The organism is Klebsiella sp. GB_Kp056 (assembly GCF_040064755.1).
In the GTDB taxonomy this organism is placed as follows: Bacteria; Pseudomonadota; Gammaproteobacteria; order Enterobacterales; family Enterobacteriaceae; genus Klebsiella; species Klebsiella quasipneumoniae.
Map to the genome: position 1 here is coordinate 1 of NZ_JBEAJA010000046.1, position 56200 is coordinate 56200.

56 protein-coding genes and 4 pseudogenes (1 of these 60 cut by a window edge) are annotated in these 56200 nt (G+C 57.6%); 35 read left to right on the forward strand and 25 right to left on the reverse strand.

Annotation, left to right across the window (positions count from 1 at the left end):
* Positions 1-202, reverse strand: a pseudogene (locus tag ABLV52_RS11175) (type VI secretion system tip protein VgrG); the annotation flags it as partial.
* Between the two features lie 824 nt (positions 203-1026).
* Entirely contained in the window at positions 1027-1779 is a 753-nt protein-coding gene (locus tag ABLV52_RS11180) for an SDR family oxidoreductase (protein WP_032428872.1), read from the reverse strand.
* A 98-nt stretch (positions 1780-1877) separates the two neighbouring features.
* On the opposite strand from ABLV52_RS11180, the gene ABLV52_RS11185 reads away from it, so the two are divergent.
* Positions 1878-2804 (forward strand): AraC family transcriptional regulator, encoded by a 927-nt coding sequence (locus ABLV52_RS11185; protein WP_348890376.1) that lies wholly within the window; start codon positions 1878-1880, stop codon positions 2802-2804.
* On the opposite strand, the gene ABLV52_RS11190 is transcribed toward ABLV52_RS11185, so the two are convergent.
* Entirely contained in the window at positions 2801-3685 is an 885-nt protein-coding gene (locus ABLV52_RS11190; RefSeq protein WP_049014274.1) for a LysR substrate-binding domain-containing protein, read from the reverse strand. The two genes, ABLV52_RS11185 and ABLV52_RS11190, sit on opposite strands and share 4 nt — an antisense overlap.
* Before the next feature lie 156 nt (positions 3686-3841).
* Between ABLV52_RS11190 and ABLV52_RS11195 the strand changes: the two genes are divergently transcribed.
* Together ABLV52_RS11195 and ABLV52_RS11200 are read left to right on the forward strand one after the other, a co-directional pair.
* Complete coding sequence (locus ABLV52_RS11195; protein WP_348890377.1) at positions 3842-4357, forward strand: hypothetical protein; 516 nt, start codon at positions 3842-3844, stop codon at positions 4355-4357.
* 7 nt (positions 4358-4364) lie between these two features.
* Positions 4365-5201, forward strand: a complete 837-nt coding sequence (locus ABLV52_RS11200) for an MBL fold metallo-hydrolase (protein ID WP_348890378.1) — start codon at positions 4365-4367, stop codon at positions 5199-5201.
* An 87-nt stretch (positions 5202-5288) separates the two neighbouring features.
* On the opposite strand, the gene ABLV52_RS11205 is transcribed toward ABLV52_RS11200, so the two are convergent.
* Positions 5289-5438, reverse strand: coding sequence for a hypothetical protein (locus ABLV52_RS11205; protein ID WP_023289961.1), 150 nt, complete (start codon positions 5436-5438; stop codon positions 5289-5291).
* Between the two features lie 401 nt (positions 5439-5839).
* On the opposite strand from ABLV52_RS11205, the gene ABLV52_RS11210 reads away from it, so the two are divergent.
* The 4 genes from ABLV52_RS11210 (at position 5840) to ABLV52_RS11225 (ending at position 8500) form a co-directional block, all read left to right on the forward strand.
* Positions 5840-6274: a winged helix-turn-helix domain-containing protein gene (locus ABLV52_RS11210; protein ID WP_023289962.1), complete on the forward strand. Its 435-nt coding sequence runs from the start codon at positions 5840-5842 to the stop codon at positions 6272-6274.
* Between the two features lie 45 nt (positions 6275-6319).
* Complete coding sequence (locus tag ABLV52_RS11215) at positions 6320-7036, forward strand: hypothetical protein (protein ID WP_348890379.1); 717 nt, start codon at positions 6320-6322, stop codon at positions 7034-7036.
* An 84-nt stretch (positions 7037-7120) separates the two neighbouring features.
* Positions 7121-7330 carry a YdgH/BhsA/McbA-like domain containing protein gene (locus ABLV52_RS11220; RefSeq protein ID WP_004202908.1) on the forward strand — a complete coding sequence of 70 codons (210 nt, stop codon included), beginning with the start codon at positions 7121-7123 and terminating at the stop codon, positions 7328-7330.
* 153 nt (positions 7331-7483) lie between these two features.
* Positions 7484-8500, forward strand: coding sequence for an NAD(P)-dependent alcohol dehydrogenase (locus ABLV52_RS11225; protein WP_232711821.1), 1017 nt, complete (start codon positions 7484-7486; stop codon positions 8498-8500).
* Between the two features lie 47 nt (positions 8501-8547).
* On the opposite strand, the gene ABLV52_RS11230 is transcribed toward ABLV52_RS11225, so the two are convergent.
* Entirely contained in the window at positions 8548-9183 is a 636-nt protein-coding gene (locus ABLV52_RS11230; protein WP_023289965.1) for a carbonic anhydrase, read from the reverse strand.
* Between the two features lie 249 nt (positions 9184-9432).
* On the opposite strand from ABLV52_RS11230, the gene ABLV52_RS11235 reads away from it, so the two are divergent.
* Positions 9433-10062 (forward strand): LysE family transporter, encoded by a 630-nt coding sequence (locus ABLV52_RS11235; protein WP_032453132.1) that lies wholly within the window; start codon positions 9433-9435, stop codon positions 10060-10062.
* 3 nt (positions 10063-10065) lie between these two features.
* On the opposite strand, the gene ABLV52_RS11240 is transcribed toward ABLV52_RS11235, so the two are convergent.
* Positions 10066-10836: a DeoR/GlpR family DNA-binding transcription regulator gene (locus tag ABLV52_RS11240; protein WP_032453133.1), complete on the reverse strand. Its 771-nt coding sequence runs from the start codon at positions 10834-10836 to the stop codon at positions 10066-10068.
* Between the two features lie 90 nt (positions 10837-10926).
* Between ABLV52_RS11240 and ABLV52_RS11245 the strand changes: the two genes are divergently transcribed.
* From ABLV52_RS11245 to ABLV52_RS11285, 9 genes are all read left to right on the forward strand, one after another.
* Positions 10927-11310, forward strand: coding sequence for a VOC family protein (locus ABLV52_RS11245; RefSeq protein ID WP_023289968.1), 384 nt, complete (start codon positions 10927-10929; stop codon positions 11308-11310).
* 31 nt (positions 11311-11341) lie between these two features.
* The gene (locus tag ABLV52_RS11250; protein ID WP_348890380.1) at positions 11342-12025 is read left to right on the forward strand and encodes a CatA-like O-acetyltransferase, family 1; all 684 of its coding nucleotides are present in this window, start codon (positions 11342-11344) and stop codon (positions 12023-12025) included.
* Positions 12026-12367: 342 nt separating this feature from the next.
* On the forward strand, positions 12368-14071 hold the full coding sequence (locus ABLV52_RS11255; protein WP_348890381.1) for an ABC transporter substrate-binding protein: 1704 nt from the start codon (positions 12368-12370) through the stop codon (positions 14069-14071).
* A gap of 44 nt (positions 14072-14115) precedes the next feature.
* Positions 14116-15075, forward strand: a complete 960-nt coding sequence (locus tag ABLV52_RS11260) for an ABC transporter permease (protein ID WP_348890382.1) — start codon at positions 14116-14118, stop codon at positions 15073-15075.
* Positions 15072-16022 carry an oligopeptide ABC transporter permease gene (gene opp4C / locus ABLV52_RS11265; RefSeq protein ID WP_348890383.1) on the forward strand — a complete coding sequence of 317 codons (951 nt, stop codon included), beginning with the start codon at positions 15072-15074 and terminating at the stop codon, positions 16020-16022. Before ABLV52_RS11260 ends, opp4C begins: the two co-directional genes overlap by 4 nt.
* A complete protein-coding gene (locus ABLV52_RS11270) occupies positions 16019-16999 on the forward strand; it encodes an ABC transporter ATP-binding protein (RefSeq protein ID WP_241509461.1) in 981 nt (326 codons plus the stop codon). Before opp4C ends, ABLV52_RS11270 begins: the two co-directional genes overlap by 4 nt.
* Entirely contained in the window at positions 16996-17967 is a 972-nt protein-coding gene (locus tag ABLV52_RS11275) for an oligopeptide/dipeptide ABC transporter ATP-binding protein (RefSeq protein ID WP_348890384.1), read from the forward strand. The genes ABLV52_RS11270 and ABLV52_RS11275 overlap by 4 nt, the downstream gene beginning before the upstream one ends.
* A 367-nt stretch (positions 17968-18334) precedes the next feature.
* The gene (locus tag ABLV52_RS11280) at positions 18335-18868 is read left to right on the forward strand and encodes an anti-virulence regulator CigR family protein (protein WP_023289974.1); all 534 of its coding nucleotides are present in this window, start codon (positions 18335-18337) and stop codon (positions 18866-18868) included.
* Positions 18869-18985: 117 nt separating this feature from the next.
* Positions 18986-19474 (forward strand): DinB family protein, encoded by a 489-nt coding sequence (locus ABLV52_RS11285; protein ID WP_032453143.1) that lies wholly within the window; start codon positions 18986-18988, stop codon positions 19472-19474.
* A gap of 8 nt (positions 19475-19482) precedes the next feature.
* Here ABLV52_RS11285 and ABLV52_RS11290 read toward each other — a convergent pair whose 3' ends face one another.
* The 3 genes and pseudogenes from ABLV52_RS11290 to ABLV52_RS11300 form a co-directional block, all read right to left on the reverse strand.
* The gene (locus ABLV52_RS11290) at positions 19483-20286 is read right to left on the reverse strand and encodes a LuxR C-terminal-related transcriptional regulator (RefSeq protein WP_348890404.1); all 804 of its coding nucleotides are present in this window, start codon (positions 20284-20286) and stop codon (positions 19483-19485) included.
* A gap of 156 nt (positions 20287-20442) precedes the next feature.
* Positions 20443-20556: pseudogene (locus ABLV52_RS11295) on the reverse strand (LuxR family transcriptional regulator); the annotation flags it as partial.
* Positions 20557-20715: 159 nt separating this feature from the next.
* Complete coding sequence (locus tag ABLV52_RS11300; RefSeq protein ID WP_348890385.1) at positions 20716-22248, reverse strand: MFS transporter; 1533 nt, start codon at positions 22246-22248, stop codon at positions 20716-20718.
* A 120-nt stretch (positions 22249-22368) separates the two neighbouring features.
* On the opposite strand from ABLV52_RS11300, the pseudogene ABLV52_RS11305 reads away from it, so the two are divergent.
* A pseudogene (locus ABLV52_RS11305) lies at positions 22369-23305 on the forward strand (LysR family transcriptional regulator).
* A 440-nt stretch (positions 23306-23745) separates the two neighbouring features.
* On the opposite strand, the gene ABLV52_RS11310 reads toward ABLV52_RS11305, so the two are convergent.
* From ABLV52_RS11310 to ABLV52_RS11335, 6 genes are all read right to left on the reverse strand, one after another.
* Complete coding sequence (locus ABLV52_RS11310; protein ID WP_348890386.1) at positions 23746-24411, reverse strand: AbiV family abortive infection protein; 666 nt, start codon at positions 24409-24411, stop codon at positions 23746-23748.
* A 254-nt stretch (positions 24412-24665) separates the two neighbouring features.
* Complete coding sequence (locus ABLV52_RS11315; RefSeq protein WP_348890387.1) at positions 24666-25574, reverse strand: restriction endonuclease; 909 nt, start codon at positions 25572-25574, stop codon at positions 24666-24668.
* Positions 25575-25899: 325 nt separating this feature from the next.
* Positions 25900-27198 carry a hypothetical protein gene (locus tag ABLV52_RS11320; RefSeq protein WP_182962675.1) on the reverse strand — a complete coding sequence of 433 codons (1299 nt, stop codon included), beginning with the start codon at positions 27196-27198 and terminating at the stop codon, positions 25900-25902.
* Positions 27199-27615: 417 nt separating this feature from the next.
* Positions 27616-28422 carry a hypothetical protein gene (locus ABLV52_RS11325; RefSeq protein WP_348890388.1) on the reverse strand — a complete coding sequence of 269 codons (807 nt, stop codon included), beginning with the start codon at positions 28420-28422 and terminating at the stop codon, positions 27616-27618.
* A gap of 577 nt (positions 28423-28999) precedes the next feature.
* Positions 29000-30526, reverse strand: coding sequence for an APC family permease (locus ABLV52_RS11330; protein WP_023289983.1), 1527 nt, complete (start codon positions 30524-30526; stop codon positions 29000-29002).
* A 14-nt stretch (positions 30527-30540) separates the two neighbouring features.
* Complete coding sequence (locus ABLV52_RS11335) at positions 30541-31311, reverse strand: SDR family oxidoreductase (protein ID WP_309319179.1); 771 nt, start codon at positions 31309-31311, stop codon at positions 30541-30543.
* 428 nt (positions 31312-31739) lie between these two features.
* Between ABLV52_RS11335 and ABLV52_RS11340 the strand changes: the two genes are divergently transcribed.
* From ABLV52_RS11340 to ABLV52_RS11350, 3 genes are all read left to right on the forward strand, one after another.
* Entirely contained in the window at positions 31740-32795 is a 1056-nt protein-coding gene (locus tag ABLV52_RS11340; protein WP_348890389.1) for a phosphotransferase, read from the forward strand.
* Positions 32785-34122 carry an aspartate aminotransferase family protein gene (locus tag ABLV52_RS11345; protein ID WP_348890390.1) on the forward strand — a complete coding sequence of 446 codons (1338 nt, stop codon included), beginning with the start codon at positions 32785-32787 and terminating at the stop codon, positions 34120-34122. The genes ABLV52_RS11340 and ABLV52_RS11345 overlap by 11 nt, the downstream gene beginning before the upstream one ends.
* Positions 34123-34214: 92 nt before the next feature.
* Entirely contained in the window at positions 34215-34997 is a 783-nt protein-coding gene (locus ABLV52_RS11350; RefSeq protein ID WP_348890391.1) for a DeoR/GlpR family DNA-binding transcription regulator, read from the forward strand.
* Between the two features lie 15 nt (positions 34998-35012).
* Here ABLV52_RS11350 and ABLV52_RS11355 read toward each other — a convergent pair whose 3' ends face one another.
* From ABLV52_RS11355 to ABLV52_RS11370, 4 genes are all read right to left on the reverse strand, one after another.
* Entirely contained in the window at positions 35013-36002 is a 990-nt protein-coding gene (locus tag ABLV52_RS11355) for a 2OG-Fe(II) oxygenase family protein (protein WP_087827068.1), read from the reverse strand.
* 20 nt (positions 36003-36022) lie between these two features.
* The gene (locus ABLV52_RS11360) at positions 36023-37441 is read right to left on the reverse strand and encodes an amidohydrolase family protein (protein ID WP_348890392.1); all 1419 of its coding nucleotides are present in this window, start codon (positions 37439-37441) and stop codon (positions 36023-36025) included.
* 11 nt (positions 37442-37452) lie between these two features.
* Positions 37453-38442, reverse strand: coding sequence for an ABC transporter substrate-binding protein (locus ABLV52_RS11365; RefSeq protein ID WP_048335915.1), 990 nt, complete (start codon positions 38440-38442; stop codon positions 37453-37455).
* Between the two features lie 295 nt (positions 38443-38737).
* Entirely contained in the window at positions 38738-39637 is a 900-nt protein-coding gene (locus ABLV52_RS11370) for a LysR family transcriptional regulator (protein ID WP_102004545.1), read from the reverse strand.
* A 205-nt stretch (positions 39638-39842) separates the two neighbouring features.
* On the opposite strand from ABLV52_RS11370, the gene ABLV52_RS11375 reads away from it, so the two are divergent.
* The 11 genes from ABLV52_RS11375 to ABLV52_RS11425 all read left to right on the forward strand — a co-directional run bounded on the left by ABLV52_RS11375 (position 39843) and on the right by ABLV52_RS11425 (position 49165).
* A complete protein-coding gene (locus ABLV52_RS11375; protein WP_348890393.1) occupies positions 39843-40811 on the forward strand; it encodes a PDR/VanB family oxidoreductase in 969 nt (322 codons plus the stop codon).
* A gap of 11 nt (positions 40812-40822) precedes the next feature.
* Positions 40823-42106, forward strand: a complete 1284-nt coding sequence (locus ABLV52_RS11380) for an amidohydrolase family protein (protein ID WP_348890394.1) — start codon at positions 40823-40825, stop codon at positions 42104-42106.
* A complete protein-coding gene (locus tag ABLV52_RS11385; protein WP_016161230.1) occupies positions 42096-42575 on the forward strand; it encodes a RidA family protein in 480 nt (159 codons plus the stop codon). Before ABLV52_RS11380 ends, ABLV52_RS11385 begins: the two co-directional genes overlap by 11 nt.
* On the forward strand, positions 42572-43453 hold the full coding sequence (locus ABLV52_RS11390) for a creatininase family protein (protein ID WP_032453162.1): 882 nt from the start codon (positions 42572-42574) through the stop codon (positions 43451-43453). The genes ABLV52_RS11385 and ABLV52_RS11390 overlap by 4 nt, the downstream gene beginning before the upstream one ends.
* Entirely contained in the window at positions 43453-44436 is a 984-nt protein-coding gene (locus ABLV52_RS11395; RefSeq protein WP_060589448.1) for an ABC transporter substrate-binding protein, read from the forward strand. The genes ABLV52_RS11390 and ABLV52_RS11395 overlap by 1 nt, the downstream gene beginning before the upstream one ends.
* Positions 44433-45263 carry an ABC transporter ATP-binding protein gene (locus tag ABLV52_RS11400; RefSeq protein WP_023289995.1) on the forward strand — a complete coding sequence of 277 codons (831 nt, stop codon included), beginning with the start codon at positions 44433-44435 and terminating at the stop codon, positions 45261-45263. The genes ABLV52_RS11395 and ABLV52_RS11400 overlap by 4 nt, the downstream gene beginning before the upstream one ends.
* Before the next feature lies 1 nt (position 45264).
* Positions 45265-46080: an ABC transporter permease gene (locus tag ABLV52_RS11405; RefSeq protein ID WP_348890395.1), complete on the forward strand. Its 816-nt coding sequence runs from the start codon at positions 45265-45267 to the stop codon at positions 46078-46080.
* Between the two features lie 26 nt (positions 46081-46106).
* Positions 46107-47528, forward strand: a complete 1422-nt coding sequence (locus tag ABLV52_RS11410; protein WP_049014250.1) for an FAD-binding oxidoreductase — start codon at positions 46107-46109, stop codon at positions 47526-47528.
* Positions 47529-47914: 386 nt separating this feature from the next.
* Entirely contained in the window at positions 47915-48391 is a 477-nt protein-coding gene (locus ABLV52_RS11415) for a hypothetical protein (RefSeq protein ID WP_032453165.1), read from the forward strand.
* Between the two features lies 1 nt (position 48392).
* A complete protein-coding gene (locus tag ABLV52_RS11420) occupies positions 48393-48824 on the forward strand; it encodes a hypothetical protein (protein ID WP_032453166.1) in 432 nt (143 codons plus the stop codon).
* Between the two features lie 41 nt (positions 48825-48865).
* Positions 48866-49165 (forward strand): hypothetical protein, encoded by a 300-nt coding sequence (locus ABLV52_RS11425; RefSeq protein ID WP_044523654.1) that lies wholly within the window; start codon positions 48866-48868, stop codon positions 49163-49165.
* An 89-nt stretch (positions 49166-49254) separates the two neighbouring features.
* On the opposite strand, the gene chrA is transcribed toward ABLV52_RS11425, so the two are convergent.
* From chrA to ABLV52_RS11445, 4 genes and pseudogenes are all read right to left on the reverse strand, one after another.
* Positions 49255-50622 carry a chromate efflux transporter gene (gene chrA / locus ABLV52_RS11430; RefSeq protein ID WP_348890396.1) on the reverse strand — a complete coding sequence of 456 codons (1368 nt, stop codon included), beginning with the start codon at positions 50620-50622 and terminating at the stop codon, positions 49255-49257.
* A pseudogene (locus ABLV52_RS11435) lies at positions 50591-50872 on the reverse strand (chromate resistance protein ChrB domain-containing protein); the annotation flags it as partial. The pseudogene ABLV52_RS11435 and the gene chrA, both read right to left, overlap by 32 nt.
* A gap of 184 nt (positions 50873-51056) precedes the next feature.
* On the reverse strand, positions 51057-52250 hold the full coding sequence (locus ABLV52_RS11440) for an MFS transporter (protein ID WP_275256519.1): 1194 nt from the start codon (positions 52248-52250) through the stop codon (positions 51057-51059).
* A gap of 198 nt (positions 52251-52448) precedes the next feature.
* Entirely contained in the window at positions 52449-52685 is a 237-nt protein-coding gene (locus ABLV52_RS11445) for a tautomerase family protein (protein ID WP_004202976.1), read from the reverse strand.
* A 60-nt stretch (positions 52686-52745) separates the two neighbouring features.
* Here ABLV52_RS11445 and ABLV52_RS11450 point away from each other — a divergent pair, with 60 nt between their 5' ends.
* Both ABLV52_RS11450 and ABLV52_RS11455 read left to right on the forward strand, forming a co-directional pair.
* On the forward strand, positions 52746-53207 hold the full coding sequence (locus tag ABLV52_RS11450; protein WP_023290003.1) for a helix-turn-helix domain-containing protein: 462 nt from the start codon (positions 52746-52748) through the stop codon (positions 53205-53207).
* 253 nt (positions 53208-53460) lie between these two features.
* Complete coding sequence (locus ABLV52_RS11455) at positions 53461-54678, forward strand: MFS transporter (RefSeq protein ID WP_101881603.1); 1218 nt, start codon at positions 53461-53463, stop codon at positions 54676-54678.
* A gap of 60 nt (positions 54679-54738) precedes the next feature.
* On the opposite strand, the gene ABLV52_RS11460 is transcribed toward ABLV52_RS11455, so the two are convergent.
* Entirely contained in the window at positions 54739-55647 is a 909-nt protein-coding gene (locus ABLV52_RS11460; RefSeq protein WP_044523663.1) for a DUF535 family protein, read from the reverse strand.
* A 289-nt stretch (positions 55648-55936) separates the two neighbouring features.
* Here ABLV52_RS11460 and ABLV52_RS11465 point away from each other — a divergent pair, with 289 nt between their 5' ends.
* Positions 55937-56077 (forward strand): hypothetical protein, encoded by a 141-nt coding sequence (locus ABLV52_RS11465; protein WP_002908189.1) that lies wholly within the window; start codon positions 55937-55939, stop codon positions 56075-56077.
* A 45-nt stretch (positions 56078-56122) separates the two neighbouring features.
* Here ABLV52_RS11465 and ABLV52_RS11470 read toward each other — a convergent pair whose 3' ends face one another.
* A protein-coding gene (locus tag ABLV52_RS11470; RefSeq protein ID WP_023290006.1) for a LysR family transcriptional regulator crosses the window boundary here: on the reverse strand, positions 56123-56200 show its 3' portion. It continues 813 nt past the right edge of the window; only the last 78 of its 891 coding nucleotides appear in the window; its start codon lies beyond the right edge, outside the window; it ends in the stop codon at positions 56123-56125.

The window sequence follows — 56200 nt, forward strand, 5'->3', positions numbered from 1 at the left end:
GCAATAACGACTCACAGACAATATCTTTAGAGGAGCAGGTAACCGCCACGTCATACCGCCAGGGCTGACTGAGGGATTCCACCGAACGGAAGTTCAGCACATCAAGAAACTCAGTACAGCCATGAACGTCCATCCAGTAGCGTGACTGCCCTGGCAGTTGCTTTACCAAACTGGTTGCATCGTTTATCAGCCTATTCCTCATCGCTTTACTCCCTCTTTTTGGCATTAACATCCATCCCAAGGTCCTTCATTCGTTACCCTTCGCCGTCCCGCACCGTAGCAGCCCTGTCCCCCCGCCGGTTTTACACACGCTACCGCCCTCGCTGTCCTCCTAATAGAACCCAAAGCGCACTGAGTAATGCAGAACGGTGGTCTTTTATTTAACGCCCGGAATAGCAGTCACTCAGCAATAAATGTGCAAGAAAATCCCGTTCGTATCCGCGTACTGCCGGAGTACGTTCAGTTTGAATTCAGCGGCATCTCGGTTCAGATCGGGAGTGACTGCGTAATGCTGAAAAAGACGATAAGCAGAATAAAACAAATAAACTGCCAATATTTTGTCAGACGAGAGAATGAAGCCGTCTGGACGCAGGGCGGAAGCGGTGGCTTCGCAATAACATTATTCCATACTGAAAACTATTCCCTGGCGTAAAAAAGCGAGCGCGCGGTACAACAGGGATGAAACCATGCCACAGCAGAATAAATAAAGTCCAGCCCCGACCGGACCAGACTAACTTTTTAAGATTAACGCCCGAATTACATTGACAAATTACATATAAAAGACCTGAGACATTGATCATGTCATAATATGGCGGGCGGTTCGCACATATCCAGAATAAGCGGCGAAAACGCACCATGAAATACATTGCTATCCTGATTTACATCAGTAAGCGCCGCCTGACCGTTATTTCGTATAACCCGCTAATATTATCCATGCGATCCTGACAGGGATAATATTCCCCGGCCATAAAGCGCAGCGACAGCTTGCGCACCTACCGTCTGACAGACAAAACCCGCATATTGCCTTCAGACACGGCGAAGACTGGCCTGCGCCATCGCCAGGGCATCTTCCCCTGCCGGCAGCCGCGAAGGGGCATCAGGATCGTTCACCATTCGCCAGACGGCCTGAGCCACATCGACAGCCCGCGTCACGCTGGCGTTTTCCTGGATGCTGTCGAGGATCTGCTGGCCGAGCGCCGCATAGCTCTCCGGGAGCTGGCCCATCGTTCGACGCGCGTTTTCCCCGAAGCGGGTCTGGGGATCGCGTCCCGGCAGGATCACCCCGACGCGAATATTGAAGGGCCGCAGCTCCAGCGCCAGGGATGCCGTGAAGGCGTTCACCGCCGCCTTACTCGCGGTATAGACCGCCAGCAGGGGCATCGGCTGTAGGGTGACCGCCGAGGTGATATTCACGATCGTCCCGCTACGGCGCGCTCTGAACCGGGGAAGTACCGCCTGGGTCATGGCGATAGTCCCAAGAGTATTGGTGGCAAACAGGTTCGCTATCGCCTCGTGCGACGCCCCCTCCAGGGCGTTGAGCATCCCCACTCCGGCGTTATTGACCAGAACGTCAATCTCTCCGGCCTCGGCAATCGCCTCGGCGATACTCTGCGCTGAGGTGACGTCAAGGCGCACCAGCCGCAGACGGTCGCTGGCTGGCAACAGATCCTCTCGCAGAACCCGCATCGTGGCGATAACCTTCCAGCCCTGTTCAAGAAAATAACGCGCCGTCTCCAGGCCAAAACCCGATGAACAGCCGGTGATCATAATAGTTTGCATCTCTCTGTCTCCGATTGGCTTCTTCCTTTTCATCATAGACAGCCCGCTCCGGACGATATAGGGTCAATAATCCATCATTCTTTAGCAGGAGTCCGGAAATGAGCGACCCGCTGGCGGAAATCATTGCGATGCTAAATCTCAGAGCGGTGCTGACCAAAACCATTGAGGGGGCGGGAGAATGGCGCGTCATTCGCTCGGACCAGGGCATGTCGTTCTATGGCGTGATACTGGAAGGAGGCTGTCGGCTGGAAATAGACCAGTATCCGCCGCAGACCATGCGCGCCGGGGATTTTATGCTGATCCCGGCGGCGTACCGCTTCGCGCTTACCAGCCTGACCCCGCCGCCTTCACCGGCGCTGGAGACCACCCCGGTGAAACTGGCGGAGGAACACTTTCGCCTGGGAGCCCTCGACCAGCCGGCGGAGATGCTGGCGCTGATTGGCCACTGCGCTGCCGATTCGGATAACGCCAGCCTGCTGACCTCGCTGCTGCCCGCCCTGGTGGTGGTTCGCGACCAGCCGCGGCTGGCCACCTTTGTCGGACTGCTGAAAGAGGAAGCCCAGGCGGATCGCGCAGGTAAATCTTTCGTTCTGGCGCGGATGGTTGAGCTGCTGTTTATCGAGGCCATCCGCTCCTGCGAAACACTCGCCACCCCAGGCCTGGTGCGCGGCCTGAGCGACCCGCGGATCGCCCAGGCAATCCGTCTGCTGCATGAGGCCCCCGCCAGACGCTGGACCGTCAACGCCCTGGCCGCCGACTGCGCGCTGTCTCGCTCGACGTTGTTTGAACGCTTTACCGGCCTGACCGGAATGACCCCGATGGGCTATCTGTTGAGCTGGCGCATGACCCTGGCGATGCAGTGGCTGGGAGAGCCGGGCATCAGCATGGCGGATATCGCCGAGCGCCTCGGCTATGGCTCGGCCAGCGCGTTCAGCGTGGCTTTTACCCGCTATGCCGGGACATCGCCGGGCAAATATGCCCGCCAGCGGGCGGCGCAGCGTACGCCCGGGCCCGCCTTAAGCTAACCTGCCGCAATCGTCGTCTGCAGCCAGCGCTCAAACGCCTGCAGCGCAGGCTCCCCCTCGCCGCCGCCGGGTTTGATCAGGCAGAAGCGCTTGGCCAGCGTCGGGGAGCCCGGCCACGGGGCGAGCAGCGTCCCGTTACGCAGCTCGCTCTCCACATACATCTTCGGCACCAGGGCCACGCCCTGCTGGCTGAGTACCGCAGCGATCGCCATCTCATGCAGATCATAGCGTGGCCCCTGCGCCGGGTTATCCAGCGCCAGACCACACTCCCGGGCATAGTGCAGCCAGGCATCCGGATTTTGCCGCCGATGAATGCGCGGCAGCCGGTTCAGCAGCCCCGGGAGATCGTTATCCGTCAGCAGCGCAGCATGACAGACCGGCAGCAGATACTCCGCAAACAAAAACGTCACATCCATTCCGGTCCACGCCGGGTGATCAAAATGGATAGCCGCATCAAATCCGCTGCCCGGCAGAATGAAGGGGTCGCTGCGAGCGGCGATATTGACCACGATATGCGGATGCTGCGCCGTGAACTGCCCGAGGCGGGGGATGAGCCAGCGGCTGGCGAAGGTGGGGAGCACGGCGATCTCCAGACTGCGGCCATCGGCCGGCATCCCGCTGACGTCGAGGGTTTCCCGCTCCAGCCTGCTGAGGATCTCGCGGACCTGTCTGGCATAGCGGGCGCCTGCCGGATTGAGCCGTACCCGGCTCCCGATTCTGTCGAATAGTTTGCTGTCGAGGAGCGCTTCCAGACGGGCGATCTGCCGGCTGATGGCCCCTTCCGTTAATGCGAGCTCCGCCGCCGCGCGGGCAAAGTTGCCGTGGCGGGCGGCGGCCTCAAAGGCCAGTAGCGCAGCGCTGCTGGGAATTTTACGACGCATAGCCAATGCTCCTTGTGCGGGCTGACTGAAAATCAGTGACAGAATATCACTGAGCCTTGAATAAACATCGTTTTTCAGCGCCATTTTCGCCAGATAGGATGAAGGAAACTCACTGAAGCGCCTTATGCGCTGAATCATCTGTCTCTCGAGGTCACTATGCTCTATGTCGTCGAATGCGCCTACACCGACCCGCAAAGCGAAGCGGCGTGGAATACCTTTTACAATCTGGAAAAATTACCGGCGCTGGTCTCAGTGCCCGGTTTTCTTGCCTCGCAGCGCTTCTGCGCGCTCAGCGAGGGCTGCCCTCGCTACCTGGCGCTACACGATATCCGCGATGCCGCCGTCATCGACAGCGACGCCTATCGCCGCAACGGCGGCGGTCATTTTGCCCGCTGGCAATCGGCGATCGCCGACTGGCATCGCCATCTCTATCTCACAACTAACGCGCTGCGGGAGGTTGCTCCGGACGAGGTGCTGCTGCTGAGCGATACCGTGGAAGCCCTGCCCGTCGCTGCGCCGGTCGTCCTGCAGCCCGGCGGTCTGGCCACCCGGCATACCCGCTATGCTGCCATCGTCCCGCGTGACGACCTGCATCACCACGCCGCCACGGCCGCCGTCTTTGTCTATCAGCCCATTACCGCCCGGTTGCGTCACCCGGCGGAGCAAGCGTGAGGTCAACATGACACCAGCTCCCTTTTATTCCCTGACAGCAGGCGACCTGACGATAAGCGCCATCAGTGATGGCCAGATGACGGCGCCGCTGACGTTACTGGCGGGGATTGCCCCTGAAGAGGCGGCGCGTCTGCAGCGCCAGGCCGGGGTAATCTCGCCGGAAACCATCGAGATCGGCGCTTACCTGATCCGCGGACGCGGGCATACGGTGCTGGTGGATACCGGCACCGGCGGGGCCAACGGCGTCGGCGGCGCGCTTATCGCCAATCTGGCGCTGCTCGGCGTCCGCCCTGAGGACATTGACACCATCCTCCTCACCCACGCGCACCCGGACCATATCGGCGGCCTGCTGACCGCCGCCGGTACACCGGCTTATCCCAACGCCAGGGTGTTCCTGCCCTCGCGGGAAAGCGCTTACTGGCTGGCGCCGTCGACACTGGACAACGCCAGCGAGCGTGGACAACGCAACGTGCTGCTCGTCCGGCGCGTAATGGCGATCTGCGCGACGCAAATTCGTGCTATCGATGAAAATGAGCGGATCGCCGGGATCCGACCATGTCCCCTGCCCGGCCATACGCCGGGGCATACCGGATATCGCCTCGAGGCGGGCGGAACGTCGCTGCTGATCTGGGGGGATATCGTCCACTTCCCCTCGATCCAGAGCGCCCGGCCAGAGGCATCGGTGGCCTTTGACGTCGATCCTGACCAGGCGCGGCGTACACGGGAAAGTCTCCTGCGCCAGGCCGCCAGCGAGCGGTGGCTCGTCGGCGGTATGCATCTTGGCCTGCCGGGATTCGCCAGCGTGGAGAATACCGCCTCAGGCTACTGCCTGCGCCCGGTGTGACCTTCACGCAGAACACCGATCACAGCAAAACCCCGGTCGTGGCATTAACGCGACCGGGGCGTGGTGTCCGGGGAAGTGGATTAGCCGTTAACCGCGGCGCTTCCAGCCTTTTTTACTTTTGCAGCTGGCGGTGGTGGCGACCCAGGGGTGACGCAGCTGGGTCAACTGAAGATCCTGAGAGGCCGGGCTGGCGGCCCAGCGTTTGTTGCACAGAGGCTTACGAGTTGCAATGACCATAAAAACGCTCCTGAAAAGTAATGAACAGTTCCCTGGGTAATTCCATAAGTTCAGAATCAGCTTATCATCACTTAAACGTTGTTATTTCAATCTTTGTTTTGCTATGTAAATGGTGATTGCCACCTGAAAGGCATAAAATTGATCTAGATCAAGGTAAATGCAATTTTTTGTTTCCACCACCTATATTTTCAACCGTTTAACTTCGCACACCTCTTGATTAAGACTTTTCCTATACCACATAATCCAACAGAAGCGAGCGATTTTATCAGATTTTTATTCTAGTTATGTATGCGAATGTGGTTAATTGTTTTGATTATTCTAGCTCATAAAATTCACTTGGTCAGACCGCCGCAGGCGGGTACTCTGCACCGGCAATACGGGGATTTGTCAGGGAGTGGTGGATGACTACAGGCTATAAACTACTTGGCTATAAGTTAGCGGATAATATTTTCTACTGCCTGCATCATCGGGAAATTATCGCGTTACGTGGGACGCGAACGCAAGTTCAGCTGCGCAGCACCATGGCGTGTTTACTGGAGTATTTGCTGGCACATGGCAGAGAACGTCTGGTCAGTGATGAAGAGTTAATGATTAACGTCTGGGAGAAAAATAATCTCCGTCCGTCCGCGCAGCGATTATGGCAGGTCATTCAGACCTTAAAATCTCGCTTAAACCAGGCGGGGGTCGAAAGCGTGTTAATTATCCGCGTTAAGTGCGCAGGGTATTATATTAATCCTGCTTGTGTAGCCGAAATTTATTCCTTCAAACCGCCGGGCATGATGAATTATATAAACACCTCGCCTGCTGATATGAATAAACTTCTGGTTCGCAGCTAATCTCCTTCCCGCGCCGTTTAGATCGCTTGTAACAGGGTTTATTCTTTGAATATTTTAATTCACAGCAATAATATTTATTTTAATATCGGCCTAGCCCAGTGTTTCAGAGATATTCAGGAAACCTTGCCCGGTCTGAACATTATTCATTCACTGCCGCTCAGCCATCTGCCCGATCCGGCCGGGCTGGATGCGATTATTTTAGCGCTGGAAAACTATCACGATTATCAGGCCGCTGCTGAATTAGCCCAGCGCTATCCCGGCCTGGTGGTCGGATTTACCTCCGCCAACAACGTCAAACGCGGACGCGCCTTTTACGCGGATACCCTCCTGTGGGTCAGCCAGCGGGAAAGCGTTCAGGAGATCCGCCGCCTTCTGCTCCGTCTGGCAGATCGCAGCCGCCCTTTCGCGCCGCGCCATCAGCGTCAGAGTCACTCCTCCCGGCTGCGAGCCCCACTCAATGACCTGGAGATGCAGATGATCCGTGGCGTGGTCGGCGGCCAGTCGATTAATCAAATGGCAGACACGCTGGGCGTCAATCGCAAGCGGGTTTACAACGGACTGGAGCGGATCAAAAGTAATTTTCGCCTCGTCAGCCATACCCATTTTCATCATTTTATGACCGCGGAGGCCACGTTTAGCCGCCTCTGCGCCGATCTGAGTTGCTATAGACCAGGGCTACGGCCAGCCCGGCAACGACGTGCTGCATCGCGACCGGCCGAAAATCATTCATATTATTTGAATGAGTTTCGCAAATTGTTTTGATTTAAACCGCCAGGCGTTGCGCGTATTCTTTATCACATCAGGGCGACAAGCCCTATATCAGACACCAGATTAAGGAATATGACCATGAAATCCATCAAAACTTTCGTTGCTGTTGCTGCACTGTCGCTGTTCTCTTCCGTCAGCTTCGCCCAGAGCGTCAGCGCCACCGCTTCCACCCTGGACCGTGCAGAAGCCAAAATCGCCGCCCAGGCCGCTGAGCAGGGTGCGTCCTATAAAATCACCAGCGCCCAGTTTAATAATCGCGTTCATATGACGGCTGAGCTGAGCAAATAATCTCTTCCCTCTTTCGCGATTAAAAAAGCGCCGTCAAAAACGGCGCTTTTTTTTCGCCTCTTTCTCCGGGCAGTGATTTCCTGACCGGCGCGCTGTGGCGTTCAGCCGATGACGGGCCAATACTTAGCGCATCCCCTGGATAAAGAGAGCCCCATGATGAAAGCCTGGATCGTCAACAAACCCGGTTCGCTGGATAATCTGCAGCTTGTCGATCTTGCCGACCCCGGCGCGCCGGCGGCAGGCGAGATCCGCGTAGCGCTACACGCCACCTCCCTGAACTATCACGATTTGCTGGTAGCGACGGGGGTGATTCCCACTGCCGATCGGCGGATCCTGATGGCGGACGGCGCGGGGGTGGTCGAAGCGGTTGGCGCCGGGGTCAGCGAGTTTCAGCCAGGCGACCGGGTGGTCGCTGGCTTTTTCCCGCAGTGGCTGGATGGCCGTCCGGGCCCGCAGGTGAAGGACTTCAGCCAGACGCCGGGCGACGGCGCCGAGGGGTTCGCCTGCCAGTATGTGGTCAGACCGGCCAGTCATTTTACCCATGCGCCTGAAGGATGGAGCTTCAGGGAGGCGGCGACGATCACCACCTCCGGCCTCACCGCCTGGCGCGCGCTGGTGGTGGAGGGGCGGCTAAAAGCGGGCGATACGGTGCTGACGCTCGGCACCGGCGGCGTGTCGATAACCGCCCTGCAGCTGGCGAAAAGCATGGGCGCGCAGGTCATCGTCACCTCCTCATCCGATGAAAAGCTCGCCCGCGCGCGCGCCCTGGGGGCTGACCATCTCATCAATTACCGCACCACCCCGGCATGGGGCGCTACGGTGCAGGACATCACCGGTCATCGCGGGGCCGATATTATCCTGGAGCTCGGCGGACCGGGCACCCTGGGCCAGTCGTTCGAGGCCGTCAGTGTTGGCGGACACATCGCGCTGATCGGCGTCCTGACTGGCTTCGAAGGTCATGTGCCCACCCATCTGCTGATGAGTAAACAGGCCCGACTGCAGGGGCTGGTGGTGGGTCATCGCCGGCAACAGCAGGACTACGTCAACGCGCTGAACCTGCAGGCGTCGCGGCCGGTCATCGATAAAGTGTTTGATTTTGCGGCCTTACCAGACGCCTTCCGCTATCTGCAAAGCGGCGCCCATTTCGGCAAAATTTGCGTGGAGTGGTAGTGGTGAGGAGATGAGATGAACAGGGCCTCCATGCCCTGGGAACGGCTTTATTCGAAAAAGACGTCCGGATTTTCCGACAGCGAAACAAAGGATTTGGTGTTTTTATCCAGCGCCTGAATCTCGCCGCTTTCAATGTCATAGAACCAGCCGTGCAGGCGCAGGGTCTGGTCGCGCAGACCGACCGCCACCGACGGGTGGGTTTTGATGTTGTTCAACTGAGCGATGACGTTTTCCTGCACCATGCCGTTGACCTTATCGGTTTCGCTGGCCCAGGTTTTCTTTTCCACCACCGCTTTCGCAGCATCAGCGTAGCGCAGCCAGTGAGACACCGCCGGCATCGGCTCCAGGCACTGGCAGGTGGCGATCGCTTTCATCGCCCCGCAGTTAGAGTGGCCGCAGATCACGATATCCGTCACGCCCAGCGCAACCACGGCATACTCAATGGTCGCGGATACACCGCCCGGCTCCGGCCCGAAAGACGGCACGATATTCCCGGCATTACGAATAACAAAGAGCTGTCCCGGCTCCTGCTGGGTAACCAGTTCCGGCACCAGACGGCTGTCAGAGCAGGAGATGAAAAGCGCTTTGGGATTCTGGCTGGAGGCCAGGCTGCGGAAGAGCTCTTTACGCTGGGGGAAGATCTCTTTCTGGAAGTTGAGGAAGCCCTCAATGATATGTTGCATAGCAGTGTCTCTTCTCTGTAGTTATTACGGTATGACAAAGATCACAGTTATTCAGTTTACCATCGCTGACAGGAATGGGAATCGTTATTCAAACAGTTGCGCAGAAAACGCGCGCTGCGGATGCCCGTTCAGCCTCGCCTTTTCCACAGGGTTTTCACGTGCTTTCCTGAGCCAGTTTGTTACTCTGTTTGCTCGTACCGTCCCCACGTTGCCGACCGCCTGCCGGCGGCGGACATACCAGGAGTTGCTATGTTCTTATCCAGCCTGATGGCCCTTGCCGCGGTGCTGATCATGGGGGTGATCAGTCCCGGCCCGAGCTTTATTTTTGTCGCGCGCAATGCGGTCGCCCGCTCGCGCCTGCACGGTCTGGTGACCGCCCTGGGCACCGGCGCCGGCGCCGCCATTTTTTCTATTATGGCGATGCTGGGCCTGCAGAAGGTGCTCACCGCGGTGCCGGAGCTGTTTATTGGCTTGAAAGTAGCGGGCGGGCTCTACCTGCTATGGTTGGGCTATAAGATTTTCCGCGGTTCGGCGCAGCCGATGGATTTTTCCGCCAGCGGCATGGACGGCAACCGTTCGTTGCTGAAGACTTTCCGCGACGGGCTGTATACTCAGTTGAGCAATCCCAAAACCGCGCTGGTGTTTGCCTCGATTTTTACCGCCGTGCTGCCGGCGCAGATCCCCACCGCCTTCTATTACATCGTGCCGCTGATGAGTTTCCTGATTGACGTCAGTTGGTATTCGCTGGTGGCGCTGGTGCTCTCCGCTGATCGTCCGCGTCGGGTCTACCTGCGGCTGAAGCGGCGAATCGATATCGCCACCGCGACGGTGCTGGGGGCGCTGGGACTGCGGCTTATCGCCACCTCCCTCACCCGCTAGCGGCTACACGGTATGGATGCGAATATCGTGTTGCTGAAAGGCAACGCGATATTCACGACTGATGTTCTCCTCCACCACCAGCACATCGATATCGCTGCTCGCGGCCACCACGAATCGCGCCACCGCCGGAATTTTATCCGAGGTCAGGCCGATGATAATTTCGCTGCACTGCTTAATCACCGCTTTCTTAAACTCGCAGTCGGCATAGTCAAAGCCGGTCAGGCCCGACTCTGGCGCCATGGCGCAGCCGCCGATAAACCCCTGGTCGAATAACATCCCCTGCACCTGAGCCACCGCCGCGGCCCCAACGCAGCCCCCGCTCGCCCGCTGCACCTGGCCGCCGAGCATCACCACCTCGTAGAGCGGCTTTTTCACCAGTACCGCGGCGATCTCCGGAGAGTTCGTTACCACCGTCAGCGCCAGCTCGGCGGGCAGCGCCTCGGCCATCGCCAGATTGGTGGTGCCGGTATCAATGAAAAGGATGCCGCCGGGTTTCACCAGCCGGGCGCACTGCTGCGCAATCCTGAGTTTTGTTGCTCGGTTTTTATCTTTCCGTTCACTGTAATCTCCCGCTTCCGGCAGGCTCAACACCGCCCCGCCGTAGACTTTTTTACAGACGCCTTCGCGGCTAAGCTCATGCAGATCGCGGCGGATGGTGTGCTCAGACACCTGAAGACGCGCCGCCAGCTCCGCACACACCACCCTGCCGTTTTCCTGCAGGATCTGGCAAATCAGCGCTTGTCGCTGTTGAGGAAAAGCAGCATAATCGAGCAAAGAAACTCCTTAAATCATCATAAACGAGCAACAGCAAGCATGATCGTCTGCCCTGCCGTGATTGTCAATGTTCCTGCCCGGAGGTTTACCATGAAAATTGCCCATTTCGCCCTGTGGACCCAACGGCTTGAGGCTCAGGCCCGCTTCTGGGTCGAGTTCTTTGCCGCCAGCATCAATGAAAAATACCTCAGCCAGACCAATCCCGGCTTTGCCTCCTATTTTGTCACCATCGACGACGAGGTGGTGATCGAGCTGATGACCAAGCCTGGCCTGCAGCAGGCCAGCGCGGATAATAACCATACCGGCTGGGCGCACCTGGCCCTCTCGGTGGGCGGCGCAGACCAGGTCGATGCCCTTGCCCAGCGCGCCGGAGCGGCGGGCATACTGGTTTCACCGCCGCGCACCACCGGCGACGGCTATTATGAGGCGGTGATCGCCGATCCCGATGGCAACCTGATTGAAATCGTCGCATAGTCAGCAGACCGCCAGCCATAAGGAGGCATCCATGGCACGTTACCGGATCATCGACACCGCGGCCTGGCCCCGCCGGGACCATTTCACCTTTTACCGACAATTTGCCAACCCCAGCTTTAATCTCTGCGTTCCGATAGAGGCGCAGCGCCTGTACGAATGTGCGAAGGACCGTCGGGTCTCGTTTTTTCAGCTCGCGCTCTATGCCCTGCTGCGTGCGGCCAACGGGGTACCGCAGCTCCGACAGCGCATGCGCAATGGCGAGGTGATTGAATATGACAGTCTGGCGGTCATGACGCCGGTGATGACCGTCGAGGAGGGCTTCCGCCAGGTATGGTGCGACAACGCTCCCGAGTTCACCACCTTCAGCGCCGCGGCAACGCCAAAGATCGTCGCGGCAAGGGAGACATCGCCTGCGCCGCTCATCGTCGATGGCGAACATTTTATCTGCGCCAGCTGTCTGCCGTGGCTCCACTTCACCTCGATGACCCATGCGGAATACGCGGTGGGCGCCGCGGTTCCGGCGCTCACCTGGGGGAAACTGCAGAACGGCGTGATCCCGGTGGCCGGGCGATTTAACCATGCCTTCGTCGACGGTCTCCACGCCAGCCGCTTTTATGCCCTCATCGAAGAGGGGTTTTGCGACCCCGAGCGGCTCTGGCAGCCGCTAGCCGCAACCGCCCCCTCACTGCTTCCCCCTGCGGCGAAGGAGCGTTAACGTCTGCCCGGAACCGACCGTCACGGTGTCTTACGCCGTACACGGCGGTCGGTACGGGTCCACTTTCATCGTTCTCGCCCAGCCGGCGGAAACCGCGCAGGTGTGACGCCTGTTCAGAACCTCGCGATGGAAAGGCTGGGTCGCGGACAGCATGTTGCCTCCCTCATCGCACAGCGGAAACCACTGTTTTATAGCCATAGAATGGGATTATATTGCCGAACCTTTGCTAAGGATAATTGATTATAAATCATAGCGTTTCAGTGTTAGACAGGGCGAAGTGCGCCTCTTATCTTTCGTCATGAATTGTAAATCACCACGCAATCACTTGATGAGGTAGCACTTTTGTCCAGATTACAACAAGGATTAAAAACCAGAAAAACCCGCTTTGCCCTGGCGCTAAAAGTGGCCCTGCTCGGCGGCGTGGTAGCATTTTCTTCTGCCGTCTTTGCTGAGGGTCTCCTGAAAGAAGGCATCACCCCGGCCGCCGACGCCAGTCAGATCCCGGCCAGCGCTAAGTTGCGCAAAGACACGGTAGTGGCCGGGATCTCCGAGCCGCAGGGGATCTTCAACCCCTACTTTTTCGTCAACGGCTGGGATGAAAACGTCACTAACGTCATTTTTTCACGCCTGATCGACTGGGACAGCCAGGGCAAGCTGGTCCCGGGGCTGGCGGAGAGCTGGACGGTCAGCCCGGACAATAAAGTCTATACCATCAAATTGCGCCCTGGCCTGACCTTCAGCGACGGTTCACCGCTGACGGCGGAAGATGTCGCCTTTACCCTGACGGTCCTGCTCGACCCCAAATATGATGGCGATACCGACATCACTCTGGCCAATATCGCCGGCGGCGCAGAATACAAAGCCGGCAAGGCTGACCGCGTCAGCGGTCTGAAGGTCATCGACCCGCTCACCCTGCAGGTGACCACCACCCAGCCAGGCGCCACCACGCTGGCCAAAATTGGCGGGCCGGTGTTGTCGAAAGCCTGGTACGGCAAAGGATATCAGCGGGGAAATCTCGACTATCTGCGCTCACTGCACGGCAAGCCGCTGGGCAACGGCCCTTACGTGTACGATACCTATATTCCCGGTCAGGAAATTCGCTTCCATGCCAATAGCCACTTTTACCGTGGGACGCCGCCAACGCCGCGCTTTATCTATCGCGTAACCAATCCGTCGACCAACTTCCAGCTGTTCCAGACCGGGGAGACCGACTACGACGCCTTTACCTCACGTCCTGACGATATCGAACAGCTGAAGATGCTCGGCTTCGCCAACATTAACCTTTACGGCTCCAGCGACTACAGCCAGGTGGAATTCAACGTTCATCGCCCGGCGCTGCAGGATAAGCGGGTGCGCCAGGCGCTGATTTACGGCCTGGACCGGCAAAAGCTGATCGACGTGGTCTATCAGGGGTACGGCAAAGTCGCCATCGAGCCGATCGCCCCGATCTCTTGGGCCTTTAACGCAGAAGGCGTCAATCCTTACCCTTACGATCCGGCGCAGGCGAAAAAGCTGCTGGATGAGGCCGGCTGGAAAGCTGGCGCCGACGGTATCCGCGTCAAAGAGGGCCAGCGCCTGGAGCTGAGCCTGCTGGTGAGCAAGAAGGTGCTCAACGATGCGCTGATCCCCATCGCCAAGGAGAGCTGGCGGCAGATCGGCGTGCTGCTTAAGCCGCAGGTGGTGGATTTCAACGCCCTGATGGCGCAGCGCAAAGCCGGAAATTACGATCTGGCCTCGTTCAGCACCAGCACCCTCAACGACCCGCACGACGGGGTATGGGATTTCTACAGCAGCGAAGCGAAAGCGTCCGGCTACCACAACGCGGAGGTCGATAAGCTGATTAACGCCGGCAACGCGGTGCTCGACATCGAACAGCGCAAGCCGATCTATCACCAGCTGTACAAAGTGCTGGCCGACGATCCGCCGGTGATCCTGCTCGGCTATCGCAACATTCTTTCCGCCAGCAGCGCCCGCGTCACCGGCTTTAAACCGGATATCTACAACGGCCTGACCGGCAGCCTGCCGGATGTGAAAATCGTCAAGTAAATCCTCTGGCCGCCGGGTTAACCGGCGGCTGATGCGAGATCGTCATGAAAAATTTCATCCTGAGGCGCCTGCTGCAAACGCTGCCGATGCTGCTGCTGGCCTCGTTCATTATTTTTATGCTGTTTGCCAAAACCCCCGGCGACTTTATCGATGGCAATATCACCCTGACCGCCGCCCGCGCCGCGGAGCTGAAGGCGATCTATGGCCTCGACCAGCCGCTGTTCACCCGCTATCTCCACTGGCTGGGACAGCTGCTGCGCGGCGATTTAGGCTTTTCGCTGCAGTATCAGATCCCGGTCAGCCAGCTGCTCAACCAGTACATCTGGAACTCTTTTCTGCTGGCCAGCGTCGCGCTGGTCTTTTACTGGGGCATTGGCCTGGCGGTCGGCGTGGTGTCAGCCCTGCGACCCGGCTCCTGGTTTGATCATCTGGTGAGCGTCGCGGTGTTTGCCGCCATGTCGTTCCCCACCTTTTTCCTCTGCCTGCTGCTGATTAAATGGTTTGCCGTCGATCTCCACTGGCTGCCGGTAGGCGGGATGGCCAATACCGGCAGCGACGAGAGCGGCTGGCAGTATGTGCTGCAGGTGGCGGCCCACCTGGCGCTGCCGGTGCTGGCGCTGGTGATGCTGCAGGCGGGCAGCCTGACGCGCTATGTGCGCGCCAGTATGCTCGACGTGGTGAAAATGGATTTTATCCGTACCGCCCGCGCCAAGGGGTTGCAGGAGCGCACGGTGATCCTCAAACATGCGCTGCGCAACGCCCTGCTGCCGATCATCACCCTGCTGGGCTTCGAGCTGCCGGGGCTGTTCTCCGGGGCGATCATTACCGAAAAGGTATTCAACTGGCCGGGGGCGGGCCACATCCATATCGACTCGCTGGCCGCCCGCGACTATCCGGTGCTGATGGGGTTCACCCTGTTTCTGGCGGTGCTGACGATCGTCGGTAATTTGCTCGCCGACGTGCTGTACGCCTGGGCCGATCCGCGTATTCGGGTGAGGTCATGATGATCCTGTCTTACTTTGCTTCCCGTCGTCGCCAGCCGCAGGCGGCTATCCCGGCGCTGGCGCACATTACCCCCTCTCCCTGGCGCCAGGGGTGGCGACAGCTGCGCCGTAACCGGCTGGCCATGTTCAGCCTGTTCCTGCTGGCGGTCATGGCGGTGTGGTGCGCGCTGGGGCCCGTCTGGTCGCCGTGGAAAGAGGATGCCACCGACGCCCTGAGCATCAACCAACCGCCCGGTGCCGAACACTGGCTGGGGACCGATTTCCTCGGCCGCGATGTTTACACCCGCCTGCTGCTGGCCGGGCGCATCTCGCTGATTATCGGCCTGCTGACCATGGTGATGTCGGTGTTCCTGGGCTATCTGCTCGGCGCTCTCTCGGGGTATGTCGGCGGGTTAACCGACAGAGTGATCATGCGCGTGGCCGACCTGGTGATGACCATCCCCGGATTGCCGCTGTTGATCGTCGCCGGGGCGATGCTTTCCGAGCTCGATTTTTCTCCGGACTCGCGCATCTATATGGTGGTGGTGATGCTCAGCCTGCTGGAGTGGCCCCGACTGGCGCGGCTGGTGCGCGGACAATGTCTCTCCCTGCGCGAACGCGATTTTATGCTGGCCACCCAGGTGCTGGGCCTGTCGGCGCGTCGCCGGCTGTTTGGCCACCTGCTGCCGAATACCATTCCGATTCTGGTGGTGATGGCGACCATGGCTGTCGCCAACGCCATTCTCAGCGAATCCGCGCTGAGCTATCTCGGCCTCGGCGTGGTGCCGCCGACGCCGTCGTGGGGCAATATGATGGACGCCGCCAATAGCCTGATCGATTTCCAGCGCCGTCCCTGGCTGTGGATGCCGCCAGGGATCGCCATCTTTATCACCGTGATCGCCATTAACGTGCTGGGCGATGGCCTGCGCGACGCCATGGATCCCAATATGAAACCGAGGCTGAAATGAGCATACCGTTAGTCTCCTTTAATCATCTCTCCGTCTCTTTCGCTGGCGAACGCCATCGCGTGCGCGCGGTGCAGGACGTCTCTTTCACGATTCAGGCCGGGCAAACCGTTGGCGTGGTGGGCGAGTCCGGCTGCGGCAAAAGCGTCACCGCGATGGCGCTGATGGGCCTCCTGCCGCCGCAGGCCGCGCGCATCGACGGCGGCGAGATCCGTTTCGCGGACCGCGATCTGCTGCGGCTAAAAGCCAGACAGATGGCCGACCTGCGCGGCCACCAGCTGGCAATGATCTTTCAGGAACCGATGTCGGCCCTGAACCCGGTGTTGACCATCGGAGAGCAGCTGTGCGAACCACCGATCCGCCACCTCGGCGCCACGCCGAAAGCCGCCTGGCAGCAGGCTACCCGGCTGCTCAGCGAGGTCGGCCTGGCGCGCGGCGACAGCCTGATGGTCAGCTATCCCCACCAGCTTTCCGGCGGCATGCTGCAGCGGGTGATGATCGCCATGGCGCTGAGCTGTCAGCCCAAACTGCTGATTGCCGACGAACCCACCACCGCGCTTGACGTCACCGTGCAGGCGCAGATCCTGCGCCTGCTGCGGGACCGGGCGCGGGCCAGCCAGATGGCGATGATGCTGATTACCCACGACCTGGGGGTGATCGCGCAGATGGCCGAGCAGGTAGTGGTGATGTATGCCGGACGGATTGTGGAACAGGGCGCCACCGCGGAGGTGTTACGCCATCCGCAGCACCCTTACACGCGTGGGCTCATCGCCTCCCGCCCGGTGCCGGGCGAGCGGCGGCGTCGGCTGTACTCGATTCCCGGCCAGGTGCCGGACCTGGCCGCCCTGCCGACGGGCTGCGCCTTTGCCGGGCGCTGCGAGCGGGCGACACCGCGCTGCCGGGAGGCGATTCCGCCGCTGCTCGGCGAGCACCAGCGGGCCGCCTGCTTTTACAGTGAATTTGCGGAGGCGACAGCATGAGCGAACGCTATGTTATTGAAGTGGATGGATTGAAAAAATATTTTCCGCTGCGCGACGGCCTGTTTGGCCAACAGACCGGCGAGCTTCGCGCGGTGGACGGCGTCAGCTTTAACATCCGTCCGGGCACCATTTTTGGCCTGGTGGGCGAGTCCGGCAGCGGGAAAACCACCGTCGGCCGAACCCTGCTTGGCCTGTACGAGAAGAGCGCCGGCAGCGTGAAATTTCACGGTCAGGAGCTGGCCGACCTGACCGCGCCTGCCCTGCGCGCCATTCGGCCGAAGATGCAGCTGGTATTTCAGGATCCCTACAGCTCGCTGAACCCGCGGCTGCGTATTGGCGAGGCGATAGGCGAAGCTATGCTGCAGCACAAGCTCTGCGCCCGCGATGAGCTGTATGACCGGGTGATTGACGTGATGAAGATCTGCGGCCTGGCGCCGGAACACTACGCCCGCTTCCCGCATCAGTTTTCCGGCGGCCAGCGCCAGCGGATCGGTATTGCCCGGGCGCTGATCCTCAACCCGGATTTTATCGTCGCCGATGAGCCCATCTCGGCCCTCGATGTGTCCATTCAGGCGCAGATCATCAATTTGTTTTCCGACCTGCGCGACGACCGCGGCGTCACGTTTCTGTTTATCTCCCACGACCTCGGGGTGGTGGAGCATCTATGTGACGATGTGGCGGTGATGTATCTCGGGCAACTGGTGGAAAGCGCCAGCCGCGATGCGCTGTTCAGCCGCCCCCTCCACCCCTACACCCGCGCGCTTCTGGCCGCGGTGCCGACCCTCGACCCGCACAGCGAACCGCAGGAGCTGGTGCAAGGCGAGATCCCGGATCCGGTCAATCCTCCCGCCGGCTGCCGTTTTTCATCTCGTTGCCCGCAGGTCGGCGAGCGGTGCCGCAGAGAAGCGCCGGCGCTGCGCGAGGTGGCCCCTGGCCATCGGGTCGCCTGCCATTGGATCGCGTCCTGAGCGCGGTCGGCCGGGTTATTTATTTCTAAACAAGCGGCCGATTGTGCGCAGCGGCGCCAGGATTTACTATCCGCTGCGTCTTGTGAGACGCGTTATGAATGAAGCGTAATATTTTTATTCATTTTTGCCCGATGGCTTCGGGCATTTTTTTGCGACACGCCCGGGAGCGATCCTGCCGGCGACACATTTAGCGGGGCGCGGTCGCCCGTCTGTCAAAACGCAGCAATGGAACTGCTCGTCCGCGCCCCGCTATCCCTTTGTGACCTTCCCGTGAAAACCCGGCAAAAAATAAGACTATATGAGATTGCCTGGGGCATAGCTTTATCTTATTTTTTATGCGTGTACTCCACATTAAGGAATCAAGATCATGCTTAAGCGTCGCACTATTAAAACAGCACTGGCGGCGGTTATTTCTCTCGCCGTCATGGCGGCTCCGGCCTATGCCAACCCGGGTAACGGCAATGGCAATGGCGGCGGCGGTGGTAATCACGGGAACAGTGGTAACCATGGCAATAGCGGCAATCATGGTAACAGCGGTAACAGCGGCGACCATGGCAATAAAGGACAAAATAAAGGTCAGTCCAATGACGATCATGGCAACCGCAAAAACTACGGCAAGCCCGACCACGTCGACAGCGATATTAGCTTCTCACGGGCGCGCTCCCTTGCCGTGAACTACGGTCTGGTCGGCTATCAGGCGCTGCCTCCGGGTATCGCCAAAAATGTCGCCCGCGGCAAACCGTTACCTCCGGGTATCGCGAAAAAGACCCTGCCCGCTTCTATGATTAACGACCTGCCCTATTATCCGGGCTATGAATGGCGCGCGGTCGGCGATGACCTGGTGCTGGTCGCCCTGAGCACCGCCATCGTTACCGCCGTGATTAACGGTGTGTTTGACTAAATCACCTGCTGATTAAAAAGCCTCGCCCCGGCGAGGCTTTTTTGTGCCTGGCGCGGGAGAGTGACAACTCGCAGGCATCATCGCTAAGATAATGGCTCAACCAACCCGGGACCGACAATGGACAAAGACACCGTAGTGACGCTGTTGAAATACAAGCGCTGGATTGACCTTGCCACCTTGCAGGCGATCCGCGCGATAGACGGTACAGTACATGGCGAAAAGCGTCACCTGACCCTCAGGCTAATGAACCATATCCATGTCGTTGACATGATTTTCCGGGCGAATCTGCGCGGCAAGACGCACGGTTACACCGCGCTGAATACCCCCGGGACGCCAACCGTTGATGAGCTGGAAACGGCCATGACCGCCTGTACGGACGAATACATTCAGTACGTCAGCGCCATGACGCCCGCCGATTTCCACGAACGTATCGCCTTCAAATTTGTCGACGGCGGCGACGGCAATATGACCGCGATGGAGATGCTGAATCACATGCTCTTTCACGGCGCCTATCACCGCGGCGCGGTAGGCTGGATGATTGGCGAATGCGGCGGCGTGCCGCCGAAAGAGGTGCTGACCGTTTTCCTGCGCGACCATCATTCCTGAGCAAGCTATCAGCCGTGGATCGCGCGGATGATCAGCAACAGTTCTGCCTGATTACGGGTGTGGGTTTTCCGGTACAGGGCGCTGAGGTGGGTTCTGATGGTGGCGATAGATACGCCCAGATGTAAGGCGCACTCATCCGGCGTCATGCCCCGCACCAGCAGCTCCGCCACTGCGTTCTCGGCAGGCTTGACGTTAAACAGCTCCATCACGGCGCTGCCGGTGAGAAACGGCTCGGGAATAATCACGCAGGCCACCCCGGCAAGGCGGGCCGCCGGGATCACCAGGATCGGTTTCGGCTGGCGCCCGGCAGTATAGCACAGCCCTGCCCTTGGCGGCTCTGCCGTTCGGGTGGCCTGCTCGATAGCCCGTTTCAGTTTTTTGCTGTCGGTATTAAGGCACAGCGTATCGCCCCCGCTGTACCAGGAGAGGCGAGCGTTGGCGCGCAGGTAGCGTTCGGCATGCGCGCTGGCGTAGAGAATGTTACCGCCATGATCCACCAGCCATACCGGGTAGATCCCATTGTCCATCACCGCGCTCTGGTATTTTATGGTGTCCCGCAGCTGTTCAAACCGGGCGTGTAGCTGGCAGGCGGTTTTCAGCGACGGGATCACGCGCCTGAACAGCTCAAACTGCGCCGGCTGCGGATAAGCTGCCGTATTGGCCGTCATCAGTGACAGATAGGTGGCATAGCCATTGAGGGTGCACAGCTTGACGCTGGTAAGATTATTCAGATCGTTGGGGTGATGAAACTCATTGTAATAGACGCTGCCGGCAATAAACTTATCGCCTAAATACTCGCGGTCCCGGTACATCTGCCCGACCGGTAACGCGGTCAGTATTTTTTCGGCGGGATCGATGGCCAGAAACACGTCGCGATAGGCGGTGAAAACCTTCTCCTCCAGCAGGAGTGAATCGGTCAACAGGTGCGCATTGCCTTTATCGTAGAACAGAAATGCCGCGTACTGATGGCCGGTGAGGAACGCCAGTTTCTGCAGCGCCGATTTCCACAAATCAGGATCCAGGGTGGCCATCAGCACCGTTTCAAGGATCTCGATGTAAATCAGTTCCGGATCGCTCGCCATACCGCCACCTGTGAGTCACTGTTTCCGCTGCCGGAGCGGCGCATGTGGCCGCCCTGATCAGCATAGTTCCGTCAGCGAAACAATGACAGTCCCGGTTCGCTGAGCAGACCGGAAAAGGCGATTGCCGGGAGCGTGACGCCAGTGCACCGTCATGGGGGTTCAGGATCCGCTGTTGCGGGTCTGGATAGCGCCCCCCTTGCGGCATAGCGTTCGCCAGACCATCAGGGCGCACAGCAGGGTGACGACCGCCAGCCCGCTAAACAGTACCGTATAAGCAGTGTCATAGCTCTCGCGCAGCGCCCGAAGGGAAAAGTCAGGCAAAAGCGCAGCCGCCTGCGGCATATTACCAGTCCCCAGCCAGCCTGCGGCGCGGTGAATCACCTCGGGCGCATACCCGTGAACGCGACTCTGCAGAGTCAGGTTATTGCTTGCCGTTAATACCGCGGTGACGACCGCCAGGGCGATCCCCTCGCCGGCAACGCGAACGGTGTTGAACAGGCCAGCCGCCATACCGGCTTTGGCGACCGGCACTGCGGATATCGCCAGGCCATCCATCAATCCCCAGGGAAGCGCCGCCCCCGCCCCGCACAGGATCAGCGCCAGCACCAGCTGCGGGAGGCGGTGGCTGTGAAAAGCATCACCCAGCAACAGCAACCCGACGGAGGCAATCATCAGCCCCCCCGTGGCCACCTGCCCCGGTGAAAACCAGCGGGTGAGCAGGGCCGCAACGGATGGGAAAATCAGCATCGGCGCGGTCAACGCCATCAGATACAGCGCGCTCTGCGACTCACTCATCCCCTCTCCGCCCATAAAATGCAGTGGAACGATAATCAGCAGGACAACGTAGCAACAGCAGGTGGCGACAGGCAGCAACAGTACGCCGACAAAACGCGGATGGCGCAGCAGGGAGAGTTCCAGCACCGGGTTGTTCACTCTTCGGCAGCGCACGGCAAACGCGACGAACAGCCCCCCCGATACGATGAACAAGGCCAGCGTGGTCAGCGATAAAAAACCGCGGGCCGGAATGATCATCAGCGAGGCAGTGAACAGCATCAGGGCCAGCGTAAACAGGGTTAAGCCGAGATTGTCGGGTGTCCGCGGCTCGCTTTTTTCTGCCGCGGGCAGATACGCCAGACCGATAAGCAGAACCATCGCCGAGAGCAGCGCAAACAGGGCGTATACGCCGCGCCAGCCCACCGCGTCGGTCATGAAGCCGATCAGCAGCGGACCGAACGCCAGGCCGGCGCCGAACACCGTGCCCAGGATGCTAAATGCCCGCGTCCGCTGAGCGCCGTCATACAGCTGGGCCAGCGCCGCACTGCCGCTGGCTAAAATCATCGCCGCGGCCAGACCTTGCAGAGCCCTCAGCGCGCCTGACAGGAAGAGATCGTCCGTCAGGCAAAACAGCAGACTGCTCAGGCAAAACAGCGCGGCGCCGGCGAGAAAGATGCGTTTTCTGTCAATGGCATCCGCCGTCACGCCTGCGGCCAGCAAAAAGCTGCCGAAGGTCAGCATAAAGCCATTGGTCAGCCACGACAGCGCAGCGGGAGAGCCGCCCAGCGAGTGCTGTATCGCCGGGGTGGTCATGACGCCGCCGGTAAAACTTAACGGCAGCAGCATGGCCGCCATAAAGACAGAAAGCGCGGCCAGGGCGCTGGCGGATCGGGAATGTGTTCTGGCGGTGAGTAACATCAGGCGGCCCTCATCAGTCGGCAAGGAAGGAATGAATAAACTGCCGCCATCCTATTGCGGATGTTAATGCCGATAAATAGACTGAAAATATCTTCTTAAGAGACATAAGGTTTATAATCGATGGACAGCCTGACCTCGCTAACGTCCTTTGTCCGCACCGCCGAAACGCTAAGCTTTGTTCAGGCCGCCAGGCTGCTGGGCATTTCAGCCTCGGCGGTGGGTAAGAATGTCGCCAGGCTTGAGCATAAACTGGGGGTCCGGCTGTTTAACCGCAGCACCAGAAACGTCAGCCTGACGGCGGAGGGGGCCGCGTTTCTGACCCGCTGCCAGAGTATCCTGGAGCAGATCCAGGAGGCCGAGTCTGAGCTGACGAGCAGTCTCTCACAGCCCTCCGGCAAACTGAGAATTTCACTGCCTGTCATCGGCTACCGCCTGCTGCTCCCTGCCCTCACCGCCTTTAGCCGTCTTTATCCGCAGGTTGAACTGGATCTCGATTTTAGTGACCGGCTGGTCAATCTGATCGATGAGGGATTTGATATCGCTATCCGCAGCGGTGAACTAGCGGACTCCCGCTTGATCGCCAGAAAGCTGGGGGGTTTTCGTTTTGTGCTCTGCGCCAGCCCGGCATATCTGGCGGAATACGGCGTTCCCGGCTCGCCAGCGGAATTGGCGGCGCACAAGTGCATTTTTTTTCGCTTCCCTTCGACGGGGCTGATCCAGCCCTGGGAACTGCGCGATATGCGGCTGACGGGGGATTTCAGGGCCGCTTCCGTGATGAGGGTCAATAACATTGAGGCTGCCATTCGCTTAAGCGCGGCGGGGATGGGTATCGCCTATGTTCCTGATTTTGTTGTGCGTGAGGCCATCAATGAGGGACACCTGCAGGAGGTGTTGCCCGGCTGTTGCGTCAAGGATGGGCATTTCTCCGTCCTGTGGCCTGCCAGCCGCTACCTGTCGCCGCGAATACGCTGTTTTATCGATTTTATGGCTGCGGCAGAGATACCCTTGTCGCCCGCATCGACAACTCCCGTCCCTTATGTCTAACAATTTGTGGTGATTAGCTACCCCCACTGAAGCAGAGTGAGCCGCCTCCTTCCCCTAAGGTCAGAAAAGTCGGCACCGCTGAACCTTGATTTGCAGCACATGGCCCTCCTCTCCACCTTTCACGCCAGCACATCAGGTTGAACGGTTACCGGGAGCTCGACTCCGTATATCCAAGGCGAACAGGTGTGGAGTAAATCCGAGTTCTTCGTTTCATGACAACGTCCCCCCTTGATTAAAGGAAAGCGCTGCATCGACCGATTGAACTCACAGAACGAAGCGGACGTACTGGGTAAGTTTAAAGTCTGCTGCGAGCGAAAAGCGGAAGTTCGCAGTTGATCTCGTTGCCAAACAGTCACATTACTAGCATTGCGGCGTGTTAATCAACGGGTAGCAGATCAACCATCTCAGGTCTCTCGCAGCGCCAACAGCAATATCCACTTAAGAAATATTGATTCAGATGCTTAAGAATGCTGAGACGGCTGTTTTATTTGAAAGTAGTCCTTTTGCAGACATGGCATCGAAGTAACTTTTTAATGCCTCACGCTTAAGAGCATCATTAGTGTTCCACACAGGTCCCAAGTACTTCACCCAGAGTTCAACCTCCTCGACTGTGTGTAATTTTGACGACACTAAGGGTTTAACGGCTTCTATGATGCTTATAGCTGTATCACTATTGATTACATTGTCTGGTATCGACCAATGTGCCTTACCAAGACAATCCGTATAAAATGATATTTGCTTCAATTGATCCAATATAAAGGGATGTTCTGATTCATCGCTGAAAATTGGTGCAAAATCGTTAAGATTCCTAGCGCCTTTTTTAACTGCATCAAGAAACACCCACATCATATTTTTTTCAGTATGTGAGCGATACCTGTGCCAAATCTGTTTGATATCTTTGCCATCTTTCAACAGCGACATCTCTCGAAGTATTGACACCTTTCCTGCTTCTTCTATAGCTAAGATTGCCAGAGAGGTAGCAGAGGGATAGCGTTCTAAATCAAACAAAGCAGAGGCATCGTTCAGAAGCCTACGTGCGTTAGATGATGCAGCATTCATGCCTTCTACAATTTTCTCTACGGCAAGTGTATTTTTCCATTGCTCTAGTTTTTTTGCCATAACGTTTGCTCGAGTTAAAAATTTCATCAATCTTAGGACACATCATTCCTGTTGAAAAGCTAGATGCCCTACTGTAAGTGTAAGTATCGCTGCAAAACGAACTATCAATTTTTAGAGGACCTCTGGCGCTCCAGATTCCGCTCTTGGTACACAGCAGACCGTTTGCTTTGCATCGAAATCTTAATCTTTTTTTCAGCAAATGGCCCTTCACTTCACCTTTAACGCCAGCACATCAGGTTGAACGGTTCCCGTGATCACGGCTCCGCTATTACGTTTTTTTTATTTTTTAAAATTTTTTCAGCCAATTCTGCACCAATTTTACCTTTCATTTCTTTTAATATTTTAAAAAGAGTAAGCTCATTCTTGTAACGCGACTTCCTTTTAACGTAAAACTCTTGATATTCTTCAGGTGATATTTCTGATAGTAGATATCTTTTCATTAATTCAGTTGGTTCAATTAATAAACCTTTGGCTTGTTCTTCATTCAAAGCAGGAAGCATTAAGAAGAATAAAGGTTTTAACCGCTCTGTTATTGCTATCAACCGTTTCAAATAATGTTGTGGAACACCTCTTATTGCAAAATGCAGTGACTGCTCAGATTCATTTAGAAAGTCAATTGCTTCACGCTTTGAAAAGAATAAGGGTATTACATCTCTTCCGTTATGTTTTTGTGCAAACTTGTAGTATGAACCTGAAACATTATCTTCCTCTCTTTCCATCAAAATCCAAAAAGGCTCGCCGATCCAGTCTTTTGTAGGTAAGGTTGAATTTATCAAGTAATCGGCAACCAATATGTTAAATTTTGGTAAATCATCAGTTGTCAGTAAAGTAATGCCATGTTTTTCTGCGTATTCTTGTGCGCCACTTTGGTAACCAGACTTACTGACTATTACCCCGATAATATTCCCAATATCTGTGATTTTGTTGCAAAATGGCATAATAGTATCGCGATCAAGCGGGCGATTGTGATATTTACACTCTATCGCAACACGATGTATAAAGCCTGCATTTTCAAATTGGTAATATACATCAATTTGATATTCACCTTTTAATCCCTTAAGGATAACGTTACGGCTAACTTCCACTCCATTATCTCGTGGGTTAAGCAAGGTCGAGTAGACATATTGGGTATAACTTTCTAAATCATTCCAGGTTTTAAGCATTGTCATTTTTCCCTTATAAATCATTTGAATAGAGTGCCTGATGTACTCGCTGTTCTAATTATCAAAACCATACTACCATTCTTCCATCTGGGGATTTTAAGCTATTTGGAGATATATCCTACATAGACGAAAATAGCTTTTGCTTCCCATTGGTTCAACCCTCATTTACCACATTTGTTGCACCTATACTGACTTCAGCCACCTCAAGCTCTTTTCTTTAACATAGTCCGCTTCTGCCACAGAGCGGACGATATAACTGAGCTGAAGGTCCGCTGAGAGCGAGGAGCAGAAGTTATATTAAAAATTAATTAGCACGTTGATTTAATCACCATGAAGGATAATTAGGTTTCTTTCCTCTTAAAAGAGATACTTTGTCAATTATCTCAACAGAAGCAGTTCTATAACCCTCCTGCTGAAGTAGGTGAACTGCATAATCTCTTAATTCTTGCAAAGTGGAAAAGCCGTTACTTTCGATGAGTATTATAATTATCTTAATATACTTAAAGATTTGTTCAGAGGATTCGTTCGCGTTGACGTTAAGTTCGTAAAAATCTTTACCATCATGAACAAGCTTGTTTCTTACGTCAGTATATAACTCGTCATAAACTTCTAGGTTTTTCTTAAATTTGATTAGTGAGTTATTACATGTAAGTGCTGCAATGTAGGTCCTTTGCTTCCATCCTTTCCAATCTGGGTCAATATTAGCAAGACCATCAAGTGCAAAGACCAGGTTTAGAAATTGTGATTCCGCGCCAATTGAATAAAAAGATTGCCTACATGCCCTAACTACGGAGCTAACTAATTTTGAAAGTTCATTTTCAACGATTCCATCGTAGATAGAAGATAAATATTGCAACCCAGGGTAATACAAGCTGTCAACCTGAGGGCCTAGCCAATTATTACTCACGGCAAGGGGTCTTGATATTCCACTTATCTTAATTGGTTTAAGATGAGTCATCTCACGAGGAATGATTTCTACATCATAAAATCCGTCAGAGCGTTGACCTGCAGGATTAGGGGTATATTCCATACTTGTAAATGAGCTGTGAGAAAATCTGACTAAATCAAGCGCATATTCAGCTATAGACAAACACATGTTTATAACATGGCTGTTATGATCAATGCTTGAATTAAGTTTTAATAAATCAATATATGGTAGGTCACAGTTAAACTGTATATACGAACCATCTTGCTCTGATAATCGCTTATGTGACTCTTCATCAAATTGTCTTCCGCAATAAAAAATATACTTTCCGATCTCAATGGTTTCCTGAATGAAAATCTTCTCAATCGGCACAATAACTATGCACTCCATATTTTTGTTTTTACCCTCTAATTCAGCTAATTCTAGGTTAGAGCTTCTTGATTTAGCTAACTCTATTTCTACCCACTCAAAACATATTGAGAAGTCTTGTAGAATTTCGATACTGCTTTTTTGATAACTATCCTTGGTGTATTTAAATGTAATGCCATCTCCTTCAGGATAGGCACTGGCCCAATATCCCATATCTCTTAACTTTTTTAGAGATGTTGAGATATCGTCGACTTTATTAATAAAATCCTCTTTTCGCCATAAAACATTGCCAGTGCAGTTTTCGTACGGTGGTATTAAACGAGCTTTCATATAACTTCCTTATTATCCAAGAGGATGTGACTGAAATTTTTATCAGACTTATCTACAATAATATAAATTGACATGAAAAATCTACTCAACAATTAACCGTTATGATTTGCTTGCGACGACTAAAACATGCCGATGGGTCGCATCCGCTTTTGGCACGAAGCGGACTGCACTGAAGCACTACTATGAGTGATGGGTGGACAATGCAACTAACAATGCAGTGAATTTTTGAATGATATCGAAAGTCCACAGGAAAGCTGGAATTGAAGTTGCTCGAGGTATTAATTGCCGGTCTGAACAACATCATCATATCTAATTTTAGCAGGAGATAAACATGGTGTTTGTATTTTTTGAAGTAATGGACGCACTTCCAACTAAATGGCCATGTGAATCAAAAAGAGTTTAGACGCACAATCATATTTATTTATATTCATTCGCGAGCATTGTTATTTTTTCTGCCGATAGATAAGGTAACTTAACTCCGATATATTTCATAATTTGGCGATTGCGTTTGGCACTGCCTACCTGTTTTTTCAATAGGTTAAATTGGTCATCGTTGTCTAATACTTCACTATATACTTGGTTGCTTAAACCAGAAATAGAGGAAATATAATGCTCATCTATTTTTCTGCAACACTTTATTAAAAAGGTAATCAGTGTCGTTGCTTCTTTTAGTGTAACTTTGTCCGCATCATAGTCCTCTAATGTTTTCATTACATCAAAATGATAAAAATTATCATATAAAAAAGAAATCTTAGTCTCCAAGAATCTCTTGTCAGAAGAGGATAATCCAGCATTTGAAGTGCTGGCATGGACTATTTGATTGCGCCAATGACACATAAGCTCAACTAGCAAATACCATTCCTTTTCTATTCCAGGTATAGATTTGCAAAACTCAGAAAATCTTCTCGCTTTTGAGTCATTGGTAGAAAGTTTTTTTTTGAATTCCAAATCAAAATTGAGTTTCTTCCAAAGCTCATCATCACTAATGTTGCTCATATATTCAAATAGAGCTTCAACTGCAAACACCAAAGAAGAACGAACTGCAAATCTACGCGCAGCAATGCAGGATTTTTCTAAATTTTTAGGTTCCCATTTGATATTTAACTCAGGATTTGGAACTGAATTGGCAGGCAGATTTGAGAGAGCAACAGCTATAGTATTAAGATTATGTACGCTATATCCAATTTCATTTAAAAAAAATTTAAGGTATTTAGTCTCAGTCATCTGCTTAAACCTTGGTGGCATTGTCAGGATTTGAACCCGCATTTCTAGATTTCAAAAAATTTTTAGTTTCCAGTGTTTTATCCAATTAGACGATGATGCCAGTACGTAGAACAGTATACTTTGCGCAATACTTTCGTCAATGATTATGGTCAGCAACGTCCGCTCTTGGCACAGAGCAGACGTTAACACCTACAGCATCGGGAAGCTTCTGAATGCCACATCAGCGGCATGGAGGCGCCAGACAAGGTTACATATGTCTGTAGAGTCAAATGGCGCCGAAAGCCCGGCGTAGCTGGTTACGGGTTCATAAACTCTGCCTGTCTTCCCCCTGCCCTGGTTAGCCTTAACCCGCTATCAGCAATGAAGAACTTTTAACCCCGGTGAGCGGGCTTAACGGCGTTTACGACATAAAGGGCGTGATTTCCGGGGCCTTTACCAGGGTAGCTTGCAGCTGACGCTTAGAGGGATGTTCTTAAGATATTTCAGCAACACCAGCGAACTTAACACGGTAGCTGAAAAGCCCAGCGCCGGATATCCTGCCGCGCGGCCAGCGAGAGCCGGCGGCAGGTGCGCATCATCAATCATCCGTCAGTACAATGCGTCCTATGACCCGGTACTTTTGCGTATCAAAGAGGTAAAACCAGACCGCGATGGCGGCGCCAAAGCAGAAGCAGGCCAACACGATCCACGGAATGGCATGATAAAAGGAGGAGCTGGCGGCAGCGCCGGCGGCAAACGCCATATTTTTGAATAACAGATAGACGATATAGATCATCCCCATCCCCCCAAGCAACGGCGCAACGCCCGTTTTAAACCAGTGTCCTTTGCCAATATTTTCTTTATTGCCGTGGAAGTAAACTATCACCGCAAAGGCGCAAAGCGCCTGGACAATCATAATGCCCATCGTACCCAACAGCGCCAGCAGGGTGTAAATATCCGCGTAAGGATCTTTCCCGGTGATAAAGAACAGCAACACAATCAGCGTGGCGATAACGGTCTGCACCGTAGAAGCAATATGGGGCGAGCCATGGCGTGAGTGTGAACGACCCAACGTGCGCCCGGCAAACGGAAACAGATTTTCCCGCCCGAGCGCATAGAGATAGCGCGCCGCGCAGTTATGAAACGCCATCCCGCAGGCAAAAGAGCCAGTGATCACCAGCAGCTTAAACACCCCGACCGCCCACTCCCCCAGATACTGGCGTGCCGGACCGTAGAAAATCTCTCCTGCGCGGTTAGGATCCTGCGCAAGGGCAATAGCCCGCTCCGGTCCCGTTCCGGCAATCGCCATCCACGAAATGAACACGTAGAACACGCCGATACCAATCACGCCCAGCAGAGTGGCCAGGGGAATGATCTTTTTCGGGTTCTTCGACTCTTCACCGTACATTGCCGATGACTCAAACCCCACCCATGACCAGAAGGCGAAGAATAAACCAATTCCGGCACTGGCGCCGACCACCCCTTTCGCCGGGGTAAAGGCGTTCAGCGGGTTGATCGACTCGGGGACAAAACCCTGTGGCCCTCCGCCATGGATCAGCACCGCCACCGCGACGGCGGTGAGGATCAAAATTTCCAGTACCAGGCACAGGCCCAGCACCCTGGAAGTGAGCGAAATATCGAAATAGCTTAGCACTCCGGTGGTCATTAGCATGGCGAAGGCGAAGATGAGCCAGGGGATATGTACGCTGAAGACCGTATTGATTAAATCCTCGCAGAAAAAGGCGAAGATCCCAACCAGCGCGGCCTCAAAGACAATGTAGGTCATGGTCACCGTCACTCCTGACGCCATGCCAACGATCCGCCCCAGGCCATGTGAAATGAAGCCATAAAATGCGCCGGTAGCGGTAATGTACCTGGCCATCTGCGCATAGCCGATGGCAAACAGGGCAAGGATAAGGGTGGCGACCATAAACCCCGCGGGCGCATACTGGCCATTACCACTGCCCACCGCGATCGGCACATTGCCCAGCATCGCAGTGATCGGCGCCGCCGTGGCGATAGTCATAAACAGCACCCCGCCAAGGCCTACCGCATTTGGCCGCAGCCGCTGTACAACATGTTTCTCCGCCGCTGGCGCGGGATTGGCAAGAATTTCATTGCTCATGATGAACGCTCCGTTCAGTTCAGGCACGCGGTGGATTCAGGCAGGATCTGCCCACCGTCAACAATTAGCGACTGGCCGGTGATGTAGCCAGCCTGACGGGAGGCGAAGAACAGCGCTGCCGCGGCAATATCTTCCACCGTTCCAAGGCGTTTGAGCGGCACGGCGCTCGCCATCCCGGCGATATAGTCCTCGCCCATATCCCTCAGCCCTTCCGTGATGATATTCCCCGGCAGGACGGCATTGACGGTAATGTTGTCGCCGGCCAGTTCTAACGCCGCGCTACGCATAAAACCCAGCTGGGCCGCTTTGCTGGCGGCATAGTGAGCCCAGCCCGGATAACCCGTTACCGGGCCGGTAATCGAAGAGGTGAGGATGATGCGACCATACTCTGCCCGTTTCAGCCATGGCAGCGCCGCCTGGACAGTTAAAAAAGTCCCTTTACTGTTGATCGCCTGCACCTCATCCCACTGCTGTTCGCTCATCTCTGCCAGCGGCGCCGAAGGAAAAATCCCCGCGTTGCAGCAGACAATATCCAGCCCCCCACACTGCTGTGCGGCTTCTGCGACACAGGCTTTTACCTCTTCGGCATGACTGACGTTGCAGGTCAGGCCGCGTAGCGTTAGTCCCTGCTCCGCCGCCTGGCCGATCGCGCTATCGATACGCGATGGTGTCCGGGCGGTAATGGTCACCTTCGCTCCGGCGCGGGCAAAGCCGAGTGCAATGCCAAGACCGATCCCACTACTCCCGCCGGTCACCAGCACATGTTTGTTCATAAAATCTGACATCATTTTTCCCCGTCTGTGAAAGTTTTGCGATCCCATCCGTATGGCCTGGCCGTGCAGCGATCTCCGTCGCTGGCAGGAAAAGAATAATCACGTAAATGTTGAATGTTCAACATTTTAATGTGAGATTTCAGCATAAAAATAATGCGCTATGATTGGGCACAGGATTGGTGCAAACAACCAATTAATTTACCTATATATATCAACACGATAATAAGAACAACCTCGCGTTTTTTACGCCTGAATGAGAAAAACCCACATTATACGTTCTGTTATGGTGCAACCGGCTGAACCTAGCCAACAAAATCACACTAACTATCTGTTATTAAAATAATTAACAAACAAAAATCATGATTGAAGCGCAACAGAAAACAAAAAAAACCTCACACATCTTGCAAATCCCACAACCACAACATAAAAATGTGTTAAGCGTGTCATTTCAAATTGAGGACAGCATGTTTAACGACGAGTATTTAACAACACTTACCCTGAAGCTGCGGCCGCTCCTGCCCCGCTGGGGGCTCAGCGAAGGCGCAGAGATTGGCCTGCTGACGGTTTCAGAAAATGCCACGTTTCTGGTCAGCGATAAGGCGACGCAGAGAAAGATCGTGCTGCGAGTGCATCGCCCAAACTACAGCTCAGCGGTGGAGATCCATTCTGAGCTGATGTGGCTAAACGCCCTGCATGCCCGGGGAGGTATCAACATCGCCGTACCGCTTGTACTGGATGATGGGAGCTGTATCGCCAGCCTCATCGACGGCGAAACGGTCACCCACGTCGTGGGATTCACCTTTGTTGCGGGCAGCGAACCGGATACCGGTAGCCATCTCACCGGCTGGTACCATGCCCTGGGAAGGGTTGCGGGAGAACTGCACAGGCACAGCGAAGGCTGGGTAAAACCCGAGGGGTTTCATCGCAAGGTGTGGAACACCGAGACGATTATCGGACGTCATGCCTGGTGGGGGGACTGGCGGAAAATGACGCAACTGAGCGCCGACGATATTACGCTGCTGGAGGCGGTGGAGGCCACAGTGGTCACCAGACTGGAAGCGTACGGGCAGGACGCCGACCGCTATGGGCTGGTGCACTGCGACATGCGGCTGGCCAACCTGCTGGTGAATGAGAATTCGCTGACGGTGATAGATTTTGACGACTGCGGCATCTGCTGGTTTGGCTGGGATTTTGCCACCGCCGTCAGTTTTATAGAAGACGACCCGGCCCTTGCGGACTACCGCGCTGCGTGGCTTGCGGGTTACCGTAGCGTCCGCCCCTTCAGCCATCAGGACGAAGTGATGCTTCCGGTGCTGGTGATGCTGCGCCGTTTACAGCTGACGGCCTGGCTGGCCAGCCATAGCGAGACAGCCACCGCCCGTCGCTACAGCCCGCAGTGGGGCGCCATCACCGTACGCCTGGCCCAGGCGTTTCTCCACCAGGCGTCACCGCTTAGCGCTACCGTTAACTGCAAGGAACCTGCTGATGAACAATAAAACCCCCATTCTTCAACTGAACCGTTTTGACGCGCTGACCGGCGTGGCCGACGAAAACCTGAGCAGACAGATTGCCCGTCGCCACGCCACCCAGGGGACCAGTTCGGTGCTGTTTTATCCACAACCGATCGTCATGGCGTCGGCCTCCGGAGCCTGGATGGAGGACTCCGCCGGCAACCGTTATCTGGATATGTATAACAACGTGCCGGGCGTGGGGCATTGTCATCCGCATATCACCCAGGCGATGGTGCGCCAGGCCGGGTTACTGAACACCAACACCCGCTATCTGTTCCCGGTACTGGAGCAGTACGCGGACAGCCTGCTGGCGACTTTCCCCGCCGGGCTGTCGAATGTGATATTCACCTGCACCGGCAGCGAGAGCAACGACATCGCCCTGCGGATGGCCCGCTTTATCAGTGGCCGACAGGGGATCATCGTCACCGAAAGTGCCTATCACGGCAATACAACGGCGGTGATGGAGGTCTCTCCCTCCGGGCACAAAGATGCCCTCCTGCCCCCGTGGGTGCATACCATTCCCGCCCCTGATCTGCGCAGGCTGACCGCGGGCCAGACGCTGTCTGACCTCTTCGCCGCCGACGTTGAGCGCGCCATGGACGCGCTGGAGGCGCGGGGCTTCGGCTGCGCGGCGCTACTGGTGGATACCATTTTTTCCAGCGATGGCGTTTTCGCCGATCCGCCAGGATTTCTGGCCCAGGCGGTCGCCCGCGTACAGGCGCGGGGCGGACTGTTTATCGCCGATGAGGTCCAGCCGGGCTTTGGTCGGACAGGCTCTCATTTCTGGGGCTTCCAGCGTCACAGTGTGCAACCGGATATCGTCACGCTCGGCAAGCCAATGGGGAACGGTTTTCCCATGGCCGCGGTCATCACGCGCCCGGCTATTCTGCAGGCGTTCAGCGAAAAGACCGAGTACTTCAACACCTTTGGCGGTAACCCGGTGGCTGCCGCCGTGGGCCTCGCGGTACTGGAGGTGATTGAGCAGGAGGCCCTGATGACCAACGCCCAGCGCAACGGGGACTATCTGCGTGCCGGACTGCGCCAGCTGGCCCAGGATTTCCCGGCCATCGCAGACATTCGCGGCGCCGGACTGTTCAACGCCATCGAGTTTGCCCGGCCAGACAGCGGAGAGCCGGATCCGCAGCTGACGAGTCGCGTTATCTATCACTTGAAGCTTGAGGGCGTGCTGATTGGCGCGGCCGGTCGCTTTGGCAACAGCCTGAAGATCCGTCCGCCGCTGTGCTTCAGTCGCAATGATGCAGATTTCTTCCTCGAACGGCTGGCGAAAGTAATGGGCCACCTGAACGCATAGTCTAACCGGGAGGGCAAACATCCAGTTTGTTTGCCCTCGGCGTGCAGGTATATTAACGGCATCAGCGACTTCAGGGAGAGTAACCAGCGTTCATGTCGAAGAGAAAAGAAGACCGTCAGCAACAGATCCTGCGCGAACTGGCTGAGACCCCGACCCTGCGGATTGGGGATATGGCGCGCACCCACGGTGTCTCTACCGAAACCATCCGTCGCGATCTTGACGAACTTACCCGCCGGGGCGTTCTGAACCGAACTTACGGCGGTGCGGTGCGGGCCATGAACAGTGAACCGACGGTCACGGAGCGCCATCAGCTGTTTACCGAAGAGCGTGAGCGCATCGCCCGGGACGCCGTCCATTGTATGCGCGACGGCAAAATATTTATGATCGGCTCCGGCGCCACCACGGTACATGTTGCCCGCCGGATGGCCAGCGAGCTGCGGGATATTACAGTCATCACCCACGCCTTCGGCGTCGCAACGGTGCTGTCGATGAATCCAACCATCCGGGTGATCGTCGCTCCCGGGGTGTACTGCGCGACCGAAGGGGCAATGACCGGTGCGCAGACGCTACAGTTCCTCAGCCAGTTCACGGCGGACTATACGCTCCTGGGGGCCAGCGGTATCGCCGCCGATGGACCAAGCGAGGCGTTAATCGACAGCGGAACGGTTTACCGGGCGATGATCCAGCGCGCCGCGAAGAGCATTGTCGTCGCCGACCATTCGAAGTTCGGCCTCACCTACCCCTACCACTACGCGGGCTGGTCGGGCATTAGCCGTTTAATTACTGACCAGCCCCTGCCCGACCATCTCGCTACCGTACTCGGCCGGGAAAAGGTGGTCGTGGCGCGTGGTCATGCCGCTCCTGAACAGCAGTGACCCGCGCCGGTACGTTTACCCTTTGGCGAAATTGGCCTGGATCCGCTGCTGCAGATAATCCTCGGCGCTGATGGGCGGGTACTTTCTCTGCGGCCCAAGTATCTCAACATCTTTATTGGCCTGGCAGAAAAACGCCAGGCTGTAGCGCGGCCCCTGATATTCGTGGGGCTGCGGGTTTCTCACCCGGTGGAAGTTAGACGGCAGCTGGTCGTCGCTCCAGCGCATCAGCATATCGCCGATATTGCAGGTGATGACCTCTTCCCTTGGCTCAATGCTGGTCCACTGCTGGCTTTCGCGGTCCTTGCCAGGGCAGACCTGCAGGCCGCCCTGACCGGGGCGCTGGAACAGCAGCGTCAGGCAGTCAAAATCGGTATGCGCGCCGGCCCGCCACATCCCCTGCTGCGACTGCTCGGTTGCATAGTAGTGCAGCATGCGCAAGGTGCTCTGATAGGTATCACGCTGCGGATCGTGCGCGGTGGTAAAAAACGATTCCGGAAAACCGAGCTTTAAAGCAAAGCAGGAGAGGATCTTCATCCCCAGCTGCCAGCACTGCGATTCAAATCCGAGCATCGTCTGTCGGAAGCCTGGCAGCTCCCGATCGCTTGGCCAGCGCCCGTCCATCAGCGGACGGGTTATCTGATATGACTCTTTTTGATCCGGCGTGCGGGTCGATGGCCGGACCTGCGCCTTGCTCTCCCAGCCGGCGTTGCCGGCCAGCGGATACTGGCGCTTCACCTCGTCGGGCAGGTCGAAAAACGCCTCGGTCGTGCTGAACGCCTGGCGGATCGCCGCCAGCGGAATACCGTGGTGGCTGACCTGGAAGAAACCGATCTCCACCGCCGCCTCCCACAGTTGTTCGGCAATGTCATTTTTTCTTTCGGCAAAGTTAGACAGGTCGATACAGCGCACTTCGCGGGCAAAGGTCTCTTCGCCCTGGGCGCCCATCAGCGCCTCTTTTTCCAGTTCCTGTAAGGCATAGCGTTGATTTTGGGTGGTTGCGTTCATCGTCATTATCCTGTTATCAGTTAAACAGCGGCGCGCTGTTGGAGGGTACGGACTGCCGCCAGCGCGTCGTGGCGCATCGCGTCAAGGTCGAGACCGGGAATGGCGTCATCTTCCACGATGGGCCGGCCATTCAGCAGCAGCGCCTTCAGCGCGGCGCGGCCGCCGCAGGCCACCGGGCCAATCGCCATATCATGCAGGCCGAAGTAGCGCGGATCGTCCAGCCGGTAAATGGCGAGGTCCGCCTGCATCCCGACCTGCAGGGTGCCGCTCTGCGCTAAGCCAAGGATCTGCGCCCCGCCGGCGCTGCCCCAGCGCACCACATCCTCCACCGTGGCCGCATCGGCTCCGCCCTCGAAGGTGCCTCCGGCGTAGCGCGGCTGCGCCAGCATCCCTTTGCGCGCGCGCTGCAGCAGCCATGCGGCATGGGCTTCGCTTTGCATATCCGCCGCTTCATTGGAGGCAGCGCCGTCCACCCCCAGCGAGACCGGGACCCCGGCCTGCTCCAGCGCCAGCAGATCGGCGATGCCGCTGCCCAGCCGGCCATTGCTTTGCGGACAATGAGCAATGCCGGTACCGGTGCGGCCCAGCAGGGCAATCTCCTCCGGCAGAAGCTTCACCAGATGGGCAAACCACACGTCATTTCCCAGCCAGTCGTGCTCCGCGCAGAACTGCACCGGCGTCATGGCGAATTTCTGCCGCGCGGCGTCAAGATAATCGACGGTTTCCGATAAATGGCTGTGCAGCCGGATCCCCAGCTGGCGGGCCAGCTTCGCCATCTCCCGCAGCTGGGCGCCCGGCGCGGAGTGCAGGACGGTAGTGGGCGCCATCACCACCCGGCTCAGCGAGTCGGGCCGCGGGTCGTGATAGCGGCTGACCAGCCGTTCAATATCCGCCATATAGCCGTCGAAGGTTTCCGGACGCAGCGCCACCGGCAGATCCTGCTCCACCGCCCGGCCCTGGGTCGCCCCACCCCGGCACAGAACGATGCGCATCCCCAGCGCTTCCCCTTCGCTGAAGAGAATCTCCGACGTATCGAAAGGCATATCCGGCCAGTACAGGTAGTTGTGATCCGCCACGCTGGCGCAGCCCGAGCGCAGGAGCTCCACCAGACCAATGCGCACCGCCAGACGAAAGGTATGTTCATCGAAAGCCGCGCGAAAGCGGTACGGCGTGGCGCTCAGCCAGGCCGTCAGGCTTTGGTTCAGCCCCTGCGGCTCGCCCTTCAGCAGCGACTGAAAAAGATGATGGTGCGTATTCACCCATGCCGGATAGATCACGCAGTCGCGGGCGTCGATCAGTCGCTCTTCCGGCAGCGGCGTCAGGCTGCCGATGGCCGCAATCTTGCCGTCGCGGATGCGAATATCCGGCCCGGCCAGCCGCGCCGCCTCTCCGGACAGACCGCTGAGGATGGCATGGGCATTTTTAATGATGAATGACATGGCGTCGCTCCTCAGGGTTTTACCTGCATGGTCTGGACAAAGTCGGTGGTATAGGCCTGTTTCCAGTCGGTGGCCGCCGCCAGCAGACCGGCGCTGACCATAAAATCGCGCGTCTTTTGCCAGCGGGCGTCGGTCATCGTCCCCCAGCCCTGGCTGGCGGCATCCCCGCCGTCGATCAGATGATGCTCACGGATCTGGGTCACGCCCCAGGCGAGCAGATCGTCGGTCATTTTCGGGTTGTCCTGCTTAATCAACGCATTTCCCGGCGCCGGATCCTTGAGATAGCTCACCCAACCCTCCATTGAGGCGCGGACAAACTTCGCCATCGCCGCTTTACGCTCAGCGATGGTGTCCGGGCGGGCGATGAGAATGCCGCCATAGGGAGGGTAACCATGCTCAGAAAAGAGGAAGAAGTTCGCCTTCACCCCGGCCTTCTGCACCTGGAACACCTCGGAGCTGACATAGGCCTGCTGGGCGACAGCGTCGTCGACGACAAAGGGTTGAATATTGAAGGTATAGGGGCGAACCTGAGCGTCGCTCAGCTGGTATTGCGCCTTCAGCCACGGCCACCATGTCGCCTGACCGGAGCTGGAGACCAGAATGGTTTTGTCTTTCAGCCCCTGCAGGGAGCTGACATCGGCGTGGGTCAGCAGCCCCTGGGGATCGTACTGAAAGGGCGCGGCAATGGCTTTCGCCTGGAAGCCGCGCTGAATGCCTTCCAGCAGCTGCAGATCGTAACCGATGATCACATCGGCCCGCTTGGACAACAGCAACTGCATGCCGTTGACCTGCGGTCCGCCGGAGCGGATCTCGACGTCGAGACCATATTTTTTGTACAGCCCAGTAGCCTGAGCCTGATAATAACCCCCCTGCTCCGCCTGAGCGTACCAGGAGGTCAGCAGAACGATTTTTTCCTCGGCCTGAACGGCCAGCGAGACACCGCCGAGGGCCATCAGGCCCAGCCAGCGTAAACCCCGGGGAAGGCGTGCGCCTGTTTTCATTATCCCTCTCCTCTTTACGCCGGGAGGGGGAGCGAGCGAATGTGGCTCAGCCTCCCATCCCGGTCAACATTGAACCGCGACATGGTGACTGAGCAATGTCCCGTATGGATAACCCGTACTGACCGCTTCTACTCACACTCAGCTATACAAAAACAATGCCAGATTTGATGGCCCGCGAGCGGCCGCGAAAAATCGCCTGCGCCGCCGCCCATGGGCATGCAACCTTTGATTCATGCACACAATAAACGCACCACTTTGGTGCATTGATGAATGATTTTAGTGCCTGTCCGGTCTCTCACAGCTGGCTGAAGAGCATCTCCAGCTGGTTCAGCATCATCGAGGCGGCAAGGGAAAGCTGGCGGGCGGGCGAGACGCACAGCGCCAGGGTGAAAGGCTTAAGCTGCGGATCGGTTAGCGGCACAAACGCCAGCTGGCCGGACTCGATCTCATCGAGAATATCCAGCCGGCACAGGATGCCGATGCCCATCTGCTCTTTGATCAGGGTGCGGATCATGTGGATGTTATTCGATACCGCCACCTCCTTCACCTCGTTGCCGCTGATGTTCACCAGCGCCTCCACCGGTTCGCTGATCATCAACGGGGCGGATGGCAGGATAAACGGGTAGTCGATGCACTGGCTAAAACGCACAGCGCTGCGGCCGGCCAGCGGATGGCCGGTCGGCACTACGATCCCCATATTCATTTCGGCAAACGCCCGCACCTGCAGTTCGCGGGAGGTCTGCGGATTGAGCATGATGCCGAAATCCGCCTCGCCGGAGATCAGCGCCTGCTGGATGTGGATATTGTTGATGGTGGTCAATGTAAAAGAGATGTTGGGATAATGTTTGTGCACCTCTTTAAGCATCGTCGAAAAGAAATGCCGGTTAATGGCATCGATAGTGGCGATGCGCACATGCCCCCGCCGCAGTCCGCGCAGGTCATCCAGCTGCTCGCAGACCCGGGTAAAGTCTTTTTTCCAGTTATTGGCCGCGTGCAGCAGCAGCTCCCCGGCGGCGGTCAGCCGCAGCCCGGTGGGATGGCGCTCGAAGAGCGGCATCGCCAGCTCCTGTTCCACGCGCAAAATCTGACGGTCAATAGAAGACGCAGACACATGCAGCGCCTCTGACGCTTTACGAAACGACCCCTGACGGGCCACTTCGGTGAAATAGAGCAGAAATCGGGAGAAGGCAAACATCGTTTGGGTGCTCTCTTTTTTGCAACGGGTTGTGCGAATCAAAGCTCTGGACGCAACAGTTTTATCACAATACCGTAGCATTCATAGCGGAGAAACGATCGTTTCATCCATTTTTGCACGCCGGACAGTCACCGCGAAGGAGCGGGTATCCCTTCGCTGCCCCTGGCCGCCCTGCAGACAGCGGATTGAGGGAGAGAAAACGGTAATGCACAGCCACGATCTTATTTCGGTCTCGGTGGGGGAAATATGCCCCAACGGCGAGGGAAATCTATCTTTAATATTGCAGGCGGCAGTCGGGGAAATATTACCGGCCTATTCCGCCGGGGCGCATATCGATATTATTATTCCCGGCGTTGGCCCGCGGCAATATTCCCTGTGCGGCATGCCTGACCGCGGTAATCATTATGAAGTTTGCGTCCGGCTGACGGACGCGTCCACCGGCGGCTCACGCTATTTGCACCAGCAGCTCAAACACGGCGATCGGCTCTCCATTTCGTCGCCGCGCAACCATTTTCCCCTGCCGGAGGCCAGGCGCTACCTGCTGTTTGCCGGCGGCATCGGCATCACGCCTTTGCTGGCGATGGCCGAAGCGATTGCCGCCAGAAAAGGGGCGCTGGAGCTGCATTATTATGTCGCCAGCTCGCGCCAGACGGCCTTCACATCGCGCCTGGCCCAGCTGGCCGCGAGCGGCACGGTGGCGATCCACTGCAGCGAGGAAGGCGCGTCGTTTCGCCAGCGGATCCCCGAATGCTTAACCACGCCCCACCCTGATACCGCAGTGGTGGCCTGCGGCCCGGAGGGCTTTATTCAGCGACTGCGGTCAGTCATGGAGGAATATCGCTGGTCGCCGTCGCAATTCGTATTCGAGCGCTTTACTCCCGCGGCGGAAAATAATATCGCGGCGAACAACGCATTTTATATTGAGCTGGCCTCCAGCGGGCAGCGTCTGCAGGTCGCCGCGGATCAAACCATTGCTCAGGTATTACAGCACGCCGGGGTGGAGGTGATGCTCTCCTGCGAACAGGGAATGTGCGGATCGTGTATTACCGGGGTTCTCGACGGGCTCCCCGAGCACCGGGACAGCGTGCTGACGGCGGAGGAGAAAGCCGGCAACGACCAGATCACGCTCTGCTGTTCGCGGGCGAAATCGCCGGGTCTGGTTTTGGATCTGTGAGGAGACTGACGATGACGTTCCCCTCCTCTTGCGCGCCGCTCGCCGGCATCAGCCGCGCCCGACTTCCGGCCTGGGCGCTGCCCGACGGCTGGCCGACGCAGGCCAACGATGAACCGCGGCTGGCGGACCTGGCCTTTCGCGATGGCCGGATCGCCGCCGTGACGCCCTCCGTCGAGCCGGCTCCCGGCCTGTGGGACCTGGCGGGGACCCTGACGCTCCCCGGCCTGGTGGAACCCCATGCCCATCTGGACAAAACCTTTACCATTGAACGCTGCCGTCCGGCGCAGGCCGGGCTGCTGGCGGCGATCCACGCCATGCACGAGGATCGCCGACACTGGACCAGGGCGGATATTCAACGTCGGGCGTCCGCCGCGCTGGCCCGGGCGGCAGCAAATGGCGTGACCCATTTACGCAGCCATATCGACTGGTTTACCGCCGACGCGCCGGACGCCTGGCAGGAGATCGCCCGTCTCGATACCGGCGGCATCACCCTGGAACGGGTGGCGCTGGTCCCGCTGCCCCTGTTTCGCGATCCGGCGGACGCCGAGGCCATTGCCCGGACGGTCGCCAACAGCGGGGAGCGCTGCCTGCTGGGGGGCTTCATTCACTCCTCCAACTGGGACGCCGCCGCCATGGCAAACCTGCTGCGCAGCGCGGCCCTCTGGGAACTGGATCTGGATTTGCATATCGATGAGGAGCTCAGCAAGGTGTCTCAGGGGCTGACCTGGCTGGCGGATCATCTCTCCCGCCACCCATTCCCCGGGCATATCTGCTGCAGCCACGGCTGCGCGCTGGCCGCCGGCAGCGACGCGCAGGCGGCGCTGATCCTGCGCCAGCTGGCGGCGCACGGCGTCACCCTTATCGCCCTGCCGATGACCAACCTGCTGCTGCAGGATGCGACGTTCGGCCGCACGCCGCGCCAGCGGGGGATCACCCTGCTGCACGAGGCGCAGGCCGCCGGCGTGGCCACCCTGCTTGGGTGCGACAACGTGCAGGACGCTTTTTGTCCGGCGGGAAGCTACGACCCGCTGGACACCCTGGCCTGCGGCCTGTTCAGCGCCCAGCTCAGCGACCCGTTCGACCGGCAGTCTCGGCTGATCTGCGATCGCGCGGCGCTAACCGGTTCGCCGGCAGACGCGGCCCCTTTTGCCGTCGGGGCGGCGGCCAGCGTGGTGATTTTCCCGGGTAGCGACCGTTTTACCTGGCCTTTAAACAGCGCCGCCCGTCTGGTGGTTAACCACGGCAGGTTAACCCACCGGCGAGTGTGGCAGGAGGAGATGGCACATGAGTCTTGAAGCAGGCGCGGGGGCGCCGCTGGCGCGGTATGCCGCCTGGCGCAGAGCCGGCGATTTTATTTTTCTCTCCGGCATTATTCCGGTCAATCCCCTGACCGGCACCATCGTCAACGGCTTTCAGGATGTGCCTGAGCCGGTGCGGGAGCTGCTGGGGGCGACCGGGGAATTTTCAACCGATGCGAAGCAGGGGCCGATCCTCGCCCAGAGCTGGTACGTACTGGAAAGCATCCGCCGCACCGTGGCGTCCGCGGGGGGGCAGATGAGCGACGTTATCAAGCTGGTGCAGTACTTTCGCAACCTTGACCATTTTCCCTATTACAGCCGGGTCAGGAAGCTGTTTTATCCCGACCAGCCGCCCGTATCCACCGTGGTGCAGGTCAGCGAAATGCTGCCCGACGCCACGGTATTGATTGAAGTCGAAGCAACCGTCTGGTTACCCCAGCCAATTCACTCCGAGGCACCGCGATGATTAACGGTTACATTCCTGCAGCGCGCTTTCTCCCTTTTCTGAGCTGGACGGACGTGGCCGCCCTGCCGGATAAAAGCAATACGGTTATCGTCCTCCCCACCGGGGCGATCGAACAGCACGGCCCCCATCTGCCCTGCTCGGTGGACAGCGTGATCTCCTCCGGCGTGGCGGGCCATGCCCTCGCCCGGCTGCCGGCGGCGATCCCGGCCTACGCCATCCCGCCGATCGTCTACGGTAAGTCAGAGGAGCATCTGCATTTTCCCGGCACCCTGACCCTCAGCGGCGATACCCTGCTGCATACCCTGCTGGAGATCGCCGAATCCCTCTATCGGGCCGGTTTTCGCAAGCTGCTGATGATCAACGGCCACGGCGGCCAGCCGCAGATCCTGCAGATCGCCTGCCGGGAAATGCGCCTGCGCCACGGGGATTTCATCGCCATCCCGCACGACGTGTTCAACGTGCCCAACTGCGAAAAACAGTTCCTCAGCCCGCATGAACAGCGGATGGCAATGCACGCCGGGCATAGCGAAACGGCGCTGATGCTGGCGCTGGCGCCGGAGTGCGTTCATATGGAGCGGGCGGTCGCCAACTTCCCGCCGGAATTCCCCTGCCCGACCCTGTCGAAAGGCCGTCCGGCGGCGGCGTGGGCGTCCTATGACTTTGGCCCCAGCGGGGTGATTGGCGACCCAACCCCGGCGACGCGGGAGCAAGGCGAAGGGCTTCTCGACTCCCTCGCCGCCAGCTGGGCGCAGGCAATCATCGAGATCCACCGCATGGCCTGGGTCGAACGTCGCGAACCGACCTGGGGCAAACAGCACTGGCACGGCTTTGTGCAGTCCCTACCACCCTCTTTCGCTGCTGAATCCAAGGAGCCCTGATGAATACCAGATCAACGCCAGTTTTTACCCTGCTGACCGTGGCCGCCCTCGCCGCCTCAGCCTCCTGCGTCGCGGCGGAGAAGTTCACGTTTCTCACCAACTGGTATGCCCAGGCGGAGCATGGCGGTTTTTACCAGGCCCAGGCCACCGGGCTGTATAAGCACGCCGGTCTTGATGTCGAGATTAAAATGGGCGGCCCGCAGATCAACGTCATGCAGCTGATGGCGGCCGGCCAGGCGGACTGCACCCTTGGCGACAACGGCCAGGCGCTGGAGACCTGGCAGGCCGGGGTGCATGCGGTAACCGTCGCCACCGTGTTCCAGCACTCGCCGACGGTGTTTATCACTCATGACAAAGTGAGCAACCCGGCGGAGCTTAAAGACAAAACCTTCCTGCTCGCCACCGAGGCCTATACCTCCTTCTGGCCGTGGGCGAAGAGCGAGCTGGGTCTGGCTGGCAGCAAAGTGCGCCCCTATACCTTTAACGTCCAGCCGTTCCTCGCCGATAAAAATCTGGTGCAGCAGGGCTACGTGACCTCCGAGCCGTTCTCCGTCGCCAAAGGCGGGCAGCCGTTCTATGTCTATCCGCTCAGCGACTGGGGCTACCCGCCCTACGGCAACTCGATTATCTGTATGGCGGACACCATCCGCAAACGTCCGGCGGCGGTGGCGGCCTTCGTCAAAGCCTCCATGGAAGGGTGGAAAAGCTACCTGCAGGATCCTGGCCCCGGCAACAGCCTGATCGGCAAAGCGAACCCGCAAATGAGCGCCGAGCAGATCGCCTTTGGCATTGCCCAGATGAAGCAGTACCAGCTGGTGACCGGCGGCGACGCCATGACCGGCGGCATCGGCATCATCACCGAGCCGCGGCTGAAGAAAACCTGGGACATGCTGGTGAAAAACAACCTGATCGACGCCAGCAAGGTGCCGTTTGAGCAGACATATACCCTGGAGATGGTCAAAGACGCCGGAGTGATGCCATGAATACCGCCCCGAAACTGACCGTGATGAGCGACACCCGCTTTATACCCGCCTCCGCCACGCCGGCCATCGAGGTGCTGTCGGCGGAGAAGATCTACAGCAACGGCACCCGGGCGCTGCTGCCCGTCAATCTGACCATCAACCAGGGGGAGTTCATTACCCTGCTCGGCCCGTCCGGCTGCGGTAAGAGTACGCTGCTGAAGATGGTCGCCGGCCTGGTGGAGCCCAGCGACGGCAAGCTGATGCTGTGGCGGCGCGACAGCCGGGAAAAAGCGCAGCATCCGCTCTCGTTCGTCTTCCAGGAGGCCACCCTGATGCCCTGGAGCAGCGTGCGCAATAACGTCAGGCTGCCGCTGGATCTGGCCGGCGTGCCGCGCGCGGAGGGCAACACCCGGGTGAGTGAAGTCCTTGAGCTGGTGGGGCTCGGCAAGTTCGCCGACGTCCTGCCGCGCGAACTCTCCGGCGGCATGCAAATGCGCGTCTCCATCGCCCGCGGCCTGGTCACCCGGCCAAAGCTGCTGCTGATGGATGAGCCCTTCGGCGCGCTGGATGAAATTACGCGGAACAAGCTCGACAGCGATCTGCTGCGCCTGTGGCAGGAGCAGAATCTGACGGTGGTCTTCGTCACCCACTCGATCCACGAAGCGGTGTTTCTCTCGCAGCGGGTGATCATGATGGCGGCCCGTCCCGGACGGGTGGTGGAAGATATCGCCATCCGGGAGCCGTTCCCGCGCAGCGAGGCGTTCCGCGTCAGTCCGGCATTTTCCCTGTATGCCCGTCAGCTGCAGGACAGTCTGTTGCAGGCCAGCCAGTCCGGTATGGAGCCATAATATGAAGACCACAACCTCAACGCCGTGGATCCAGCATCCGCGTTTTCTCAAAATTCTCTATCCGACCCTCGTCGCGGTGGCGGTGGTGCTCCTCTGGCAGGGCGCGGTAAGCTATTTCCGCATCCCGGCCTTTCTGGTGCCGTCGCCGCTGGTGATGCTGGACAGCCTGTGGACGCATCTCACGCCGCTGCTACTGGCGCTGCTGTTCACCCTCAAGATCACCCTGATCTCGTTTCTGCTGTCGATTGTCATCGGCTCCGCCGTGGCGTTTATCCTGGTGCAGAACCGCTTTGTGGAGACCGCCCTGTTTCCCTACATCGTGTTTTTGCAGGTGACGCCGATCGTCGCCATCGCCCCGCTGATCATCATCTGGGTGAAGGACGCCACCCTCTCGCTGGTGGTGTGCGCCACTCTGATGGCGGTCTTCCCCATCATCTCCAATACCACCCAGGGACTGCGCAGCGTCTCCCCCGGCCTGCTGAGCTATTTCCGCCTCAATCACGCCAGCCGCTGGCAGACCCTGGTGCGGCTGCGTATCCCCTCGGCGCTGCCCTATTTCTTCGGCGCGCTGCGTATTTCCAGCGGGCTGTCGCTGATTGGCGCGGTGGTGGCGGAGTTTGTCGCCGGCACTGGCGGGACCAATACCGGGCTGGCCTATCAGATCCTGCAGGCCGGCTACCAGCTGGATATCCCGCTGATGTTTGCCGCGCTGCTGCTGATCTCTCTCGCCGGGATCGCGCTGTTCGGCGTGATGTCCTGGGTCTCGCGCCGGGCGCTCAGCGCCTGGCATGAAAGCGAAGCCGTGCAATCTCATTAATGTTTTGCTGACGAACAGGAAAAAGAATGATGACTGATGAACAGCGTCAACAAGCGGTCGCGGCGATCCAGCAGGCACTCCCGGCGCTGGAGTGGACCCTGCAGCCGGCGAAACTCAAACGGCTTTCCCGCGATTTTCACTGGTTCAGTCCGGTACTCGCCGAGCAGCTGGCGGGAAAACAGGCGGACGCGGTGGTTCGCCCGCGCGATGAAGAGGAGCTGCGCCAGCTGGTCGCCGCCTGCGCGCAGCATCAGCTGCCGCTGACCTTGCGCGGCAGCGCCACCGGCAACTATGGACAGCTGGTCCCTCTCGAAGGAGGGATGCTGGTGGATATGACCGGGCTCAACCAGATCGTCGCCCTCGGCAACGGCACGGTGAGGGCCCAGGCCGGCATTCGCCTGGCGGACATCGAAACCGCCGCCCGCCCGACGGGCTGGGAGCTGCGCTGTATGCCGTCGACCTACCGCCTGGCGAGCCTGGGCGGCCTTTACGGCGGCGGGTTCGGCGGCATCGGCTCCATCAACTATGGGCCGCTGGCGGCGCCCGGCAATGTGCTCAGCGTCAAAGTGATGACCGTCGAGCCGGTCCCTCGCGTACTGACCGTCCCGGCTCCCGAAGCGCTGTTGCTGCATCACGCCTACGGCACCAATGGCATCATTCTCGAGGTTGAGCTGGCGCTGGCTCCCGTGCACCAGTGGATAGAACGCCTGGACGTGTTTGACGATTTCGCCGATGCCCTGAACTATGCCAACGCCTGCGTCCGCTCGCCGGGGCTGGTGAAGCGCCAGGTCGCGCTGCTGGCCACCCCGATCGCTGACTATTTTAGCCACCTCAACGATCGTTACCGCGCCGGGCAGCATGCGGTTATCAGCCTGATCGCCGAAGAGAGCGAAGGCGTGTGCGCCAGCCTGTTACAGCGCCATCGCGGGGCCAACGCCATCCGCCAGGCCAGCGATGAGGCCCGGGCGCACAATGGCTCGTTAATGGAATACTGCTGGAACCACACCACCCTGCATGCGCTCAAGGTGGACAATACACTGACCTATCTGCAGACCGCGTTTGATCCGCAGCGCTATCCACAGCAAATTTTACAGATGGAACAGCATTTCGCCGGGGAGGTGATGTCTCATATTGAATTTCTGCGCGATATCGAAGGCAACCTCACCGCCAGCGGTCTGCAGCTGGTGCGCTATACCACGCCCGAACGTCTCAACGCGATCATGCAGATATTTCGCGATAACGACGTCAAAATTAACAACCCCCACGTGCTGCAGGTTGAGGACGGCAAACAAGGGGTGATTCGCCCTGACGTGGTGGCGGTGAAACAATCTCTCGACCCGGCGGGATTGCTTAACCCCGGCAAGCTGCGCGGCTGGGCGCTGCGCGACCAGCTGGAACTGGACAGCAACCCGCTGGCGCGGGCCACCCGCGAAACGCCCGCGACCTGATCGCTCCGCTCCGCGTACGGGCAAATGCGGAGCGGGCCCGTCTCTCTTCCCCCTACCCGCACGGCGAGTTTTTTTACGCCACTCATTCATATGAATGAGTGGCGTCTCTGTTTCCTCCGTTATACTCATCAAAAAAGCGACGATAAATTTATTATCGCGGGTTAAATTCACGGTTCAATATTGCTCTCGAGTTAAATTGTCATTTCTGGCAGGTACTGGCAAATAGTTTATTATTCGCGATCATTAAATTATCACTTGCCCCTTGCCTACCTGAACAATAAAAAATGACCGTGAAACTTACCCGCCAGGAATTATTCCTGTGCAGTAAACACTTGTTAAAAACGTTGTCATTTATTTTTATTCAACACAGAAATAGTGAGGGTGATATGAGCGATGCCATTTCTTCGCAACTTGAAAACATCATTACGATGCTGATCGCCATTAGTATCGCCTCGGAAAGAGTGGTAGAGATTATTAAAGGATATTTTCCCTGGCTTAATCTGGAAAAGCAGGATCCAGTCATAGAAGGAAAACGCAAATCTGCCCTGCAGCTATTAGCGGTGGTGGCCGGAATTGTGACGGCGTTTTTGACGCAACCCTTCGTCGCCGGCAGTTTTTCGGCCTTTAAACACCCGGATCTGATGACATTATGTATTGGCTTGATGGCGAGCGGAGGGTCTGCGTTCTGGAACGCTATCCTTAATTATCTTTTGCAAGTGAAGAACCTGAAGAAGCAACAAGTCAACAGCGTGAAAGCGGATACAGTAGTCGATCCTCTCCCCCCATCTCCGGTTTATCAGGACATGGTTCCTGGCGCAGAACCGGTCAGCTCAAACCCCTGTTTCAATCCGGAGGGTAAATAACATGGTATGGCGTGTCGCAAAGAGTCTGCTGATACTCAGAGATCAGATTAATCAATATGCTCCGCACCGCAATAAGGCCAGCGATGGCACCATTGGTGATGAACATCATGCCCACACAAACTCGGATCATAACCCGCAGGTGTTGGATGGAAATATTGGTGTGGTTACGGCTATCGATATTACGCACGATCCCGCTCAGGGGTGTGATGCTCAGGCGATTGTCAATGCACTGGTCGACAGCAAAGACAAACGAATTAAATACATTATCTGGAACAAACATATTATTAGCGCTTCTGTCCAGCCATGGGTATGGCGCGATTACCATGGCGCCAGCCCGCACGATAAGCATTTCCACTTATCCGTAGTGCCGGTGAAAGCGCTGTACGATTACACCTTACCGTGGCTTTTCTTTAAGCCACAAACCTGGAAGTAAAAATGAGTTAATCCTCTTTCTCCTGTTACTACGAGGCTAACATGACACAACAAACTGATATTGAGAAAATAAAAGCGGCACTCAACGCCATCGAAGAACTCGAACAGATTGCCCGTTCAACGCAGCCAGCCGATGTAAAGAATTTTTGCGTGGAATATAACAAAACATGGAAAAAGAAAGTGGATGCCGCGCTGACGCTGCTTGACGGATCTACAGGCTCACTGCTTGTTAAGTTCGTTCCGTACTTACCCATGCTGCTAATGATTATTAAGATGCTTAAAGAAGGAGTTGAACAATATTGTCAATTGCATCTCGCGGTGGAGCCTCCCGTAGATAAATAAGTGCTCCCCATCCGGCCAGGGCCTGCACAGGCACTGGCCTCTTCCCCGCTACCGCATCTGGCGACATTTCTCTCAGCCCGAGGCCGACCTTATCCTGCGCCGGACAGTCCCGCCATATGGACGATAAGGCCCACCGCGGCGGCGGCGGCCAGTACCCAGGTCAGCTTCCACTTATAGCGAAACAGCAGCCCGGCGGCGGCGAGGGCAATGGCCGCAGACCATGGGTCGAAACCGGACGGTCCCCAGACGCTATGCCAGATAAAAAACAGCGCCAGATTCAGGATAACGCCCACCACCGCGGCGGTGATAGCAGTCAACGGCGCGGTAAATCCCACTTTATTATGGGTGGTTTCAATAAACGGCCCGCCGGCGAGAATAAAGATAAACGAGGGCAAAAAGGTAAACCATGTCACCAGGCACGCCGCCACGATGCCCCCCGGCAACATATCATCAACGCCCAATACCGCTTTGGTGTAGCCGCCGACAAACCCGACAAAGGTCACCACCATGATCAACGGCCCGGGGGTGGATTCCCCAAGGGCGAGGCCGTCCATCATCTGCCCTGCGGTCAGCCAGCCATAGTGGGTCACCGCCCCCTGGTAAACGTAAGGCAGGACGGCATATGCACCGCCAAAGGTCATCAGCGCGGCTTTGGTAAAGAACCAGCTCATCTGGGTCAGCGGATGCGCCCAGCCCAGCATTAGCGCCAGGGCGGCCATCGGCAACAGCCACAGCAGCATCCCGGCGATCAGTACCTGGGCGGTACGCCGCCAGCTGAAAATGGCATGGGCCGGGATCGGCGTCGCGTCATCAATGATGGCGGCCCCGCCGGGGTGACTCTGCGCACGGTGGGTGTCCGCTTTGCCGAATGTCGCCGGCGCCATCCGTCCGCCGATAAACCCGACGATCGCCGCGGTCAGGACGATCAGCGGAAAAGGAACGTTCAGCGCAAAAATAGCGACAAAGGCAGCGGCGGCGATGGCCCAGTAGGCGCCATTTTTCAGCGCCCGCGAGCCGATGCGGTGCGCCGCCTGCAGCACGATCGCCGCCACGGCGGGTTTGATGCCATAAAAAATCCCCGCCACCACCGCGACATCTCCCCAGACGAGGTAGATCCACCCCAGCGCGATGAGTAACGCCAGCGAGGGCAAAATAAACAGCACCCCGGCGATGACGCCTCCCCAGGTTTTATGCATCAGCCAGCCGATATAGGTCGCCAGCTGCTGCGCCTCCGGGCCGGGCAGGACCATACAAAAGTTGAGCGCGTGCAGGAATCGTCCTTCCGAGATCCAGCGGCGGTTATCCACCAGCTCCTGGTGCATCATGGCGATCTGCCCGGCAGGCCCGCCGAAGCTGATAAAGCCGAGCTTCAGCCAGAAGCGAAAGGCCTGCCAGAAGGAGACGGAGGCGACGACGGAAGGACTGTCACTCTGCGGAAGAACCACCGTTTTGCTCATGATTGCCAGACCTCATTTCACAGGATCTCAGTAGGCCGTCGAACAGCGAGCAGGCTGCCGCCAGCAGTTGGTGATCGTCCGTAATGGTTTCCCGCAGCCCTGCAAGCACACTCTCCACTCCCGCCGCCTCCGGGGTCGGTACCCCACCGACGTCCAGGAAGTGGATCAACCGCCCCAGGGTATCGGGGATCGCGGCCTCCAGAGCACAGCGTTGGGCCAGAACGTCGAAGGTCACCCGCGTGCCGACGTGCTCTTCAGGGTTCAGCGGCTTGAGACATCGTCAGGTTGAGGGTCAGGAGATGCATTCTCATGCTGTAGACATTACTACAGCATGTCGCGTATGTGACGTTTTCCCACGCGCTGGCTTTGATAAAGTTCGGCAACGCATTTGCGAAAAGCGCAAAAAGACGGCCCGCGCAGCGGCAGACCTGGCGCTAAGCGCGGGGTGGCGATAAGGGGCGCAGCAGCAGGGTGAACAGCGCCAGCCCCACCGGCACCAGGGAGCCCCACAGCACCGCGTTCCAGCCGAAGGCGTTGAGCAGAACGCCGGACGAAAACGAACCCACGATCATCACGCCGAAGACCAGAAAATCGTTGAGCGACTGCACCTGGGTCTTCTCTTCCGGGCGGTGGAAATCGATGATTTTCGCCGAGGCGCCGGTGAAGCCAAAGTTCCAGCCGATGCCGAGCAAAATCAGCGACAGCCAGTAATGATATACCCCGACGCCGCTGAGACCGACCGCCACCGACGCGCCGGTGATCAGCAATCCCGCCGCCGCCATGCGCACGGCGCCGAAGCGCTGGATCAACCGGCCGGTGACAAATCCCGGGCCGTACATCGCCATCACATGCCACTGGATCCCGAGGTTGGCGGCCTGCTGGGAAAGACCGTGCATATGCATGGAGAGCGGCGCGGCGGTCATCAGAAAATTCATCACCATATAGGCCACCGCCCCGCTGAACACCGTGGTGGCGAAGCCCGGCTGGCGGATAATCTCGCGCAGCGGCCGCCCTCCGCGCACGCTGGCCGCCGCGGGCTCTGCCGACGTCACGCCTGCCAGCAGAATGGCGGCGAGCGCCGCCACCAGCGCCTGAGCGAGAAAGGTGAAGGCGAAGGTATGGGTCGGCCAGAGGTGCATGGTGCCGGTGACCAGCATCGGGCCAATGATCCCGGCGGCCACACCGCCGCCCATCACCAGCGACAGCGCGCGGGCGCGACGTTCCGGAGCGACGCCGTCGGTGGCGGCAAAGCGAAAACTGAGCGCCACCGCGGCATAGGCGCCGCCGAGCATCGCGGCGAAGCAAAACAGCGGAAAAGAGCCCAGCACCACCGCCAGAGCGGCCGCCAGACCGGTGACCACCCCGGCGCCGGTACCGGCCATAAACGCGGCTTTGCGGCCCCGCTTTCGCGCCAGCGCGCCGAAAGGCAAAATCGAGGCCGCCATCCCCAGCACAAACAGGGTGATCGGCAGCGTGGCCAGCGACGGGCTGGGGGCGAGGGTATTGCCGACGATAGCGCCGGTGGCGTAGAACACCACCGAGTTGGCGCCGGCCAGCGCCTGAGCGGCGGCCAGGCGGATGATATTTTTGTTTTGCGCCGCCAGCGGCAGCATCTGTTCTGTAGACATCCGTTGTTTTCACCGGTGTGAGAGTGACGCCAGGCTGGCCGTCTGGCATCGCGCCCTGTTTGTTGGGTTCCCTGACCGTTACCTTAGCCGCAAAATACGCTTTTGCACCATAGCGAATAGCAATATTACCCGGCGATCTGACTCCTCTTCTGCGCCAGATCGCCGGGCCGGGCTTCGCAGCCCGGTTTATTCAGGGGATCAGTCGCGCCGCGCCGCGGCGAATTTAGCCGCAATCATCGCGGCCGTCGGCTGGACGCCCCCCAGGCTCCACTGTTCCGGGTCATGTTCATCAATGCGGATCCATACCGACTGGCGGAACTGCGGATCGCCCTGCCCCTCAATCTCCACCAGCAGATCGGTCATCCGCCGCAGCAGCTCACTTTTCTGTTCCGCGGTCATGATCCCTTTAATGGTTTGCACGTTAACAAATGGCACGCTATGCTCCTTAGCATCTAAGTCTAAAATTCAAACTCAGAGTAGAAGGTCAATCTCGCGATGTCAAAAAATAAATCACTGCCCTACCTCGATCCGGAGCTGTGCGGCCTGGCGGAAGGAGCCAAAATACTCGGCGACCGCTGGGTGCTGCTGATCCTCCGCGAGGCGTTTTACGGTGTGACGCGCTTTGAAACGATGCAGACGCATACCCATATCACCCGCCAGACGCTCACCACCCGGTTGAAAACGATGACCGAAATGGGATTGCTCCGCAAAGTCCCCTACCGGGAAGCGGGGGCTCGCGAGCGCTATGAATATGTTCTCACCGATAAAAGCCGTAGCCTGGCGCTGGTGCTGTTCGCCCTGATGGAATGGGGCCACCAGCAGGTGCTGCACAGCGCGCCGCATATTGCGCTGGTGGACAGCGTCAGCGGCGAGGCCGTCCATCCGGGGTTCGTCACCGCCAGCGGCAGCGTGGCGAATCCCGCCGCGCTGCAGATCGTTAAAGCAGACGAACGCTGATAGCCCCGCGGCGCAGGCTGCGGCGCGGTTGCCCCGTTACAGAACTTTCGTAGACCTCTGGCGGAAGCCGCGACGAGCAGGTATGTTGCATTGCCACGTTTCCCGAAGACAGCGGGACATTTTGCTTTCATCGAACGGTGCGATAAAGGATGACGCTCTCTGCCGGGTCCGATCCCGGCCATTATCCGTGGCGCACGCCATGACCGCCCTGGTCCGCCGCTGATCCGCGGATCGCTCATGCTAAAGGTAGAAAATGTCGCTTCGTTCACTGCGGGCTTTATGTTTGACCAGTTTCTTTATCGCCGACGTTCGCGACGGCCTTGGGCCGTTTCTGGGGATCTTTCTCACCCAGCGTCACTGGCAGGCGGAGGATATCGGCCTGTTGATGACCATCGGCGGCGTTGCTGGCCTGCTGGCGACCCTGCCCGCCGGCTTCATCACCGACACCTCGCGGCATAAGCGCGTGCTGCTGGCCGTGGTCTGCCTGGTGATAACCCTGACCACTCTGCTGCTCTGGTTCAGTCAGAAGACCAGCGTGGTGGCCCTTTCGCAAGTCGCCAGCGGGATCTGCGCGGCCTTTGTCGGACCGTTAATCGCCGGGATCACCCTTGGGCTGACCCGACAGCGCGGCTTTAGCGCCCAGATGGGCAAAAACGAAGCCTTCAACCACGCGGGGAATTTCTTCACCGCGCTGATTGCCGGGGCCATCGCCTGGTACTGGGGCATCGGCGGCATTTTCATTCTGATGGCCGGTACCACCCTGTTCACCCTCATCGCCCTGCTGGCGATCCGCGGCAGCGATATCGACGATGACGCCGCCCGCGGCCTCGAGTCGGCCGTCCCGCCCTCTCTGCCTGGGTTTGCCATCCTGTTCCGCCATACGCCGCTGCTGATCGCCGGGGTGACCCTGATGCTGTTCCATCTCGCCAACGCCGCGCTGTTGCCGATGCTGAGCATGCGGATCGCCGCCGCGCCGGGACACCTCAATCCGGGGCTGTTTGCCGCCGCCACGGTGATTATTTCGCAGGTGGTGATGATCCCGGTGGCCATTCGGGTCGCCGGTAGCATCGACAAATATGGTTACTGGCGATGCATTCTGCTGGCGCTGCTGATCATGCCCATCCGCGCGGCGCTGGCGGCCTCCAGCGACGCTCCGGCGATGATGGTCCCGGTGCAAATTCTTGATGGTCTGGCGGCAGGGATTTTGGGGGTGGCGGTGCCCAGCTTTATCGTTTCGCTGCTGCGCGGCAGCGGGCACGTCAACGCCGGACAGAGCGTGGTGATGCTGATGCAGGGGGCCGGGGCGGCAATGAGTCCGGCGTTAACCGGCGCTATCGCCGGACGCTACTCCTTTGCCACCGCCTTCGGGGTGCTGAGCGTTATCGCGCTGGTCGCGCTGTTGGTGTGGTGGCGCAGCGCCCCGCTGCTCGCCGCCTCCGCGTCGCCGCCGGTCGGCGAAAGCGGCCAGTAAAGAGAGGATATCGTCAGGCGGACAACAGCCCCCTGCTGTCCGCCTGACGTATAAGAGGCGTTAATTCACCCGCGAACGCAAGGTGATTTGCCGCAGGGCGTTGGCCATATCGAGCTGAATCAGCTCTTTAATGCCTTCGCGCTTAATAAACTGGCTGCGGTGTTTACTTTTCACCTCTTCAATACTTTTTTTGATCTCTTGCGCCGGCAGTTTATACCAGCCGCGAGCCTGTTTCTCACCGCCCATTTCCAGCCACAGCGATGAGTAACTGGCTTTCACCAGATCGCTTTTCACGTGGTAATCGGAATCGATCGCGTAGACCGTGGTGATGTTGAAATAGCCTAAGAAACCATACAGCACGCTCATGATGATATTTTTCGGCCGCGCGCCATGCAGCTCTTTGGTCAGCGCCTTCACCTCTTCGTTGGTGATATCTTTTCCGCCCTGAATACCGCCGATATAGGCGCGGCCATCGTCGGTACAGGAAAAACAGACGCTATAGACGCGACGGTCGCCGAGAAACAGCTGCAGCATCAGTTCACCCTCCTCCTGAAACGGCGACGCCAGCAGCTTAACGTCAAGCTTATCGCCATTTTTCAAAGGAATAGCAAACATCGCCCGGCCAAAATCAGCCACGTTATAGAGCTGCGGCAGCACATCCGGCTGAAATGTTTTCTCGATAAAATTCAGCGAACCGTGGGCAATATCCAGCTTGCGCCGTTTTGACATCCGTTTATTAAGATAGGCCTTAAAGGGTTTATCCTCGAAAGGCACCAGCCCCTGGGTTACGGCGGTCAACCGCGCGCACTGATATTTGGCGCAAAGTCCTTGATATTCTCTGTACTTACCTCCTGCGAGCGAGAGCTCTCTGCATTTTCGTAAAATTTTTTTATAGTTTATTTTGACCTGACCGATCACTTTATTATGTTTACGCCATTCTTTGATGGCGCCTGCAACAGTATGTCCCATTGATTAAGATCCATAGATTCATCCATAATCGCGGCCATATTAACATAAAAGATATTCGTCAACGCTTAATTACACCTTCGTTGTCCTTTCATTTAATATTGCAGCAGGAAATTGTTCTGCCGACGATAATTAAAATTAACGCCATCCTGTCAACGATTAATTATGGTAGGTGATGCCCGCCGCCCAGCGACTTAACGCTCTGTGCGTTCGGCGCGAAGCGCGGGTACATCCGCGGGCGGTTTTGCCCTATACTTGACGCTGATCCAAAACCAGCAACGATAGGTAACTTATGGAAATTGATCTCGACAACCTGGTCTTCAGCGGCCTGGATGAAGCGGAAGAGCGCAACGCGGAGCGTCTGGAAGAAGCGGACAAAAAAGCCCAGGCGATCGTTGCCGATGACGATTGCGGCGACGCCTGCAAAATCTGATTATCAAACCGGCCCGCGGGCCGGTTTTTTTTGCCTCCCGCTCCCTCAGCTGGGTAAAAACCCTTTCAGCGTATCCAGCAGCGCCTGCGCCGCCTTCGACAGCGGCAGATGTCCGGCATAAAT

Coding starts and splice junctions, on each gene's coding strand:
- ABLV52_RS11180 (WP_032428872.1), bottom strand. CDS start 1,779: ATGCAAACTATTATGATCACCGGCTGTTCATCGGGTTTTGGCCTGGAG.
- ABLV52_RS11185 (WP_348890376.1), top strand. CDS start 1,878: ATGAGCGACCCGCTGGCGGAAATCATTGCGATGCTAAATCTCAGAGCG.
- ABLV52_RS11190 (WP_049014274.1), bottom strand. CDS start 3,685: ATGCGTCGTAAAATTCCCAGCAGCGCTGCGCTACTGGCCTTTGAGGCC.
- ABLV52_RS11195 (WP_348890377.1), top strand. CDS start 3,842: ATGCTCTATGTCGTCGAATGCGCCTACACCGACCCGCAAAGCGAAGCG.
- ABLV52_RS11200 (WP_348890378.1), top strand. CDS start 4,365: ATGACACCAGCTCCCTTTTATTCCCTGACAGCAGGCGACCTGACGATA.
- ABLV52_RS11205 (WP_023289961.1), bottom strand. CDS start 5,438: ATGGTCATTGCAACTCGTAAGCCTCTGTGCAACAAACGCTGGGCCGCC.
- ABLV52_RS11210 (WP_023289962.1), top strand. CDS start 5,840: ATGACTACAGGCTATAAACTACTTGGCTATAAGTTAGCGGATAATATT.
- ABLV52_RS11220 (WP_004202908.1), top strand. CDS start 7,121: ATGAAATCCATCAAAACTTTCGTTGCTGTTGCTGCACTGTCGCTGTTC.
- ABLV52_RS11225 (WP_232711821.1), top strand. CDS start 7,484: ATGATGAAAGCCTGGATCGTCAACAAACCCGGTTCGCTGGATAATCTG.
- ABLV52_RS11230 (WP_023289965.1), bottom strand. CDS start 9,183: ATGCAACATATCATTGAGGGCTTCCTCAACTTCCAGAAAGAGATCTTC.
- ABLV52_RS11235 (WP_032453132.1), top strand. CDS start 9,433: ATGTTCTTATCCAGCCTGATGGCCCTTGCCGCGGTGCTGATCATGGGG.
- ABLV52_RS11245 (WP_023289968.1), top strand. CDS start 10,927: ATGAAAATTGCCCATTTCGCCCTGTGGACCCAACGGCTTGAGGCTCAG.
- ABLV52_RS11250 (WP_348890380.1), top strand. CDS start 11,342: ATGGCACGTTACCGGATCATCGACACCGCGGCCTGGCCCCGCCGGGAC.
- ABLV52_RS11260 (WP_348890382.1), top strand. CDS start 14,116: ATGAAAAATTTCATCCTGAGGCGCCTGCTGCAAACGCTGCCGATGCTG.
- opp4C (WP_348890383.1), top strand. CDS start 15,072: ATGATGATCCTGTCTTACTTTGCTTCCCGTCGTCGCCAGCCGCAGGCG.
- ABLV52_RS11270 (WP_241509461.1), top strand. CDS start 16,019: ATGAGCATACCGTTAGTCTCCTTTAATCATCTCTCCGTCTCTTTCGCT.
- ABLV52_RS11275 (WP_348890384.1), top strand. CDS start 16,996: ATGAGCGAACGCTATGTTATTGAAGTGGATGGATTGAAAAAATATTTT.
- ABLV52_RS11280 (WP_023289974.1), top strand. CDS start 18,335: ATGCTTAAGCGTCGCACTATTAAAACAGCACTGGCGGCGGTTATTTCT.
- ABLV52_RS11285 (WP_032453143.1), top strand. CDS start 18,986: ATGGACAAAGACACCGTAGTGACGCTGTTGAAATACAAGCGCTGGATT.
- ABLV52_RS11290 (WP_348890404.1), bottom strand. CDS start 20,286: ATGTACCGGGACCGCGAGTATTTAGGCGATAAGTTTATTGCCGGCAGC.
- ABLV52_RS11300 (WP_348890385.1), bottom strand. CDS start 22,248: ATGTTACTCACCGCCAGAACACATTCCCGATCCGCCAGCGCCCTGGCC.
- ABLV52_RS11310 (WP_348890386.1), bottom strand. CDS start 24,411: ATGGCAAAAAAACTAGAGCAATGGAAAAATACACTTGCCGTAGAGAAA.
- ABLV52_RS11315 (WP_348890387.1), bottom strand. CDS start 25,574: ATGCTTAAAACCTGGAATGATTTAGAAAGTTATACCCAATATGTCTAC.
- ABLV52_RS11320 (WP_182962675.1), bottom strand. CDS start 27,198: ATGAAAGCTCGTTTAATACCACCGTACGAAAACTGCACTGGCAATGTT.
- ABLV52_RS11325 (WP_348890388.1), bottom strand. CDS start 28,422: ATGACTGAGACTAAATACCTTAAATTTTTTTTAAATGAAATTGGATAT.
- ABLV52_RS11330 (WP_023289983.1), bottom strand. CDS start 30,526: ATGAGCAATGAAATTCTTGCCAATCCCGCGCCAGCGGCGGAGAAACAT.
- ABLV52_RS11335 (WP_309319179.1), bottom strand. CDS start 31,311: ATGTCAGATTTTATGAACAAACATGTGCTGGTGACCGGCGGGAGTAGT.
- ABLV52_RS11345 (WP_348890390.1), top strand. CDS start 32,785: ATGAACAATAAAACCCCCATTCTTCAACTGAACCGTTTTGACGCGCTG.
- ABLV52_RS11350 (WP_348890391.1), top strand. CDS start 34,215: ATGTCGAAGAGAAAAGAAGACCGTCAGCAACAGATCCTGCGCGAACTG.
- ABLV52_RS11355 (WP_087827068.1), bottom strand. CDS start 36,002: ATGAACGCAACCACCCAAAATCAACGCTATGCCTTACAGGAACTGGAA.
- ABLV52_RS11360 (WP_348890392.1), bottom strand. CDS start 37,441: ATGTCATTCATCATTAAAAATGCCCATGCCATCCTCAGCGGTCTGTCC.
- ABLV52_RS11365 (WP_048335915.1), bottom strand. CDS start 38,442: ATGAAAACAGGCGCACGCCTTCCCCGGGGTTTACGCTGGCTGGGCCTG.
- ABLV52_RS11370 (WP_102004545.1), bottom strand. CDS start 39,637: ATGTTTGCCTTCTCCCGATTTCTGCTCTATTTCACCGAAGTGGCCCGT.
- ABLV52_RS11375 (WP_348890393.1), top strand. CDS start 39,843: ATGCACAGCCACGATCTTATTTCGGTCTCGGTGGGGGAAATATGCCCC.
- ABLV52_RS11380 (WP_348890394.1), top strand. CDS start 40,823: ATGACGTTCCCCTCCTCTTGCGCGCCGCTCGCCGGCATCAGCCGCGCC.
- ABLV52_RS11385 (WP_016161230.1), top strand. CDS start 42,096: ATGAGTCTTGAAGCAGGCGCGGGGGCGCCGCTGGCGCGGTATGCCGCC.
- ABLV52_RS11390 (WP_032453162.1), top strand. CDS start 42,572: ATGATTAACGGTTACATTCCTGCAGCGCGCTTTCTCCCTTTTCTGAGC.
- ABLV52_RS11395 (WP_060589448.1), top strand. CDS start 43,453: ATGAATACCAGATCAACGCCAGTTTTTACCCTGCTGACCGTGGCCGCC.
- ABLV52_RS11400 (WP_023289995.1), top strand. CDS start 44,433: ATGAATACCGCCCCGAAACTGACCGTGATGAGCGACACCCGCTTTATA.
- ABLV52_RS11405 (WP_348890395.1), top strand. CDS start 45,265: ATGAAGACCACAACCTCAACGCCGTGGATCCAGCATCCGCGTTTTCTC.
- ABLV52_RS11410 (WP_049014250.1), top strand. CDS start 46,107: ATGATGACTGATGAACAGCGTCAACAAGCGGTCGCGGCGATCCAGCAG.
- ABLV52_RS11415 (WP_032453165.1), top strand. CDS start 47,915: ATGAGCGATGCCATTTCTTCGCAACTTGAAAACATCATTACGATGCTG.
- ABLV52_RS11420 (WP_032453166.1), top strand. CDS start 48,393: ATGGTATGGCGTGTCGCAAAGAGTCTGCTGATACTCAGAGATCAGATT.
- ABLV52_RS11425 (WP_044523654.1), top strand. CDS start 48,866: ATGACACAACAAACTGATATTGAGAAAATAAAAGCGGCACTCAACGCC.
- chrA (WP_348890396.1), bottom strand. CDS start 50,622: ATGAGCAAAACGGTGGTTCTTCCGCAGAGTGACAGTCCTTCCGTCGTC.
- ABLV52_RS11440 (WP_275256519.1), bottom strand. CDS start 52,250: ATGTCTACAGAACAGATGCTGCCGCTGGCGGCGCAAAACAAAAATATC.
- ABLV52_RS11450 (WP_023290003.1), top strand. CDS start 52,746: ATGTCAAAAAATAAATCACTGCCCTACCTCGATCCGGAGCTGTGCGGC.
- ABLV52_RS11455 (WP_101881603.1), top strand. CDS start 53,461: ATGTCGCTTCGTTCACTGCGGGCTTTATGTTTGACCAGTTTCTTTATC.
- ABLV52_RS11460 (WP_044523663.1), bottom strand. CDS start 55,647: ATGGGACATACTGTTGCAGGCGCCATCAAAGAATGGCGTAAACATAAT.
- ABLV52_RS11465 (WP_002908189.1), top strand. CDS start 55,937: ATGGAAATTGATCTCGACAACCTGGTCTTCAGCGGCCTGGATGAAGCG.